This window comes from Gordonia sp. VNK21 (genome assembly GCF_046098115.1).
Classification (GTDB): Bacteria; Actinomycetota; Actinomycetes; order Mycobacteriales; family Mycobacteriaceae; genus Gordonia.
In genome coordinates, this window is the sequence record NZ_JBJURU010000003.1 from 1 (window position 1) to 54699 (window position 54699).

Genomic DNA, 54699 nt, shown 5'->3' on the forward strand with positions numbered 1-54699 from the left:
CGGCTCTCTAGCCTTCATCGTTCGTGCAGGCCGGAGCCCGGTCCGCACGCGATCGCGGTCATCGTAACCAACCCGGCCACGCCCGGCGGGGAGCCTGTCATTCGGCCGAACGCCGACCGGCGGCGTTGACACCGGTCCCCTCGTCCCCGCAGGGTGAAGGCATGACTGCCGCGAGAACCGCGTACGAGACCCTCGAACCCTTCCACGTGCTGGCCTACTTCAATCCCGGCGTGGGGGAGGCCGCAGCCGACACCGGACTGGACCCGCACGCCTTCTATGTCGGTGCGCGCGGCGCCCCGCTCGGCGACTGCGCCGCCGCGGTGGTCACCTCCGCCTTCTACAACTTCTCCCCGCAGCTCATCGACGGCGCCTGGGCGCGTGCCCGGGCCGCCGGGCTCGGCACCGTCGCGCAGCGGCGCTACCGGATGCTCGACGAGCAGCTGCGCGCGATTCTCGGCGAGCGTGCCGACTCCGACGAGATCGCCGAGCTGGCAACGGGTTTCGGCGCACTCGCGGACGGTATTCCCCTGGGCGGGCGGCCGCTCGCGGCCGGCTGGGCGGCGGCACCGATCCCGGACGAGCCGCTGCCGGCACTGTGGAACCGGATCGCGGTGCTGCGCGAATGGCGCGGGGACAATCACATCACGCTGCTGGTCCAGCACGGGATCGACGGGATCGAGGCCTCGGTCTTCCACGAGGCCGAGCATCCCGATCCGTCGATCAGACGCCGCCTCATGGGCCGCCGGATGACCCTGCTGACCCGGGGCTGGCAGGAATCGGACTGGGAGGCGGCGATCGATCGGCTCGCCGCCCGCTCGCTGGTCGAGCGCACCGGCGACGGCCACCGGCTCACCGCGGAGGGGGCGGCGCTCTACGACGACATCGAAGCCGCCACCGATGCCCTCACCGAACCGGTGTGGTCGGCACCGGAGGCCGGCGAACTGGTCAGCCGCATGCGTCCGTACGTCAAAGCGGTGATCGACGCGGGCGTACTGCCCGGCACCCGGAAGAAGGACTGACCGCGGGCCGGTCCCGCCTCAGCGGGACCGGCCTTCAGCCTCCGGCCCCCAGCCTCCCGGCCCCCAGCCTCCCGGCCCCAGTCTCCCGGGCGCCGCGGCCGGATCGGCGGCTCGGTCAGGTGTGCCGGGCCGCGTCCGTCTCCCCGGTGAGTGTCGCGGCACCGGGCACGGCCGATCCGGATACCGCAGAACCGGTGGTCGCCGCGGCCGGGGCCGCCGGCAGCTCGATGTCGCCGGTGGCGGGACCGGAGTCGGCATCGGGCCCGGAATCGGCGGCGGCCGGCTCGGCGATCACACGCTTGGGGGCCGGACGGTAGTGCGTCAGGTAGATGGCCAGGCCGGTGAAGAGCAGCCCGCCCACCAGGTTGCCGAGCACCACCGGCAGCTCGTTCCACAGCACGTAGTCGGTGACGGTGAACTCGGCGCCGAGCATCAGGCCGATCGGGAACAGGAACATGTTGACCACCGAGTGCTCGAAGCCCATGGCGAAGAACAGCATCACCGGCAGCCACATGACCACGATCTTGCCGAGCACGTCCTTGGCGATCATCGCGCCGATCACGCCGGTGGAGACCATCCAGTTGCACAGCATGCCGCGCACGAAGACGGCGATCCAGCCGCCCAGCCCGTGCTCCTGATAGCCCACGGTGCGGTCGTGGCCGATGGCGGCGAGCTTGGCGCCGAACTCTGCGAACTGGTTGCCGGGATCGCTGATCGGGCTGCTGAAACCGTAGGTGACGTAGGTGGTCACCAGCAGGGCGACGGTCAGTGCGCCCGCGAGATTGCCGAGGAAGACCAGCCCCCAGGTCCGCATCACCCGGCCGAAGGTGACCCCGGGTCTGCGGGCGAGCAGTGCCAGCGGGGTGAGCACGAAGATGCCGGTGAGCAGGTCGTAGCCCAGCAGATACAACAGCACGAAGCCCACCGGGAAGAGGATCGCGCCGACCAGCGGACTCCCGGTCTCGACGGTCACCTTGACCGCGAAAGCCGCTGAGAGGGTCAGCAGAGCCGAGGCCATGAAGGCGCGGATGAGGGTGTCCCGGGTGGAGACGACGATCTTGGCGGCGCCGGCCTCGATCATCGACACGGCCAGCTCGGGTGGTTTGACATAGGTCATTGCGGGGGACTCCTCGCGGCGGTAGTCGGTGACGCTGGTTGGTTCGCGGATCGACGCTAAGGAGTGCGTGTTACCGCCTGCCCAGTTCGAGTGAGCGGGCGCTGCGGGTTCACGAGGGCCCGGCGGCGCCGGACCTCACCGGGCACTAGGCTCAGCGGATGTGACCATCGGACGTGCCCGCCGCCCGCGATCGACGGCTGCGGTCGTCGCAGCGGTCGCCGCGCTGACGATGCTGACGGCGGCCTGCGGCACCGGTGACCCGGCCCCGCGCGCCACCGGGTCGTCGCCGCCGGTCTCGGGGATCAGCGCGACCGCGGGGGCCGACCCCGCACTGGCCGAGCAGGTGCCGTCGGCGATCCGGTCCGCCGGACGGCTGGTCGTGGCCACCGGCTCGCACTACGCCCCGATGGTCTACGCCGACGAGCAGGGCACGCTCACCGGCTTCGACGTGGAGCTGATGACCGCGATCGCCGATCTGCTCGACCTGGAGCTGGAGGTGAAGCTGGTGCCCTTCGACCAGATCCTGCCCGGCATCGCCGCAGGGCGCTTCGACGTGGGCATGGACGGCATCTTCGATACGCTCGCCCGGCAGAAGACCGTCGACATGGTGACCTATCTGCGCGGCGGCACGCAGTGGATCCAGCGCGCCGGCGAGGACGTGGACCCGAACAACGCCTGTGGCCGGAGGGTGGCGGCCGCGTCCGGCAACCTGCAGGCCACCGTCGAACTGCCGGCCAAGAGCAAGGCCTGCGAGACCGTCGGCGACAAGCCGATCACCATCGTCGCCGCCGCCGACCAGGACGGCGCCCGGCGGCTGCTCTACGACCGCAAAGTGGACGCGGTGTCCGCGGACGCCGCGGTGGCCGCCGTGGACGTCCGCGACTCGGACGGCAGACTCGCCGACGCCGGCCGCGGCTTCGACTCGCAGCCCTACGGTCTGCCGGTGGCCCGGGGATCGGATCTCGGACCGGTGCTGCGGGCGGCGGTGCAGAAGCTGATCGACGACGGCCGGCTCGCCGCGATCGCGGCGGACTGGGGGCTGTCGGACGAGTTGATCGACGACTCGGTGATCAACGGAGCGACCCAGTGAGCCGCCGGCGGACCAGGCCGGTGAGTGCCGCCGGCCGCCTCGGCGCCGTGCTCGTCGTCGGCGCGCTGCTGACCGGCCTGACCGGCTGCGGTGAGTCGATCGAGCCCGCCACCCCGGGCGATCGCGGTGTGGCCGCCGCCGAGCTGGCCAAGATCGAGGCGTATTCGGATGTGAGCATCGAGCGCTACCAGTATCCCACCACCACCGGCGACCGCGACGACCGGCAGAACTGGGCCGACGTCTATCTGCCGCCCGGCGAGCACGAGCCGGACAGCGTGCCGCTGGTGGTGCTGGTGCACGGCGGCGGCTGGGAGTCCACGCTGGGTGCCGACGTCTTCACGGCGCTGGCCCGTCGGCTGGCCGAACGCGGACTGGCCGTCTACAACCTCGAGTACCGCCGGGTGGGTGCCGGCGGCGGTTGGCCCACCACCTTCAAAGACGTGGCCGCCGCGATGGACTACGTGCCGCATGTGCAGGCCGCGGTGCCGATGATCTCCCTCGACGACGCGGTGGTGGTGGGGCACTCGGCCGGCGGTCAGCTGGCCATGTGGTCCGGCACCCGGCACAACCTCGAGGACGACGAGATCGGCGCCAAGCCCGAGTTCCGGCCGGTCTATGCGATCTCGCTGGCCGGCACCCTGGATCTGCGCCGGGCGGTGCGCAACGGCAACCCGCGGGTGCCGAAGGTGATGGGTGGCACCCCAGATCAGGTGCCCGGCCACTACGCCTCGGTGAGTCCGATCGAGAACATCGACCCGGACATGCCGATCATCGCGATGACCGGTACCGATGACACCGTGGTGCCGCCGGCGATGGCGGAGACCTATGTGCAGGCGGTGCACAGGGCCGGTGGCACGGGCGCCCTGGTGAAGTTCCCGGGCGTCGGCCACAGCGGCATCGTCGACTCGAGCGCTCCGACCTTCCCGCAGATCATCGAGACGATCAGCCGGGCCGCCTACCGGGCGCATCGCGATTGACCGGCTCGGCGTGCACCGGGCTCAGCGCAGGAAGGCGTCGACCACCTCGGTCTGCCGGCTGCCCAGGTACAGCGCCAGGCCCAGCACCGCCCACACCGCGGTGGACGCGCCCAGCCAGCACAGCAGGTTGGCCCGGCGGTAGTGCACCAGGCAGGCGGTGAACTCGCGCAGGAAGGCCGCCGGGACGTAGTAGCGCGCGGTGGCGGCGCCGACGACGGACGCGCGCAGGCCCAGGCGCCGGGTCAGTGAGCTGCTGCGCAGAGTGTGGAAGTTGCTGGTCACCACGGTCAGCTCGGGATCGGTCAGGCCACGCTCGGCGAGCACCGCACGCGTATTGCGCAGGTTCTCCTCGGTGGTCGTCGAGGTGTCCTCGAGCACCAGGCGCTCGGCCGGCACCCCGTGCGCGAGGGCGTACCGGCGCATGGCCTCGGCCTCGGAGATCACCTCGTCGCTGCCCTTGCCGCCGGACAGCACCAGCAGCGGCGGCCGGCCGTCCGCGGTGACGGCGGAGGCGGACACCTCGATGCCGCGGTCGACGCGCGCGGCGAGCAGCGGGGTGAGGTCTTCGCCGGAGAGTCCCGCACCGAGCACCACCACCGCGTCGGTGTGGGCCGGCGGCCGGCGGCGACCGTACAGGGCGGCGTAGCCGGTGTAACCGGCCAGCGCCACGACGATCATCGCGATGGGGATCACCACCAGCGGGATGAGTACTGCGATCTGCCACGCCGACTCGGTCTGCACCAGCACCACCGCGGTGACGACGGTAGCCACCAGCACGATGAGGAGGAACAGGCCGAACACCGCCGGGACCAGAGTCGCCACCCGGAGTCCCTCCCGCCGCACCACGACCACCGAATTGGCGAGCAGCGCCAGCCCGGCGAGCAGCAGCACCAGCAGGCCGAGGGCGATCGGAGCGAGCACGGTGAGGCTGCTCCACTCGTCGTCGTGGATCGTGGCGCCGATCAGCAGCACCAGGAAGATCCAGGTGAGCGTCAGCGAACCGAGCAGGGCCAGGCCGTGCCCGGTCTGTCGCGGCTCGACGACGATCCGCCGGATACTGATCGCCCAGGCCGCCGCGGCCAGCAGGGCGAAGCAGATGGTCGCGATCGTCATGGTGTCCGCTCCTTCGTGGTTCAGGCCGCGGCGTCCCGGCCGGGGCCGGCCAGGACGCCGATTTCGTGGACCACGCTAACCGCGCACTCGCCTGGACGGAATCAGCCGGAAGGTTCAGGCGGTGCGCGCCGGGTCATCCTTTCGGTCGATCCGGAGCAGGCCCGACCCCGGCCAGGCTGAAACCATGAACAACAACAGATTCCACTTCCTCGATGTCCTGCGCGGGCTGGCGATCGCCGGGATCCTGCTGGTCAACGCTCCCGATCTGGTCCGGCTCGGCAGTGCCCACCCGGCGCAGCCGCCGGCCGGCCGCACCCTGCTCGATCTGACGGTGCAATCTCGACTGGTGCCGATCTTCGCCGTGCTCTTCGGCGTCACCATGTGGCTGATGGTCGACGGCGCCCGGCGGCGCGGCCGGCGGCCGGGACCGGCGCTGGTGCTCCGGATGGCCGGCCTCGGCGCCATCGGGCTGCTGCATTCGCTGGCCTTCAGCGGCGACATCCTGCGGGAGTACGCGGTGGTCGGTCTGCTGCTGATTCCGTTCGCCCTGTGGGCGGCGCCGTGGCTCTCGCTGACGCTGGGGCTGGTGGCGACGGCGGTGTCCTTCGGTCTCTTCAACGGCGGCGTCGAATCGTTGCCCGGTCTCATGCTGATCGGTCTGGGCTGTGCGGGCCTGGGTGTTCCGGCGCTCCTCGAGCGCCGCGGCCGGCCGGTCGCCTGGGCACTGGCCGCGGCACTTCCGGTGGCCGCGCTCGCGATCGCCGCACAGGTCTCCGCCGGCGGCGGCGATCCGAGGTTCGTGATCGAGGGGGCCCGGGCGGGGCTGGCGACGGCCGTGGTCTACGTGCTGGCCGCGTCCCTGGCCTGGCAGTGGGCGCCGGCCCGCGCCGTACTCTCGGCCTGCTTCACCGCGCTCGGCCGTGCGGCTCTGACCTGCTACGTCAGCGCCAGCGTGGTCTTCGCGGGGCTGGCCCACAGCGTCGACTTCACCGGCGACGACACGGTGTGGCGGGTGCTCGGCATCGCGGTCGCGGTGCTGGCCGTGCAGGCGCTGCTGGCCGCCTGGTGGCTGCGCCACTTCACCGGTGGTCCGCTCGAATGGCTGCTGCGGGCCGTCACCTGGTGGTCGCTTCCCCCGCTGCGCCGTGGCGCGCACCGGCGCCCGGCGAGTGCCCGGGAGGCCGACCTGCGGACCGTAGAATCCTCGGTGTGACCGCGGCGGCGAACCCGGAGACGGCCGACGGCCGGTGGCGACAGTTCGCCGCCGGCCTGCCGGCGTTGCTGCTGGCGGTGGCCGGAGTGGAGACCTACCGTGGCTTCGGGGCGCTGCCGGTGACCGGCGCGGTGATCGTGCAGGTGCTGGGTCTTGCGGGCGGCGCCCTCGCCTGCGCCGGGGTCCTCCGCAGCAGCCGGCGGGTCACCGCCGCCGGTCTGCTGATCTTTGCCGCAGCCTGCCTGACCGGCGCCCTGCTGCCGGCGCTCGGCGGGTGGCACGGCGGTCCGGTGTGGCCGGTCGGCGGTGTCTGGCTCCTGGTGTTCGCCGTGCACGGCGCCGCATCGGGTGCCCGCACCGTCGCCGACGGCGCGGTGATCGGCGCGGCGGCCGCTTTCGCGTTCGGCTCCCTGCTGCCGGCCGCCGTCGACGAACCCGGTCTGTCGGCCTACCTGGTGCCGGTGGGAGCGGCGCTGGCGGTGGCCGTGTATCTGGGCAACCGCTCGCGACGGGAGAACGACCGGCTGCGCGCCGTGGCCGCCCGCGTGCGTGAAAGCGAACGGACCGCCATGGCTCACGAGCTGCACGACCGGGTGGCGCACGAGGTCGCCGGCATCGCGGTGCTGACCCAGGCCGGGCTGGCCGTGGGCCGCAGTGACATCGATCTGCTCGATCGCATCGGTGCGAGTGCGGCGCGGGCGCTGGCCGATATCCGGTCGATGGTCGAGGTGCTGCGCGATTCCACGGCCGGCGGGCCGGCCCTGACACCCTCGGGCACCGATGCCGCGAGCCTCGCCGATCTGGTCGACACCTTCGCAGACAGCTCGCCGGCGCCGGTGCGGGTCGCGATCGACGACGATCTCGGGGCCGACGTCCCGGGTGTGGTGTATCTGGCCGCCCACCGGATCCTCTCGGAGTCGCTGACCAACGTCCGGCGTCATGCCGCGTCTGCCGCGGAGGTATCCGTGGGGGTCCGCCGCGACGGCGCGGTCCTGGTGGTCGAGGTGAGCAATCCGCTGGCCGACGGCCCGGAGCAGTCCGTCGGCGCCGGGCCGGGCTCGGGCAGCGGGGTGCGCGGCATGGCCGAGCGGGCCGCCGCGGTGGGCGGCACTGCGGAGATCGGGGCCGACGGCGACCGCTGGCGGGTGCGGGCGATGCTGCCGGTGCCGGAAGGGACACGACGATGACGATCCGGGTGGTGCTGGCCGACGACCAGGAGATGGTGCGGATCGGCTTCGCCATGATCCTCGGCGCCGAAGACGGCATCGAGGTGATCGGGCAGGCCGGGGACGGCGCCGAGGCCGCGGCGCTGATCGACCGGCTGCGCCCCGACGTCGCCCTGCTCGACATCCGGATGCCCAGACTCGACGGTCTGCAGGTGTGCCGTCGGGTCACCAGCGCGCTGCCGGACACCGCGGTGGTGATCGTGACGACCTTCGGCGACCCGGACTATGTGGACGAGGCGCTCGACTCCGGCGCCTCGGGTTTTCTGCTGAAGGACTCCGGGCCATCGCTGCTGGTGGCGGCGGTGCGGGCGGCGGCCGCCGGCGACTCGCTGATCTCCCCGGAGGTGACCGTGGACCTGCTGGCGCGTTCACGGCGGGGCCGGTCCGCCGATCCGGAGGCCACGGCGCGGCTGGCGGCCCTGACGGTCCGCGAGCGGGAGATCGCGGCGCTGCTCGCGCGCGGGCACACCAACGCCGAACTGGCCGCCGAACTGTTCCTGTCGCTGAGCACCGTCAAGACGCATCTCGCGAGCATCCAGCGGCGGCTGGGAGCACGCAACCGCGTGGAGATCGCGGCGGCGGTCTGGGCGTCGGGAGCCCTGGACGAGTCCTGACCGCGTGGCCGTGGGCGTCGGGCATCCGCCGGTCTGACCGAGCCGGGTGTCAGATGTGATACAGGTCATGCCATCCTGGATGACATGATGTCGATCGAACGCCCGCAGATCGAAGGCTCCGTCGCCGTCGGCATCGATCGCCGCATGGGATTCGCCGAGTACGGCGACCCCAACGGCCGGTCGATCATCTGGCTGCACGGCACCCCCGGCGCCCGCCGGCAGATCCCGATCGAGGCGCGGGTGCATGCGGCCAACCGGGGGATCCGGCTGATCGGGGTGGACCGGCCCGGAGTGGGCTCGTCCACGCCCTATCGCTATCGCGCGGTCTCCGAGTTCCCCGACGATCTGCTGGCCATCGCCGACACCCTCGGCATCGGCCGCTTCGGCATCGTCGGACTTTCCGGTGGCGGCCCGTACACGCTGGCCGTGGCGCACGCCGTCCCCGACCGGGTGGTGGCCGCCGGCATCCTCGGCGGAGTGGCGCCCACCGTCGGTCCCGATGCCATCGAGGGCGGGGCGATGGCGCTGGGCAGCATGCTCGCGCCGATGCTGCGGGTGGCCGGGGTTCCGCTCGGGCGGATGCTGAGCTCGCTGCTGTCGGTGGCCCGGCCGATCGCCGAACCGGCGATCACGATCTACGGGCAGCTCTCGCCCAACGCCGACCGGGAACTGCTCGCCCGGCCGGAGTTCCGGGCGATGTTCCTCGACGACCTGCTCTCGGGCGGCAGCCGGCGGATGGAGGCGCCGGTCACCGACGTCCTCGCGTTCGCCTCGGACTGGGGCTTTCGGGTCGGCGACGTGACCGTCCCGGTGCGCTGGTGGCACGGCGACGACGACAACATCATCCCGTTCGAGCACGGCGCCCACGTGGTGAGTCTGTTGCCCGACGGCAAGCTCTACCACCTGCCCGGCGACTCGCACCTGAGTACGCTCAACCAGGCCTGCGACATCCTCGACGAGGTGGCGGCCTTCTGGGAGGTGCGCAGCGGCCGGCCCGCGGGCGGCCGCACCGGATCCCTCGGTCCCGGCGTCCTCAATGAGACGCAGGTCGGGATCTGAGTCCTCGCCGCTGCGGCCCGGCGCGGACCCGCGTGAACAAGGGTCCGGCCGAGCGCGGATGCGTTCGGCCGGACCCCTGGGCGGAGGGCTGCCGGGTGGAGGGCTACTCGTCGTCGATCATGGCGCCGGTCCGCGGCGGCGACGCGTCGAGGAGCGCGTTCTCCTCATCGCTGAAGGTGCGTGAGCGGGTCAGGAAACGGACGCCTTCGGGCGCTTCGAGCGAGAAGCCGGCACCGCGGCCGGGCACCACGTCCAGGATGAGCTGAGTGTGCTTCCACAGCTCGAACTGGTCGCCGCCGATCCACACCCGGGTGGCCGGCAGCGGATCGGGCAGGGCCACCTCGCCCAGCAGCACGTCGCGCTGACCCACCCGGTAGTCGCCCACCGGGTAACACATCGGCGCCGAGCCGTCGCAGCAGCCGCCGGACTGATGCATCATCAGTCCGCCATGCAATTCCGACAGCTTGGTCAGCAGGGCGACGGCGGCATCGGTCGCCCTCACGCGTTCGGGAGTCTCCGGCTGGGTCATCGTCTTCCCCTCTCACGTCCGGCCTTGCAGATGGAAGCCGGCGCGGCGCCGGGAGCCGGCGCCGCGCCGGAGACTGACTAGAAGAAGCCCTTCGCATTCTGCGCGTAGCCCACCAGCAGGTTCTTGGTCTGCTGGTAGTGCTCGAGCATCATCAGGTGGTTCTCCCGGCCGATACCGGACTGCTTGTAGCCGCCGAAGGCCGCGTGCGCCGGGTAGTCGTGGTAGGTGTTGGTCCACACCCGGCCGGCCTGGATCTCCCGGCCCGCACGGTAGGCGGTGGCGCCGTCGCGGCTCCACACGCCGGCTCCGAGGCCGTAGAGGGTGTCGTTGGCGATGCGCATGGCCTCGTCGTAGTCGGAGAACTTGGCCACCGACAGGACCGGTCCGAAGATCTCCTCCTGGAAGATCCGCATGTCGTTGCGGCCCTCGAAGACCGTCGGCGCGATGTAGTAGCCGCCGGACAGGTCGCCGCCGAGATCCACCGCCTCGCCGCCGGTGAGCACCTTGGCGCCCTCGTCTTTGCCGATGGCCAGATACGACTTGATCTTCTCGAACTGGTCGTTGGAGGCCTGCGCACCCATCATGGTCTCGGTGTCGAGCGGGTTGCCCTGCTTGATGGCCTTGACCCGGTCCACGGCGCGGGCGAGGAAGTCGTCGTAGATCTCGCCCTGGATCAGTGCGCGGCTCGGGCAGGTGCACACCTCGCCCTGGTTGAGCGCGAACATCGAGAAGCCCTCGAGTGCGCGGTCGAGGAAGCCGTCGTCGGCCGACATCACGTCCGAGAAGAAGATGTTCGGGCTCTTGCCGCCCAGCTCCAGCGTCACCGGGATCAGATTCTCCGAGGCGTACTGGGAGATCAGCCGGCCGGTGGTGGTCTCACCGGTGAAGGCGATCTTGCGGATGCGGTTGGACGAGGCCAGCGGCTTGCCGGCCTCCACGCCGAAGCCGTTGACGACGTTGATCACGCCGTCGGGCAGCAGGTCGCCGATCAGGCTCATCAGGTACAGGATCGACGCCGGGGTCTGCTCGGCCGGCTTGAGGACGATCGCATTGCCGGCGGCGAGGGCCGGGGCGAGCTTCCAGGTGGCCATCAGAATCGGGAAGTTCCACGGGATGATCTGGCCGACGACGCCCAGCGGCTCGTGGAAGTGGTAGGCGACGGTGTCCTCGTCGATCTGCGAGATGCCGCCCTCCTGGGCGCGCAGCGCGCCGGCGAAGTAGCGGAAGTGATCCACCGCGAGGGGGATGTCCGCGGCCAGCGTCTCGCGGACGGCCTTGCCGTTCTCCCAGGTCTCGGCGACGGCCACCTTCTCCAGGTTGGCCTCGATGCGGTCGGCGATGTTCAGCAGCACCTGGGCGCGCTCGGCCACCGAGGTCTTGCCCCAGGCCGGAGCCGCGGCGTGGGCGGCGTCGAGGGCCAGATCGATGTCCTCGGCGGTGGACCGGGCGATTTCGCAGAAGGTCTTGCCGTCCACCGGCGACGGGTTCTCGAAGTACTGGCCCTTGACCGGCGGCACCCACTTGCCGCCGATCCAGTTGTCGTACCGGGACTCGTAGCTCATCACCGAACCGTCGGTGCCGGGCTTTGCGTAGATCGTCATGTCCGCTCCTTCGCGCCATGTCATCTGTTGGTGAGGTGCACCACACACTAATGATGGTGTGGTTGCAGTCACGTTGCAATGCGGTGCGCGGGGAGGCGAGCTGGCCTCACGGCCCGGTCGCGGCCGGTGTCAGCCCAGGCCGAAGCGGCGGTCGAGCAGCCGTGCCCGGCCGGCGGCGACCGCACGCTGCGGATCGCCCTCGGGCAGCCGGTCGACGAGCCGGCGCCAGGCCTGACCGTCGTCCCGGCCCAGCGGCGACGACGTCCACGCGGTGAGCCCGGAGGGATCGCCCGCCGCCAGCAGCTGCGAGCGCAGATCCTCCCGGAGCTCCTCGAAGAGTTCGACGACGCCCGGAGCCAGCGATTCGGCGAGGAGTCCGCCGCGGCCGAGTGCGGTGATCGCACCGGCGGTGTCGCCGTCGGCGATCATCGCGGCGACCCGGGTCACGTCGCAGTCCACCGGCACGGTCAGCCGGTAGGGGCGGGCGGCGATCACATCGCCCAGGTCGCGGCGGAGCCGGGAGATCTCGGCGCGGACGGTGACCGCATCCAGATCGTCCTCGGACAGTGCCATCGCCAGTTCCTCGGTGCTGCGCCCCTCCGGGTAGCTGTGCAGCAGGAGCAGGATCTCGCCGTGCCGCCGGGACAGCGGTCGGCGCGACCCGCCGGGGGCACACCAGTTGGGTCCGGCCCCGTCGAGCAGGTTGAGGATGATGGCCGGCTCGGGCCGGTCGAAGGCCTCCGGGTCGGCCAGATCCACCGCGCGGGACTGCAGTTCGCGTTCGACGGCGGCGACCACCGAGCGGACCGCGGCGAGTGCGAAGGGTGCCGCGGCGGCCTTTCCGCCGGTCACGTCGATCACCCCGAGCAGCCGGTCGGTGGCCGGATCGTGCACCGGTGCGGCGGCGCAGTTCCAGTGCTGCACCGGCCCGGAGAAGTGTTCGGGACCGCGGATCTGGACGCTCTGGTCGACGGCCAGCGCCAAACCCGGGGCGTTGGTGCCCACCGTCTCCTCACTCCACACCGAACCCTCGACGAAGTTGATGCCGGCCGCCTTGTCGCGGGCCTGGCTGTCGCCGTCGATCCACAGCAGCCGGCCGTGCTCGTCGGCCACGGTGACCACCACCCCGGCGTCGGCGATGTCGTCGACGATCAGCGAGCGCACCAGCGGCAGCACCCGCGAGAGCGGATGCGCTGCACGGTAGGCGGCCAGGTCGTCGTCGGACATCGGCCGGCCGGTGTCGGCGCTGACCTGCTCCGGGCTGATCCCGCGGCCCAGCGATCGCTGCCACGATTCGCGGACCACCGCACGCACCACCCCGTCCGGCAGGGCGGTGCCGGCGAGCAGTTGCTCGTAGGCGTGCCGCACGCGGGCGAGCGGCGTGCCGTCGGCCATCGTGCCTCTTCGTCTCGTCGGGCGGACGCAGGGCGCCGCGCGGTGGGGATGCCGACGACGGCGGCCGTCGCCGGCCGCTGCCGCGGTGTTCCGGACGGGAACGGTGTCCCGTCTGTCACCGATTGTGCAACGCGAGTGTGACGGGGGCAACGTCCGTGCTCCGATACCTGGTACCGGTGCCTTACTGTTATCGCGTGTCCCACGATGTGCCCGGCGGTTTCCGGCTCGGCTATGTGCCCGGGGTGATGCCCGGGAAGTGGGTGCGGATCTGGGGGCAGCGCCGGCCGGACGTGCCGCTGACGCTCGTGGAGATGACCGCCGCCACCGCGCTGGAACGGGTGCGCGACGGCGACGTGGACGCGGCGCTCGCCCGTCCGCCGGCCGGGGCGGAGCCGGCGAGTCTGGGGCTGGCGCTGATCCGGCTCTACGACGAGGTTCCGGTGGTCGTGGTGCCGGCCGAGCACCTGTTCACCGTCGCCGACGAGGTTCCGCTGGCCGACCTGGCCGATGAGACCGTCCTGCTGCCCGGCGACGACGTGCTCGGCGCGGTCCTGCCCGGCGCCGTCGCCGACTACCGGCCGCCGACGACCGGCGATGCCGTCGAGTTGGTGGCGGCCGGTGCCGGGGTGCTGGTGGTGCCGCAGTCGCTGGCCCGGCTGCACCACCGCCGGGACGTCGTCTACCGGCCGCTGGCCGGCGGCCCGGTCTCGACGGTGGGACTGCTGTGGAACGAGCCCACGACGGAACTGGTCGACGAGTTCATCGGCATCGTGCGGGGCCGGCGGCCCGGCTCCTCCCGCGGCCGTGACGCCGAGGTGCCCAAGCGTTCGGCCCGGCAGAAGGCGGCGGACCGACGGGCGGCGAGACACGCCCGCGGCGAGGTGCCGCCGCGTCGCTCCCGGCCGCCCCGGCGCGGCCGCCGCTGAGCCGGCCCCCGCAGCCCTCTCATGGGTTCCGCTAAGGATGACCTAATACCCTCGTGGGCGTGATGGCGACACAGACGCTGCGGCGGGGCGGGCTGATCATCTCCGGGGCGATGGTGGCCGCCGGAGCAGCCGGCATCATCGCCCACTACAGTTGGCTCGAGAGCAACTGGCTGGCCCGGGTCGGCGCCTTCGCGCCGGTGCTGATGGGGATCGGGCTGCTCGGCACGCTGCTGGCGCTGGCCGTGCGCGGCTGGTGGGTGGCCGGGGTCGGGGCCGTGCTCGTGGTCGTCTCGGTGATCAGCCAGGCGCCGCTGTACATCGGATCGGGTGAGCCCGGCACCGGTGACCTGACGGTGATGCAGGCCAACATCTATCTCGGTCAGGCCGACGTCGATGCGCTCGCGAAGACCGTCGCCGACAAACACGTCGACATCCTCACCGTCGCCGAGCTGACCGATCCGGCGCTGAGCCGGATCGAGGCGTCGGCCATCGCCGAACAGCTGCCGTACACCTTCGTCAAGCCGGCCGAACACGGTGCCGGGATAGGACTGTTCTCGCGGTACCCGCTGACCGACGCCGGTGCGCTGGACGGATTCCGGATGGCCAATGCCCGGGCCGTCGTGCAGATCCCCGGACACGGCGAGTACGCGGTCTATGCGCTGCATCCGCTGCCGCCGTATCCGGAGCCGGCCTGGCGGTGGACGATGGAACTCGATCGGCTCTCGGAGATCCTGCACGACGAGACCCGACCGGTGATCGCGGCCGGCGACTTCAATTCCACCTACGACCATCGGCAGTTGCGGGATCTGCTCAGCGACTCCGACGGCGGTCCGGGGCTCACCGATGCGGCCGAGCACACCGGGGCCGGGATCATCGCGACCTATCCGGCCAATCGCTGGTTCCCGGCGATGCTGGCGCTGGACCGGGTGATGACCCGGGGCGGGCCGGAAGCGGTCGACTTCTACCGGGTCGAGATCCCCGGTTCCGACCACCACGGTGTGGTGGCAGAGATCGACCTGCGCTGAATCGCCCTGGGCCGCAGCACTTCCGCGTCACTCCCGGGCCGGGACGTGCCCCGTGCGGCCGGGGGGCGGCGGTGATCGATTCAGGCGAGTTCGAGGCTGCGCGGCACGGGCACCGAATGCAGGTGGTCGGCCAGGGTCGAGGCCACCCGGCGCGGATCCTGCGCACCGAAGACGTGCCGGCCGAAGCTGAGTCCGGCGACCCGCGAATCCGAGACCTCGGTACCCAGCGCGATGGCCGAGTCGTCGTCGCGGTAGGCGCCCCCGGCCACCACGATCGGCAGTGGGCAGGAGTCGACGACCCCGTTCATGGCCGCCGTCGAACCGGCGTAGTCGAGTTTGACCAGGTCCGCACCCAGATCGGTGGCGATGGCCGCGAGATGGGACAGCGTGGCCGCGGACGGCTGCTCGGGCAGATCGGCGAGTGCGCGGTGGTACATCATCGCCATCAGCGGCACCCCAGGCGGTCGCATTCGGCGGATACCGCCCCGAGATCGGTGAGCTGTTCGGACTCGCTGGGCGAGCCGACGTTCACGTGCACGCTCACCGCGTCGGCGCCGAGGCTCAGACATTCCTCCACGGAGCCGACGAGGACCTTGCGGGTGGAGTCCACCGACAGGTTGGTGCCCGCCGACAGGTGCACGATCAGGCTCATCCGGTCGAAGTGCCGGGAGTCGAGGTAGCGGGCCCGACCTTTGTGGACCACCAGTGCGTCCGCGCCGGCGTCGGCGAGCACGGCGGCCGTGCGGTCGGCGTGGTTGTGGTCGCCGAGGGGCCCGACGGTCACCGAGTGGTCGAGGGGGACGATCAGCGCGCGGGAGGTCGGTGCCGAGAAGATCCGGCGCAGCCGCAGGTGTTTGCCGGTCAGCCGGGCGGTGCTGCGGGGTGGCGCGAACGTCATCGAGGTGACTCCAATCCTATCGGGTTGTGAGGGTAGCCTATCCTCCTATGTCCGACAATCCGGCTGTGGGGTTCCCGCTCGACGACTATCTGAAACGAATCGGTCTGCCTGCGGCGACGCTCTCCGGACTCGATCGGGGTGAGACCGTCGCCACACTCGCGCGGGCTCAGCATCGGCGGATTCCCTTCGAGAACATCGACATCCACCGGGGCCGCGTGGTGACCACCGATCCGGCCGCGCTCGTCGACCGGCTGATCCACGGCCGGCGCGGCGGAATCTGCTACGAGGTGAACGGACTGCTGGCGCTGGCACTCGGTGCGCTGGGGGTGCCGGCCCGGCTCTACGGTGCGCGGGTGGATCCGGGCGCGGGCTTCGGCCTGCCGCGCGGCCACGTCGCGGTCGGCATCCCGGCCGGCGGGGGCCGGGTGCAGTTGGCCGACGTGGGCTTCAGCGGTGAACTGATCCTCGGCGGATTCGACCCGGACCTGCCGGAGACCTGGACGATGACCTCGGGGCCGGCCCGCTATCGGCTCGATCCCGAACCCGTGCCGGCGGACGGTTTCGCCGAGATGGCCCGCTGGCAGAGCACGGCGGCCCGGTCGCGGTTCACCGGCTCGGTGATCTGCACCCTGCCGACGCGGGCCGGACGCCGCACCCTGGCCGGCCGCATCGACCCCGCGGGCCGGACGGTGGCCTACCGGCTGATCAGTGCCGACGGCGACCGGCGCACGGAACGGCCGTTGACGGTGAGCGCGGCCACCGCGCAGCTGGCCGGGACCTTCGGGATGGCGGTCACAGCGCCGTCGCGCAGCCGGCCGGCTCAGGCGTAGCGCCACGAGGTGGGGAACGGCAGTCCGAGATAGACCTCGCCGAGCGCCCGGCGCGCATCGTCGGAGGTGGTCCAGCGCCGCAGCCGGGCCAGGCGCAGCCGGCGCCCGAAGTCGCCGTCGTCGAAGCGGTGCAGCACCGAGGTGAGCTCCCAGGAGAACGCCTGGGCGGCCCACACCCTGGCCAGCGCCCGCTCCGAGTAGGTGTCGAGCAGATCGGTCCGGCCCTCGGCGTAGAAGCCGGCCACCGCGTGGGCGAAGACGCAGGCATCCGAGACCGCCAGATTCAGGCCCTTGGCGCCGGTCGGCGGCATGATGTGCGCGGCATCGCCGAGCAGGAAGAGCCGGCCGACGCGCATCGGTTCGGTGACCACGCTGCGCAGCGGCGCGAGTGAGCGCTCGATGATCTCACCGGTCTGCAGGGCGTCGTCGTCGACGGCGAAGCTGCGCCGGCGCAGCTCGGCCCAGATCCGGTCGTCGGTCCAGGCGTCGAGGTCGGTGTCGGCGGGCACCTGCAGGTACTGCCGGGACAGGGCGGGGCCGCGCATGCTGTGCACGGACAGGCCGTCCGGATGGGCGCAGTACATGCCCTCCTCGGTGACGGGCCTGGAATGCGCCAGGATGCCGAGCCAGGCGAAGGGGTAGGACCGCTCCATGGTGGTGACATGCTTCTCGGCGACGGCCCGGCACGGCCCGTGGAAGCCGTCGCAGCCGGCGACGAAGTCGGCCAGGACGGTGCGCCGGCGGCCCTCGTGGGTGAACTCGACCCGCGGCCGGCCGTCGATGACGTCGTCGACGGTCACCTCGAGCGCCTCGAAGATCACCGGCTCGCCGCGCTCCGGGAGGGCGTCGATCAGATCGGCGACCACCTCGGACTGCCCGTAGACGAAGGCATTGCGGCCGGAATCGGCGTGAAAGTCGAGTCGATGGGTGTGCTCGGAGAAGCGCAGGTAGAAACCGTTGTGCCGGAGGGCCTCCCGATGGAGGCGGTCGCCCACGCCGAGTTCGTCGAGGACGTCGACGGTAGTGTGCTCGAGGACACCGGCCCGGACGCGGCGGCGGACGTAGTCTCCGAGCGGTTCTCCAGGACCAGGGCGTCCACGCCCTGCAGGGCCAGCATGTGGGCCAGCGAGAGGCCCGCCGGGCCCGCGCCGATGATCACCACCGAGGTGCTGAGGGTGTCTCCGTCCGATATGAGAGTCGGCACAATCAATCTCCTAAGGTTTGGCTAGCCTAACTTAGGCTGTAGCGTACGAATCCGTCATACAGGGCCTCCGATCAGAACGCGGTGAGCAGCGATCTGCCAGGTCAGGCGCGTTCCGAGCAGTGCAGAGAAAGCGATGTCACAGTGACCGACCTCTACGGTGAGTCCGACCCCACGCGTGCCGATGAGCTCCGGTCCGGCGACATGAACGAATTCGAAGCCGAGTTCGCCGCCCCCGGCGGTGCGAGTGGACCGCTGCGCCAGCCGGTCGGGCGAGACCTGGCCACCGTCTCGGTGGTGGTCCCGACGATGAACGAGGCGCTCAACCTGCCGTACGTCGCGGCCCGGATGCCGGCCGTCGACGAGATCATCGTGGTGGACGGCAACTCCATCGACGGCACTGTGGAGGTGGCCCGCGAACTCTGGCCGTCGGCCACGATCGTCGAACAGACCCGCTCGGGCAAGGGCAACGCGCTGGCCTGTGGATTCCTCGCTGCCACCTGCGACATCGTGGTGATGATCGACGCCGACGGCTCCACCGACCCGGGTGAGATCCAGGACTTCGTCGACGTCCTCCTCGACGGGGCCGACCTGGCCAAGGGCAGCCGGTTCAGCCACGGCGGCGACAGTGAGGACATCACCGCGCTGCGCCGGCTGGGCAACAAGGCGCTCAACAGTCTGGTCAACCTGATCTTCCGCGCCGAATACTCCGACCTCTGCTACGGCTACAACGCCTTCTGGCGGGAGAACCTGCCGGTGCTCGATCTGGCGGACGTCACCGCCGCCGAGGCGCAGTGGGGCGACGGCTTCGAGATCGAGACGATCATCAACGTGCGGATGATCCGGGCCGGCAAGAAGATCCGCGAGGTGGGCAGCTTCGAAAGCCGCCGTATCCACGGCCGGAGCAACCTCAACGCGGTCAGCGACGGCCTGCGCGTGCTGCGCACCATCAACAAGGAGCGCCGGCTGCAGCGGGCCGCCCGCTGACCTGCGAATCCGCCGTCGCCGGCGCACGTAGAATAGGGCCATGAGCGCGACGAACACCCCGGTCACCGCCGACGATCTCCGGCGCTGGACGGGGCAGTCGCGGATCCCCGGCGATCCGCCCGACCTGACCGACGACGCCTGCCTGCTCATCGCCTCCGGCCGCCTCGATCCGGCAGGCCGCGCCCTGATCGTCCGGCGGCTCTCCGCCGGCTACCCGCTGCCCCGGCTCTCGCACAGCTACCCGGACCTGCGCCGGCTCCAGCACGCGATTCTGCACATCGAGTACCAGCTCGGCAGCGACTACCTGCCCGGCGTGGTGGCCGCGGTGCTGCGCACTCGGCTGAGCGGCATGCACCGCCGGCGCGAGGACGCCCGCCGGACCGTGGTGGGCGGCAAGGGCGTCTTCGCCACCGGCACCCGGGGCATCCGCCGGGAGCGCCGGGAGAACCTCTATCTCGACGTCGACGATCGCGAACGGCTCTTCACCGCGCTGCTGGCCACTCCGGTCGCCGATCTGCCGGCGGGCGGCTCGGCGCGTCGGGCCGGTTCGGCGGCGATCGACCGGGTGGCCACCCTGGTGGGCCAGGTGGCCGGTCGGGGCGCTGCCCGGAGTGTGCAGGAATGGGCCGATGAGGCGCTCGGCGCACCGTCGCCGGGCAGTGCCCCCAAGGGCGGCGAGGCCTTCCTCGACGGGTACGAGACTCTGACCTTCCTGGCCGGGCACTTCTACGACCGCATCGTCGGCAACAGCGCCTGGCGATCGGACTTCTTCGAGGTGCAGCGCACCCAGGTGAATCTGCACGGCGAGCTGGCCGACACCGCCGCCGACATCGCGGCCCTGCGCGGGCTGCGAGTGGACCTGGACCGGGTTCGCGCCTCCGGCGGCTTCGATGCGGCCCTCGCCGAGCAGATCGACCGGCGTGAGCAGGCATTGCGCCCGGTGTGGAGTGAACTGATCGGCCGGGTGGAGGCCTTCGCCGAAATGGCGGCCACCGTCGAAGCCGCCGGCACCGAGCTGCGGATCCTCGACGAGTTCGACCGCACCGCCACCATCGACTCGCGGATCGAGGATCTGCTGTCGCGCTCGGGGAACCGGGAACTGTCCCAGGACAACACCCGGCGACTCTCGCAGCAGGTGCGGGCCGGTCACGAGCAGCTGAAGATCTACCGGGATGTGCTGTCCGGCAACATCTCCCGGATCGCAGCCGCCGAACCCATGCGGGAGCTGCCGGAGCGCTACGAGCCCCAGTAGCCCGGTCCGGCAGGCAGGGCGCACCGAATCCAGCACGGCCCGCACCCGGCCGCCGCGTCCGGGGCCGGAGGTCAGGGTGTTCCAGCCGACCGACAGCCGGCCCGCGGCCAGCGCCTCGCCGGCCGCCTGCCAGACCACCGAGCGATCCTCCGGTGCGATCCCGGAGACCCGGCTCACCCGGAGTTCGGTGGTGAACAGGGCCCGTGGTTCCACCAGCAGGGTGTCGATGCCTGCCAGCCGCCGCAGGGCCGACGGCCGCAGGATCAGCGCCGCGTGCCGTTCGGCGAGCCGGCTGCCGAACACCGTCGCGAAGGTCTCGCCCACGGTGCGGACCGCCTTCGGAGTGCCGACGACGGCCGCATCGGCGCCCTGCGCTGCCGTACCGGTCAGACCGACCAGCCCGGCCCCGATCAGTCCGGTGTTCACCGAGAGGCGCTCGTACCGCGACGCCGCCGGCGGTGCCGGACGGTCGAGGCCGCCGGGCGGGACCGGAACGTCGCCGCCGGTGCGGGCCCGGTCGGCCAGCTCCGGCGCGGTGCGCTCCCAGCCGCGCCGGCCGGCGAGCGCCTCGGCGGTGCCCACCGCACTGAGCGCGGTGTTCACCAGCGCCGCGGCCGGGGCGCCGGTGAGTCCGGCGGCCGCCGATGCCAGCGTGCGGATCAGGAGTTCGCTGCCCGGTTCGCCCAGTGTCCCGGCGAGGCGGGCGCGCAGTGCGGGGTGATAGTCGAGGACGGCGATCGGTGCCGACACCACCCGGGACAGTCTCAGCCCCGGCGCCAGCGCGGTGACGGCGGAGGCCGCGACCCCGGCGGCGCCCAGGCCGGCGCCGGCCAGGCCGGCGGCCAGCGGCGCGTCGTCGCCGGGCAGCGGGATCGGGTCGCGCCGGGCGATGCCCACCTGCGGGTCGAGCGAACGGACCGCCTCCTCGGCGGCGGTCACCGCGTCGACGAGCCGCTGCCGCCGCGGATGGTGCTGCCCGATCGGGGCGACGGTCACCAGTACCCGGGAGAGCGGCCCGTTCACGTGGACGGCGGTCACGCCGGCGATCGGCTCGAGCCGGGCGCGCAGTTCGGCGGCGAGGGCGGTGAACTGCCGGTCGAGGCCGCGCACCTCGATCCAGTAGTGCTCGCCCTGGCGGCTGAGCCGGCGGGCCGGCGGCGCACCGACGGCCTCACCCACCGCGCCGGCCACGGCCCGGGCGAGCTCGCCGCTGCTCTGGGCGGCGCCGCCGAGCAGACTCGAACCGGCACCGGTCACCGTGCGGGCGGCGGCCTCGACGTTGGCCGTGGTGCTGGCCAGCTCGTTGCCCGCGGCGACGGCGACCCCGGCGGCGGCGCCGATCCGGATCGGAGTGGTCAAGGCGGACAGGAAGGGCATGGCTGCTCCGTGACTGGGCGGCTTCGCCGAACGCTTCAGAGCGATCGACGGAACCTGCGGGGACGAAAAGTGGGCTTCGGCAGGGCGGTCGGAGCCGCGGCGGTGCGCAGCGTCCGATAGCCGGGGATTCGGGACAGGCGCAGCGCGAGATTCTCCGAGAGCGTGCGGCCGGCGGCCGAGCAGCCGTGGCAGGCGCCGCCCAGGGAGACGGTGACCACGCCGTCGTCCACTCCCACCAGGTCGATGCGCCCGCCGTGAACGGCGGTGTAGGCCCCGAACTCGTCGGCCAGCACCTGCCGGACCGCGGCGGCGATCTCGGCGTCGGCCGCGGCGCTCACCTCTGCGGCATCCTGCGGGCCGGCGGGCCAGCCGCCGGGCTGGGAGAGCACCGCGAAGAGCGCCGACCGGACGGCGGCCCCGTCCTGTTCGGCGGAGTGGCCGTCGGTGAAGCGGGTGCGGATCCGGCCGGGTTCGATGCGCACAGCGGCCAGGACGTCGGCGTCGAAGAGGGCGCGCACCGGAGCGGGGGCGGTGTCCGGGGGCACGTCGGCCTCGGCCCGGACCAGGCCCGGGCCGACCCGCCAGTCGACGCAACCGGGTGCGCCGTCGGCCGGCGGCAGCGGAGTGAGATGCACGCCCATGGCGTCAGCTCACCGCCGCGGCGATCTGGTAGCCGATGAAGGCCGCGATCCAGGCCAGCACGAACATGTAGGTCCAGGCGATGAGCGGCCACTTCCACGAGTTGGTCTCGCGGCGGATGGCGCCCACGGTGGACATGCACTGCAGTGCGTACACGAAGAACAGCAGCATGGCGACGATCGTCGGTGTGGTGAAGACCTTCTCGCCCTGCTTGTCACCGTGCGTGTGCACCATGTTCGCCAGCGCCTGATCCGGATTGTCCGGGTCCTCGGCGGCCGCGATCTGGCCGAGGGTCGACACCACCACTTCGCGGGCGGCGAACGAGCCGAGGATGCCGATGTCGATCCGCCAGTCGAAGCCGAGCGGGGCGAAGACGGGCTCGACGGCCTTGCCGATCGCCGCCGCATAGGAGTTGTCGAGCACGAACGAGCGGGCCTCGGCATCGCCGGCGGCGAGCGCGTCGTCCTCGGAAGCGCCGGAGGCCAGCGCCGCGGCGACCGTCTGCTCGTGGATCGCATCGGCCTGGTCGGTGCGCGGGGGCAGGGAGAGCAGCACCCACAGCACGATGGAGGTGGCGAGGATGATCTTGCCGACCTTGGCCAGGAACTCCTTGGACGAGTCCCACATGGTCAGCAGCACGTTCGAGAGGCTCGGCACCCGGTACGGGGGCATCTCCATGTAGAAGGGCATGAGACCGCTGCGCAGACTCTTGAGGCGTTTGAAGACGGCCGCGGCGAGCATCGCCGAGACGACACCGAGCAGATACAGCCCGAACATGATGACGCCCTGGGCGCTGAAGAACCAGACCCTGCTGGACTCGTCCACCAGCATGCCGATCAGCAGCACGAACACCGGGATACGCGCCGAACAGGTCATCAGCGGGGCGGCCATGGTGGTGGCGATCCGGTCCCGGGACGAGGGGATGGTCCGGGTGGCCATGATGCCGGGTACCGCGCACGCCAGCGACGACAGCATCGCCACGAAGGCCCGTCCCTCCAGCCCGGCCCGGCTCATCACCCTGTCGGTGAGATACGCGGCGCGGGACATGTAGCCGACGTTCTCCATCAGCGAGATCAGCAGGAACATCAGCATGATCTGCGGGAGGAAGACCAGAATGCCGCCCACGCCGCCGATCAGCGCGGTCGACAGGAAGTCGGCCAGGACCGGTTGCGAGACGTGATCGGTCACCAGGGTGCCGAGCCAGTTGAAGAATTCCTCGACGTAGCCCTGCAGCGGTGCCGCGACGGTGAAGATGACCTGGAAGAACAGGAACATGATCGCCAGGAAGATGAGCATGCCCCAGACCGGGTGCAGCAGCAGCCGGTCGATCCGCCGGGTGGTGGAGTGTTCGCTGGGTGCGCGGTAGCCGGCTTCGGTGAGCGCCGAGCGCACCCAGTCGACCCGTTCGGGGCCGGCGACGGCCGGCGGCGGCACGATCGGCTGCGGCCACGACGACGGATCGGCCAGCAGCTCGCGCACCGGTTCGAGGGTCGACTTCTTGGTGCCGATCACCGCCCGGACCGGGATGCCGAGCGCCTGCTCGAGTCCCACCGGGTCGACCGCTCCGCCCCGCGAGTCCATCTCGTCGGTCATGGTCAGCACGACGGCGACCGGGACGCCCAGGTTCATCGCCTCGGCGACCAGCGCCAGTGAGCGTTCGAGGACGGTGGCGTCGACCACGACCAGGGCGGCGCCGGGCCGCGAGATGCCCTTGAGCCGGCCGCCGAGGAGATCGGCGACGACCTGCTCGTCCGGCGAGATCGGGTCGAGGCTGTACGTGCCGGGCAGGTCCTCGAGGTAGACGTCGATCGTGTCTTTGCGCGACCGGCGGCCGCCGGCGCCGGCGGTGACCGTGGCGGGGGCTTTGACCCGGGTGCGGCCCACGGTCCGGGTCACCGTGACGCCCGGATAGTTGCCGGTCTTCAGGCGCAGTCCGGTCAGGGCGTTGAAGACGGAGGTCTTGCCGGCGTTGGGGCAGCCGATCAGTGCGAAGCGGAGGGCGTCGGGGGCCGGCTCGGCGCTCTCGCCCTGCGCGGTGCAGTGCGGGCAGGACGAATCGGCGGGCAGCCGTCCGGGGTCCTCGTCGGCCGGCAGTCCGCCCGACCCGCAGTGCGGGCAGGCGGAGTCCGGGGGTGCGGCGTGCCGGCAGTCCGGGTCGTGCCGACGGCCGGGATCCTCCGAGGCGGGCAGCCCGCCGGGGGAGCAGCAGTCGCTCATGAGTGTTCCCGGCAGGTGACGTAGCGGGCTTCGCGGTTGCGCAGGCAGATCTGGTAGTCCATCACCCGGTAGACACTCGGGTCGCCCATCGGGGCCTTGCGGAGCTTGTCCACGCTTGCCTGCTCGGTGAAGCCGAGGCTGGCGAGGCGCTGCCGCACCCCGTCCGGGCAGTCGTCGCTGAATCCGTGGACGGTGATGGTGGATCCGATGGCGACATCGGACAGCGGTGTCATGGGGCCTGTTCCTCACTCGATGCGGTCTGAGGCCGATGGCCTCTCGCCTCGGGTTTGCTTATCCTCACCTGAGTTGATGCTAGCTATCCGGACCGCGGTCGAGCAGGGTGAAAGGACCCTAATGCTCCGATATCACTCGAACGTCCGACACGCTGTGAGGTCTCCGGGAACGGGGCGGGTTCTGCGGATGCGGTCTGCGGCCGGTACCCTCGGCGAGCATGAAGCGCCGCATCTCCGGAATCCTCGCCGCAGGGGTCGTGGCGCTCAGCGTCGCGATGGCCGGGGCGATGTGCGCGCCGGGGGTCGCTGAGGCGGCACCGCTCGGTGCCCGTGTGGTCGCCAAGGACCACAAGGGCATCTACCGCACCGACCTGAAGATCAAGTCCAAGGCGATGCGCGCGACGGTGCCGGTGACCGTGCTGTCGCCGGGCGGTGCGGCGCCGCGCGGAACGCTCTACCTGCTCGACGGCGCCGACGCCGGAGAGAAGGTCAGCGACTGGATCACCAAGGGCGGCGCGCAGAAATTCTTCGCCGGCAAGAACGTGAACGTGGTGCTGCCCGCCGGCGGCGAGGGCTCGTTCTACACCAATTGGCAGCGCAAGGACCCCAAGCTGGGCAAGCCGCAGTGGGAGACCTTCCTGACCAAGGAGCTGCCGCCGGTGATCGCCGAGGAGTTCGGCAGCAACGGCCGCAACGCGGTGATGGGGCTGTCGATGGGCGGGCAGTCGGCGTTCGCGCTGGCCACCCGCAATCCGGACCTGTACCGCGGGGTCGGCTCGCTGAGCGGATGCCCGCCGGTGTCGAGTCCGGCGAACGAGGCCTACGTGCGGTCCACCGTCGCCAAATCCGGCGGCGATGCCGACAATATGTGGGGCCGTTCCGGTGCGTCCGCGTGGCGGGCCAACGATCCGGCGCTGCACCTCGATGCGCTGCGGGGCAAGGCCCTCTTCCTGTCGGCCGGTTCCGGCGCGGTGGGCCCGCAGGATCTGCTGGCCGAACGCGATCCGTCCGAGGGGCCGAAGGACGCGCAGATCGCGGCCGGCTCGGCGCTCGAGGCCGCGGCGTACCGCTGCTCGCTCGAGTTCGCCACCGATCTGACGGCGTCGGGCATCTCGTATGTGCCCGGGTTCCGGCTCATCGGCACCCACAGCTGGTGGTACTGGAAGGAAGATCTGCCGAAGGCGTGGGGCGTGCTCGGCCCGTCGATCTGGTAGTGGCGGCCCACTCCGGCGACGCTCGCACCAGCGGCGGAGCGGTTCGCCTCAGTCGCGCTGCGCCCAGGTGCGGGCGAAGGTGAGGAAGGCGTCGTCCTCCTCGCGATTGGTGACCGTCACGCGCACCCCGTCGCCGTCGAACGGCCGGACGATCAGACCGGCCTCGGTGCTCGCCTGCGCGAACGGCATTGCCTGCGCGCCCAGATCCAGCCAGACGAAGTTGGCCTCCGAATCGGGTACCCGGTAGCCCAGCTCGCGCAGCGCGCCGGTGACCCGGGAGCGTTCGGCTACCACGGCGTCGGTGCGAGCCAGCAGTTGGTCCTTGGCGCGCAGGGAGGCGACGGCGGCGGCCTGCGCCACGCTGCTGACCGTGAACGGCACGTGCACCTTGTGCAGGGCGGTGATCACCTCGGGGGCGCCCACCGCATAGCCCACCCGCAGTCCGGCCAGCCCGTAGGCCTTGGAGAAGGTGCGCAGCACCACCAGGTTGGGGAACTCCCGGCGCAGGGCGAGGGCGTCGTAGGCGTGTGCCTCGTCCAGGCGCTGGTATTCGAAGTAGGCCTCGTCGAGGGCGACGATCACCTCGCCGGGGACGCTGGAGAGGAACTCGCGCAGTGCGGCGGCGGTGACGACGGTGCCGGTCGGGTTGTTCGGGTTGCAGACGAAGATCAGCCGGGTGCGGTCGGTGACGGCGGCGGCCATGGCGGGCAGGTCGTGCACGGCGTCGTCGGTGAGCGGGATCTGCACGGGGACGCCGCCCACGACGCGCGTCGCGAGCGGGTAGGTCTCGAACGAGCGCCAGGCGAAGATCACCTCGTCGCCGGGGCGGCAGGTGACGGTGATCAGGTTCTGGCACAGGATGACCGATCCGGCGCCCACCTGGACCTCGTCGGGGTGCACGCCGAGGTGATCGGCGAGGGCCGCGGTGAGCTCGACCATGCCGTTGTCCGGGTAGCGGTTGGCGGTGCTCGCAGCCTCGGCGACGGCGGCCAGGGCGGCGGGCAGCGGCGGGTCGGTCACCTCGTTGCTGGCCAGCTTGACCGCTCCGGGGAAGGTCTTGCCGGGCACATAGGCCGGCAGCGAATCGAGGTCCTCACGAATGCGCAGCGTCACTCCACAAATGTATGCCCCGAGGGTTCGCCGGTCCCCAGCCACCTCGGGATTTGCCGTTCGGGCAGTGCCCTTGTAATCTTCATCCTCGGCGAGCCCGCAAGGGTTTGACGCCAGGAGGCGTGCCAGAGCGGCCGAATGGGATTCACTGCTAATGAATTGTCCTGCTAAAACGGGACCGGAGGTTCAAATCCTCTCGCCTCCGCCGACCGGGTCCGCCCGGAACAACTGAATCTCGCCGATCGAGTACACTCGTTTCGGCATATGCGCCCGTAGCTCAACGGATAGAGCATCTGACTACGGATCAGAAGGTTAGGGGTTCGAATCCCTTCGGGCGCACCGTCCTGCTACGCCCCCACCTGAGGAACGAAGGTGGGGGCGTAGCAGCATCTATGCACTCTGTGATTCGAGGAGCCCGCGACGAAGGAGCGGGCGGAGTCCCTTCGGGCGCATTCGTGCACTCTGTGATTAGTGGAGATCGGATTCGAGCAGATCGGATTCGAGGGGATCGGCGAGGTGTGGCCCCGTCCTCCGCGGTCCGGCCGGCCGGGTCGGTACCCGAACCGGCGGGCCGATCGGCACAATGGAGAACATGACCGGCCCCGCAGACGAACCCCGGCGCGTGCCCGCGCCGCCGTACCGCGCGCCGGTGGCGGTCGGGCAGACCTACCCGGCGCTGGGCTTCGACGCCGACGGCACGCCCCGATTCGGTTATGCCCCGCCCACGACGGCGGCCGCCCCGCCCGCCGACCCGGAGCCGCCGTCGGCCCCGGTGGGACCGCCGCCCCCGCCGGAGCGACGTCCCGGGCCGCGCGCCGCATACGCGGTCCTCGGGGTGCTGGTGCTGCTGCTGGCGGTGGTCGCCGCACTGAAGGTGACCTCACGGGACGCCGAAGAACCGGTCGCCCGCAGCGAACCGCCGGTCTCCCAGCCGCTGGACGATCCGTATCTCGACGATCAGGCGCCGCAGCACGAGGACGAGCCCGACACCCCGCCGGGCAGCCGGGTGCCGGAGAGCAGCGCCCCGTCCGGCCCCGGGCAGGACAACCGCGGACAGCAGGTGCGCTATGTGGTGACCTCCGACGGTCCGGCGAGCATCGCGTACACGCTGGGTGACCGGCCGATGGTGGCGCTGCTGAGCCGTGGCAGCTGGTCCCGGACGTTCACCGGGACCGGCGACGTCCCGGCTCTGGTGGCCGACGTGATGGACGGCCATTCGGCCAGCTGCGAGATCCGTATCGGTACGCAGGTGGTCGCCGAGAACCAGCTGTCGGCGGAATCACCGAACCGCACGTTGACCTGCAAAGGCTGAAAGCGGTTACCGTAGGACGGTGACCTTCAGCCAATCAGCCGGAGCCGACGGCCCGTCCCAGGGTCAAGCCTCCCGCGACGTCAAGACGATGCTCACCTGGCGCGGTGCCGATGCCGACCGCCTCGAGCAGGTACGGGTGAACATCAGCGGCTCGCGGGTGCGTGCCTACGGCCGGATCATCAGCGCCGAGACCGCCGACCATGAGGCCTTCTCGGTCTCGTACGAGCTGGTCACCACCGAGAGCGGGGTCACCCGGCGGTTGTCGCTGCGGATGCTCAAGGCCAGCGGTGAGAGCCAGCTCGACATCAGCCGCGACATGGACGGCCGGTGGATGGTGCAGAGCCCGGACAGTGCCGTGCACAGTGATTTCGGCGGCGCCGAGACCATCGACGTGGAGCTGTCGCCGTTCTTCAAGACGGTGCCGATCCGCCGCTTCGCCATGGCCCGCGGTGCGGAGTCGGTGGAACTGCCGGTGGTGTACCTGAGCCTGCCGAGCTACAGCGTGGACCAGATGGACGTCGCCTACCGGTTCAGCGACTCCCAGGTGCAGGTGAGCTATCCGGGAGTCTCGTCGACGCTGGTCGTCGACGACGAGGGGCTGGTGCGCGACTACCCGGGTGTGGCCACCCGGATCTGACGCCCGGGCCACACGGGTTCAGTCGGTCCAGACCCGGCCCAGATGGGCCTGCCTGCGCAACTCCTCGGCCCAGCCGGGCGCGCCCACCTGGACGTCGCTGATCGGGGTGGGGCTGATCGGGGCCGGTCCGCTGCCGGCCAGTTCCTCGTAGAGCAGCCGCGCACGGTGGCCGTCGTCGACGATCACCTCGGTGCTGCCGTGATCGCGCAGGGCGTCGCGGGCGGCGGTGAGCCGGTCGATGGTCTCGCTCAGTGTGTTCAGCAGGGCGGTGGCGTTGCCTTCGAGCATGGCCCGCTGCAGTTCGGGCGCGGTGCCGGCGACGCGGGTGCCGTCGCGGAAGCTGCCTGCGGCCAGCCGGAGCGCCAGCCGGCTCTCGCCGGCGCCCACGGCCGCAGTCACCGCCGCGGTGAGATGCGGGTTGTGTGAGATCGCGGCCACCGCCCGGTCGTGGGCGTCGTCGGCGGCGGGCACCACGAAGGCGCCGGCCCGCCGCGCGATGCGTGCCACGGTGAGCCAGTCCTCCGGATCGGTCTGGTCGGCGGTGGCGACCATCCACATCGCGCCCGCGAACAGTTCCGGATCGGTGGCGGCCCACCCGGACCGGCTGGTGCCGGCCATCGGATGCCCGCCTACGAACCGTCCGCCGGGATGCCGTTCGGCGACGATCGCCGAGACCTTCTCCTTGACGCTCACCACATCGGTGAGCAGACAGCGCGGGGCGGTGGCGGCGACGGCGTCGACCAGGTCGGGCAGGGCGAAGAGCGGCGCGGCGAGCACGATCACGGCGTCGTCGTCGGCGGCGCGGCCGAGGACGGCCGTCAGGTCCGCCGATGCCTGGTAGCCGTCGGCGGTGGCGGCCTCGACGGTGGCCGCGGAGCGGTTGTAGCCGTAGACGGGGGTGCCCGAATCGTGCAGGACCCGCAGCAGGGATCCACCGATCAGGCCGAGGCCGAGGATGCAGACGGGGCGGGAACTGTCGTGACTCACGCCCTCTACCGTGGCACATCGGTGCCAGGAAGACTTGGGGGAGTGAGCGAAAAGCGGCTACCGTGACCAGCATGACCACCGGTGATGCACGCGCGGACGAGCTCGACGTCGAGGGTTTCGCCGTGGCGGTGGTGCGCGAGGAGTCGGGCTGGAAGGTCACCGCGTTGCGGCGCGGTGCCCTCGACGCCCTCGAGGACGCCGAGCTGCAGCTGCGCGAAATGCGCTCGGCGGGTGCCGCATTCGGGTTGCTGGACGTGGACGACGAGTTCTTCATCGTGCTTCGCCCGTCGCCGGCCGGGGCGCGTCTACTGATCTCCGATGCGACGGCCGCGGTGGACTACGACATCGCCGCCGATGTGCTCGACCGGCTGCATGTGGAGATTCCGGACATCGATCCGGACGAGATCGACGGCGTCGAACCGTGGGAGGAAGGCGACCTGGGCGTGCTGGCCGATCTGGGCCTGCCCGATGCGGTGATGAGCATCATCGTCTCCGACACCGACCTGTACGCCGACGAACAACTCGGCATGATTGCGGCCCGTCTCGGCTTCGCCGACGAGCTCGCGGACGTGCTGGACCAGATCGGCCATTGACCGGGGCACGGGCGAGCCGATGAGTCCGCGTGAGGACGCCGAAGCGATGATGCGGGAGGCGCTGGCGGCGGCAGGTGCGGCACCGGACGGCGATGTGCCGATCGGCGCAGTGGTGCTGGGACCGGACGGTACGGAGCTGGCCCGGGCGGTCAACCGGCGCGAGGCCGATCACGATCCGACGGCGCACGCCGAGATCCTGGCGCTGCGGGCCGCCGCCGCGGTGCACGGGGACGGCTGGCGGCTGTCGGGCTGCACCCTGGTGGTGACGGTGGAGCCGTGTGCGATGTGTGCCGGAGCCATTGCGCTGGCCCGCATCTCGTCGGTGGTCTTCGGGGCCTTCGAACCCAAGACCGGAGCCGTCGGCTCGCAGTGGGACCTGCTGCGCGATCCCCGCCAGCAGCACCGCCCGGAGGTGCTGGGCGGGGTGTTGGCGCAGGAGGCGGCTGACCTGCTCGAGGATTTCTTCGCGGCCCGGCGCGAGGGCGGCGACAGCGGTTAAATTGAGGAACGCGCGATGCGCCGGGATCCTCCGGCGACGGCGGCGTTCCTCGATGAAAGGCAGAACCGCGATGTCGGATCCCATGGACAAGGTCAACGAAATCGTCGACCAGGTGCGCGAGAAGGTGGCCGGGCTGGCCGACTCGGACCAGATCAACGCGGTCGTCGAGACCGCGAAGGGCAAGCTGAGCGAGCTCGCCTCCAACGAGCAGGTCTCGGGTGCGATCACCACCGCGCAGGACAAGCTCAGCGAACTGCTCGCCAACGAGCAGGTGCAGGGTGCCATCAACACGGCGACCGAGAAGGCCGGCGAGATCAAGGACAAGCTCACCGGGCCGTGATGCCGGCGAACCGGTGCTGACCTGACGATTTCGCCGTCGGCAGCGGCTCGGGTACAGTTTTTCGCGGTGGCGTGTCCGAGCGGCCGAAGGTGCAGCACTCGAAATGCTGTGTACGGTAACCCCGTACCGAGGGTTCAAATCCCTCCGCCACCGCCAAGGCCCCATCTGCGTCAGCAGATGGGGCCTGTCCCATTTCCGGCCCGGTCGGGACGGTGCGGCAGGGGTCAGACGGTGAGGTATCCGCCGTCCACCGGCAGCACGACGCCGGTGATGAACGACGACTCCGGGCCGGCCAGGAAGGCGATGGCCCGGGCCACCTCGGTCGGATCGCCGAACCGGCCCAGCGGAGTACGGGCGAGCAGCCCGGTGTACGTCTCGGGTGCGACCGTCTTGACCGATTCGAGCAGCGGGGTGTCGATCCAGCCCGGGGCCACCGCGTTGCAGCGGATCCCGCTTGCGGCGTGGATCTGGGCGAGTGATTTGGTGAGCTGGACGATGGCGCCCTTGCTGGCGGCGTACCCCGGTCCGTCGCTCGAGCCGAAGGTGCTCAGCATCGAGGCCAGGGTGACGATCGTGCCGCTGCCGCTGCGGGCCAGCAGCGGAGCGCTCTTGTACGCGAAGTACTGCACCGCCAGCAGGTTGATCGCGATGACCTTGTCGAAGCCCTCCGGGCTGAGCTCGGCCTCACCGAGGGTGACGCCGGCGGCCGGTACCAGGACGTCGAGTTCGGTGAGCGTGCCGAAGAAGTCGTCGACGGCCGGCCGGTCGGTCACGTCGAGTTCGGTGACGGTGATGTCGAGCCCGGCGTCGAAGGCGGCGGCATCGGCGCCGAGACCGACGGCGTGCACGCGGGCGCCGAGCCGGGCGAAGTGCTGGGCCGTGGCGGCGCCGATGCCGGAGGTTCCTCCGGTGACCAGGACGGTGCGTCCGGCGAACGGGGTGGTGGACATGGGGTGTCTCGCTTTCTGGTGGGTGGTGTCAGCCGAGGTGGGCGGCCGGACTGTACTGGTCGCGCAGACTGCGCTTGAGGATCTTGCCCGCGCCCGACTTGGGCAGGGCGCCGTCGACGATGTGCACGATGCGCGGCACCTTGTAGCCGGCGATCAGATCACGGCAGTGCGCCCGCAGCCGGTCTTCGATGCCCTCGTCCTGCCGTCGGAGGACGACGGCGGCGGTGACCGTCTCGCCCCACTGCGGATCGGGGGTGCCGAAGACGGCGACCTCCAGGACGTCCGGATGCCGGTGCAGTGCGTTCTCCACTTCGGTGGAGTACACGTTCTCCCCACCGGTGATGATCATGTCTTTGAGCCGGTCGACGACATAGAGATAGCCGCCATCGTCGAGGTAGCCCATGTCGCCGGTGTGCAGCCAGTCGCCGCGCAGGGTGGCTTCGGTCTCTTCGGGCCGGTTCAGGTAGCCGCACATGACGTTCATGCCGCGGACGGTGATCTCGCCGACCTCCCCGGTGGGCAGGGCCGAGCCGTCCGTGCCGCGGATCACGACGTCTACGCCGACGATGGGGCGGCCGGCCGAGCGCAGTCGTGCCTGTGCCTCGGGGGTTGCCCCGCCGGTGCCGGCGCGGTGGTCCTCGTGGGTGAGGAAGGTGACGATGGGTGCCGCCTCGGTCATGCCGTAGACCTGGCAGAAGTCGCAGCCCAGCGTCTCGATCGCGGTGCGCAGCAGAGTCGACGGCATCGGCGAGGCTCCGTACAGGACGGACTGCAGGGAACTCAGGTCGTGCCCGTCGATCGGCTCGGCGAGCAGCATGGTGATCATGGTCGGGACCAGCATGGCCCGGCTCACCCGCTCGCGTTCGACGGTGTCGAGCCAGAGGCTGCGCTCGAAACCGCCGATGATCACGTGTGTGCCGCCGGCCCAGGTCAGTGCGACCGTCGACGCGCCGTCGGCGAGATGGAACATCGGCCCGGCATGCAGGTAGACGTCGTGGTGGGTGTAGCCGAGACAGATCAGTGCGTGTTTGGCGTTGGCCGTGAGATTGGTGTGGGTGAGCATCACTCCCTTGGGGCGGCCGGTGGTTCCGCCGGTGTAGAAGATGCCGGCCACATCGTCCCCGCCGACGGAGGACGGCGCGGGAGTCCGGTCGGTGCCGGTCAGCTCGTCGAAGTCCAGGAAGCCGTCGGGCGCCGGACCCGAGCCGCAGTAGACCAGAGTGCTCAGCGACGGGCATTCGGTGCGCAGCTGCCGCGCCGTTTCGAGGAAGGCATCGTCGACGATCAGCATCCGGGTGGCGGAGTCGTCCACGATGTAGGCGATCTCGGCCGGTGACAGCCGGGTGTTGATCTCGTTGAGTACCCGTCCGCTGCGCGGTACGCCGAGCCAGGCCACGAGATGCGCCCGGTTGTTGAGCGCGAGCACGCCGACGACCTCACCCGGGGCGAGCCCGGCGTCGTCGAGTGCGGCGTCGAAGGAGTGAACGCGGGCGCCGAGCTCGCGGTAGGTCCATCGATGCTCTCCGTCGACCATGGCGGTGCGGTCGCCGAACTGGCCGACCGCCCGGTCGAGTGCGGAAGCGATGTTCTCTTTCACGGGGATTGCCTTCCTCGAAACGATCCGGACTCAGCGGCTGTACACACAGGTGCCGCCGATGACGAACTCGGGAACCTCGTCGCCCTGGGCCTGCAGAATGGCGCGGTAGGCCTCCCGGGTGTTGGCGGCATCCATGTGCCCGACGAAGTTGCCGTCGGCGTCGTAGTTCAGGAATGCGCCGTGGATGATGAACAGGGCTTCGGTGTCCTCGGTGTTGCTCTCGGGGACGTGAAGGGTGTGGGTGGACCCGGCCGGTTCGTAGATGTACGAGCCCGCGACGTTGAGGGATTCGTCGCCGTATTCGCGGTAGAACCAGCTGCCGGCGGTGGTGTGGCCGTGGACGGCGCCGGTGTGCAGGTGAGTCGGCAGCGAGGTGCCGGCCTTGAACCGGGTGTTGACCACCTGGAAGCCGCCTTCGATGTCGGAGACCAGAAGCTGAATGGACAGTCCCGGCGCGAGGATGTCGTGGGCCCACGGCAGAGTCTTGGTCTGCATGGTCAGGGCCAGGGGGATGTCGATCGTGGAAGTCATGGGGGAGTCCTTTCCTATGGGCTGGCCGACCGGGATGGCCGACTGTGTTCAGAATCACAAGAAGGATCCGTAATTTCTTGACATCAGACGACGACTTTTTTACATTTAGCGACCATGGCGGATCTGATTCGCGGGTCGTCGCTGATGCAGGTGCCCGAACTCATCAGCGCGCACGGCGGTGACCCGGAACGTTTCCTGCGCGCGGCAGGGATCGATCCGGGCAGTGCCGGCGACTACAACCGATACGTCCGGTACTCGGCGCTGGCGCGGGTGATCGGTGGAGCCGCGCAGGAGCTGCATGTGCCGGACCTCGGATTACGGCTGTCGAGGCGGCAGAACCTGGAGATGCTCGGGCCGATCGCGGTCCTGGCGCGCAACGCCGGGACCATCGAGGCGGGGCTGCTGGGCGTGACCAAATACCTGCACACCTACTCGCCGGCCATCCGGGCCACATTGACGGTCGGCGGGCGGCAGTCGTCGTTCGGATTCGAGATCGGCGTATCGCGAGTGCCGTATCGCGCGCAGATGGTCGAGCTCTCGCTCGGGGTGATCGGCGGGATGTTCGAACTGCTCACCGATACCGGCTTCCGGCCCTCCCGTATCACGTTCCGGCACGCGCAGATCTCCGACACCGACACCTATCTCGACTGCTTCGGGGCACCCGTCGAGTTCAACGCCGACGCCGACGCACTGGTCTTTCCCACCGGTCTGCTCGGCAGGCCGATCGTCGGGAAGGACGGTCTGGCGTACGCGCTGGCGACGCGGTACCTGGGCGATCAGCACCGCTACCTGAGCGTCGGCGAGCATGTGGTGGAGCTCATCGGCAAACTCCTCCCCGTGGGGCAGGCGACGCTGGTGGACGTCGCGGCGACCCTGATGGTCCACCCCCGGGTGCTGCAGCGGCAGCTGGCCGCCGAGGGTTCGACCTTCGAGGGGCTGCTCGACGATCGGCGGCAGGTTCTCGCGCGGGAGCTCCTGGCGGTCGACGATCTGCCGCTGTCCTCGGTGTCCTCGCAGCTCGGCTACAGCGAGCAGAGTTCACTGACCCGCAGCTGCCGCAGGTGGTTCGGGGCGGCGCCGTTGGCGGTGCGCCGTGAGCTGGGTGAGCGGGAGGCGCGGCCGCGGCCGCTGTGAGGGCGGCGCAGACCTGCGCCCCGACGGTGCGGATCTGCCCGTTGACCCGTGACCGGCCGCCCACCACCATGAGCGGGTAGATGAGGACGGGTGTGTCCGCGACCGCGGACGGCAGTGGACGAGGAGTGGCCGATGAGCGGCGAGCAGCAGAGTACGGAACCGGTGATCGTGGAGGTCGACGGCCGGGCCGGACGGCTCACCCTGAACCGGCCGCGGTCGATCAACGCCCTCGATCACTCGATGGTGCAGCTGATGGCGTCGGCGCTCGACGAGTGGGAGAACGATCCGCAGGTGCAGACCGTCGTGATCACCGGCGCCGGGGAGCGGGGTCTGTGTGCGGGCGGTGACATCGTCGCCATCCACCGGGATGCGGACGCGCTGGGCGCTCGTCCCGACGATGCTGCGGCCGCGGCCACCGGATCGGCCGCCTTCTGGCGGGACGAGTACCGGCTCAATGCGCGCCTGGCCGAGTATTCGAAGCCGATCCTGGCCGTGATGGACGGCATCGTGATGGGCGGCGGGGTCGGCATCTCCGGGCACGTCTCGCACCGGGTGGCCACCGACCGCACCCGGCTGGCCATGCCGGAGGTGGGGATCGGGCTGGTGCCGGACGTGGGCGGCACCTGGCTGCTCTCGCGGCTCGCCGACGAACTGGGCACCTATGCCGCACTCACGTCGAAGAATCTCTCCGGCGCGGATGCGGTCAGCCTCGGACTGGCCACGCACTTCGTTCCGGCAGAGGGGCTGCCGGCCATGCTCGCCGATCTCGCGCAGCAGCCCGTCGACGAGGTGCTCGCCGCCCACAGTGCGCCCGCACCGGTGTCCGGACTCGACGAGTTGCGCCCGCTGATCGCGACCGCCTTCGCCGGCGGTGAACTGGCGGAGATCACCGCGCGGCTGGCCGACTCGGAGGTGCCGGCGCTGGCCGAGGCGGCGACGGCGATGGCGGGGATGTCGCCGATGGCCTCGGCGGTCACCCTGCATGCGCTGCGCGCCGCCCGCGACGACCGTTCGCTGCGCGACTCGCTGCACCGCGAGTACCGGACCTCGCTGCGCTGTCTGCAGTACCCGGACCTGGCGGAGGGCATCCGTGCCAAGGTGATCGACAAGGACGGCCGTCCGAACTGGGCGGCCACCCCGGATACGATCGATTCCGCCGCCGTCGAGTCCTTCACCAGACCGCTCGGCGACCTCGAACTCGACCTGACCACGCACTAGCGACAGCCGACTAAGGAGAACCATGACGGAGTACAGCACGATTCTGGTGGAGGTCCGCGACCGGACGGGTCTGATCACCCTCAATCGGCCCAAGGCGCTCAACGCGCTCAACACCGACGTGATGAACGACGTGGTCGACGCCGCCGAGGCCTTCGACGCCGATCCGGGTATCGGGGCGATCGTGCTCACCGGCTCCGACCGGGCGTTCGCGGCCGGCGCCGACATCAAGGAGATGTCGGTCAAGGACTTCAGTGCGGTGAGCGGCGAGCAGTTCTTCAGCCGCTGGGACCGGCTCGCGAGTCTGCGCACCCCGACGATCGCGGCGGTCTCCGGCTACGCCCTCGGCGGCGGCTGCGAACTCGCGATGCTCTGCGATCTGATCGTCGCCGGCGAATCGGCGAAGTTCGGGCAGCCGGAGATCAACCTCGGTGTGATCCCGGGCATCGGCGGCTCGCAGCGGCTGACCCGCGCCATCGGCAAGGCCAAGGCGATGGACATGATCCTCACCGGCCGGACCATGAAAGCCGACGAGGCGGACCGTCTCGGGCTGGTGTCCCGGCTGGTCGACGATGATCAGGTGCTGACCGAGGCGCTGGAGGTGGCCGCGACCATCGCCGGCAAGTCGGCGATCGCGTCGGCGCTGGCCAAGGAGGCGGTGAACCGCGCCTTCGAGTCCGGACTCACCGAAGGTGTGCGCACCGAGCGCGGCCTGTTCTACTCGACCTTCGCGACCGAGGACCAGACCGAGGGGATGGCGGCCTTCGTGGAGAAGCGCGACCCGGAGTTCCGGCACCGCTGACGGGCGTGCGGTCGCGTGCGCGGCCGCATTCCTGCTCAGGGTGCGTTCGGCGGGGAGTGTGGGCCGGGTCCCTCGTCGGCATGCCGGCGCGGCGGCGGATTCGGGGTGTTCCCGGGGTGCTGTCGGGTCGGCCGACCCACATGGTGCATGGGGTTGACGGTGTAGTCGTGTCCGGTGCCGGTGATGCGCCAGCCGACCCGGCCGGTGTGGGGGCCTTCGGTGATGATGGTGGTTTCCCAGTCGCCTGGGGCTTTGCTGACGTGGCGGTTGTCGCCGCCGCAGGCGCCGCCGATGGTGTTGATGTCGGTGGTGCCGCCGTCGGCGTAGTCGAGGTCGGCGTGGTGGGCTTCGCATTGGGCGAAGGGGCGGGTGCAGCCGGGTCTGGTGCAGCCGCGGTCGCGGGCGAACATTGCGAGGCGTTGGGCTTTGTTGGCGAACCGTGACCGCCCGAGGTAGAGCACTTCGGCCGAGTGGTGGGCGAATACGGCGAGGTGCCAGGTGGCGTGGGCGGCCATGTCGATCAGGTCGGGGACGGGGATGTGGGTGCCGGTGGCGGTGTACCCGGTCCCGGCCAACTCGGCCAGATCCTGGTGGTCGATGGTGACGACGAATTCGGCCGGCAACCGCGTGGGGTCGCCGAGCGCCCCATGCCCGAGTGCGAAGCGGCACAGGGCGACCAGGGCGTCGTGCTGACGTTGCCCGGCCGAGCGTAGGTCGCGTTTGCGGGCCGCATCGAGCAACTCCGGATCGAGGCCGTCGGTGTCGACCGGTCCGGTGGGGCTGTGGGGGTCGTCGGGGTTGTTCATGCCGGGTGCGGCCCATTTGGTCAGGACCACCTCGAGGAGGCCGCGCAGGGCTGGGGTGATCGAGCCGCGGAGTGTGGTCATCAACTGCTGATCCTGCGGCGACAACGTCAGCGACCGGCGGCGTTGGCGGTCGGTGTCGTCGGCGAGTTCGCCGTCGGGGTCGAGGAGGGAGAGCAGACGGTGTCCGACCATCCGGGTCTGCTCCGGAGTGAGCGTGACCGCAGACGCGGTCAGATCTGCTTCGGCGCGTGCGCGTTGGTCGACATCGACCGCGTGCGGGATCTTCTGCATGGTCTTGAAGATCTCGGTGACGTGGTCGGCGCCGATCGTGCCGTCGGCGAGAGCAGCAGCAGCGGCCGGGCAGCGTGGTGGGAGTGGTTCGCCGGTCATCGACGTGAACTGTCCGACGGCTTCGGCCAGGAGACGGCGTCGGCGGGCTTCGGCGGCGGACAGGTGCAAGGTGCCGACGAGGTAGCCGCCCAAGCTCGCTCCACCGGCCTGCTGATACGAGCCGCGGTCACTGATCTCGACGAGGAGGGGTGCGTCGGCGGCGCTGATGAGGCGGCGGGCGCGTTCGCGGTCTTCGGTGAGGTCGGTGAGTTCCCGGTCGGTGCAGCCGGTGTAGTCGGCGCGGGTCAACCGGGCTTGCTTGGCGACGGCGGCGGTGATCAGGGCTTGGAGTGCGATCGGATCGTCGGGCAGCACCATTGTGCTGGTGTCGTCGATGCTGGTCGTCATCGCGTGGTCACCTCCCCCGAAGTGCTGTGCCGACTATCTCGTTGTGCGTTGGTCGTGCTGGTCGGGCTGCGCTGTGCCCTGTCTCACTAGTTCAACGATGATGTGATGTGTTCTGTTCCCATATCGTCTAAATGTTCGAACTATTTTTCTTGGTTTCAGAGTACGACCGACCTCCGACATTCCCGCGGCTCCGCGGATTGTGGAGATTTTGCCGTCTCGCGGCGATGGGCCGGTGGCATTTCTGCACGGGTCGGCTGCGAAGATGCTCGTTGACCGCCACTGGGCCGAGGCGAAATAGTGTGATCAGGAACTCAGCGACAGTGCGAACGTAACCGGCGCTGCAGAATGACAACCCTGGAAGGGGCGCAATGAGCACCACGATCGACCAGTACATCGACGGTAAGCGCGTGGTCGGCACCGGCCGCACCGCCGACGTCTACGACCCGAGCACCGGCGCCGTGGTGGCGCAGCTGCCGTTCAGCAGCGACGAGCAGCTCCAGGGGGCGATCGCCTCGGCCGTCGAGGCTCAGCGGGAGTGGGCGTCGTGGAACCCGCAGCGACGGGCCCGGGTGCTGATGAAGTTCGTCGAACTGGTCAACGAGAACATGGACGAGCTGGCCGACCTGCTCTCCACCGAACACGGCAAGACCCTCGGCGACGCCAAGGGCGACGTCCAGCGCGGCCTCGAGGTGATCGAGTTCGCCATCGGCATCCCGCACCTGATCAAGGGTGAGTACACCGAGAACGCCGGCACCGGCATCGATGTCTACTCGATGCGGCAGCCGCTCGGTGTGGTCGCCGGCATCACCCCGTTCAACTTCCCGGCCATGATCCCGCTGTGGAAGGCCGGCCCGGCCCTCGCCTGCGGCAACGCCTTCATCCTCAAGCCCTCCGAGCGAGACCCCTCCGTGCCGGTGCGGCTGGCCGAACTGTTCACCGAGGCCGGTCTGCCCGACGGCGTCTTCCAGGTGGTGCACGGCGACAAGGCCGCCGTCGACACCCTGCTCACCCATCCCGACGTCAAGGCCATCGGCTTCGTCGGCAGCTCCGACATCGCCGAGTACATCTATTCGACGGCCGCCGCCCACGGCAAGCGCAGCCAGGCCTTCGGTGGCGCCAAGAACCACATGATCATCCTTCCCGACGCCGACCTCGACCAGGCCGCCGACGCACTGCTCGGTGCCGGCTACGGCTCGGCCGGTGAGCGCTGCATGGCCATCTCGGTGGCCGTGCCGGTGGGCGAGGAGACCGCAGAAGCCTTGCGCGCCAAACTGGTCGACAAGATCAAGGGTCTGCGTGTGGGCCACAGCCACGATCCCAGTGCCGACTACGGCCCGCTGATCACCGCCGCCGCCCGCGACCGGGTGATCGACTACATCGGCCAGGGAGTGGAGGCCGGTGCCGAGCTGGTGATCGACGGCCGCACCCGCGCCGCCGACGACGCCGAGTTCGACGGCGCCGACCTGTCCGGCGGCTTCTACCTCGGACCGACCCTGTTCGACAAGGTCACCAAGGACATGTCGATCTACACCGACGAGATCTTCGGCCCGGTGCTGACCATCGTCCGCGCCAAGGACTACGACGAGGCCCTCGCCCTGCCCACCGAGCACGAGTACGGCAACGGCGTGGCCATCTTCACCCGCGACGGCGACGCCGCCCGCGACTTCGTCTCCAAGGTGCAGGTGGGCATGATCGGCGTGAACGTGCCGATCCCGGTGCCCGTCGCCTACCACACCTTCGGCGGCTGGAAGCGGTCCGGCTTCGGCGATCTCAACCAGCACGGTCCGGCGTCGATCATGTTCTACACCAAGACCAAGACCGTCACCCAGCGCTGGCCGTCGGGTATCAAGGACGGCGCCGAATTCCACATCCCGACGATGAACTAGAGGGCCCCGATACCGATGCCGTACCCCCAGATCGACGACGACGACCGGCTCATCGTCGACGCCGCACGCGACTTCGCGCTCAAACGCCTGGCACCGAACTCCCTGCGCTGGGACGCCGACCACCACTTTCCGGTCGACGAGATGCGGGAGGCCGCAGGGCTGGGCATGGCCGCCGTCTACACCAGCGAGGACGTCGGCGGCTCCGGCCTGCGCCGGCTGGACGGTGTGCGGATCTTCGAGGAACTGGCCAAGGGCGACCCGGTCACCGCGGCCTTCCTGTCGATCCACAACATGTGCACCTGGATGGTCGACACCTACGGCACCGCGCAACAGCGGGAGCAGTGGGTGCCGGGTCTGGCCGCCTTCGACACCATCGCCAGCTACTGCCTCACCGAGCCGGGAGCGGGCTCGGACGCGGCCGCGCTGTCGACCCGGGCCCGGCGGGACGGCGAGCACTACGTCCTCGACGGCTCCAAGCAGTTCATCTCCGGCGGCGGGGTCTCGGACCTCTATGTGGTGATGGCGCGCACCGGAGACACCGGACCCAAGGGCATCTCCGCGTTCATCGTCGAAAAGGGCACGCCCGGGCTGTCTTTCGGTCCCGCTGAGGCCAAGATGGGCTGGAACAACCAGCCCACCGCGCAGGTGATCTTCGACGGTGCGCGGGTGCCGGCCGAGAACATGCTGGGCGGACCCGACGGTGAGGGCACCGGTTTCGGGATCGCCATGAACGGGCTCAACGGGGGACGGCTCAACATCGCCGCCTGTTCGCTCGGCGGCGCGCAGGCCGCCTACGACGCCGCACTGCGCTACACCTCCGAGCGGGAGGCCTTCGGTGCGCCCCTGCTGGACGAGCCGACGATCCGGGCCACACTGGCCGATATGGCGATCGCCCTCGAAGCCTCCCGCCTGCTGCTGTGGAGGGCGGCCACCGCCCTCGACGAGGGCGACTCGGACAAGGTGGAACTGTGCGCGATGGCCAAGCGCTTCGTCACCGAGAACTGCTTCACCGTCGCCGATCAGGCGCTGCAACTGCACGGCGGATACGGCTACCTGCACGAGACCGGCATCGAGAAGATCGTCCGGGATCTGCGGGTGAACCGCATCCTCGAAGGAACCAACGAGATCATGCGGATGGTGATCGGCCGCGCCGAGGCCGCCCGTCTGCACAACGAACGGAGTACCCGATGAGCACGATCGCCTTTATCGGACTGGGCAACATGGGCGGGCCGATGGCCAAGAACCTGGTGGAGGCGGGCCATCGCGTCGTCGGCTACGACGCCTCCGCCGAGAACCTCGAAGCGGCCGCGGCCGGCGGCGTGATCGCCGCCGACTCCGCCGAAGCCACGGTGACCGGCGCCGACGCGGTGATCACCATGCTGCCCAGCGGCGCCATCGTGCGGTCCGTGTACGAGCAGATCCTGCCGCACGCCGACGCCGGAACGGTGTTCATCGACTCGTCGACGATCTCCGTCGAGGATGCCCGGGCCGTGAACACCGCCGCCATCGACGCCGACATGCTGCAGGTGGATGCCCCGGTCTCCGGCGGCGTGAAGGGCGCGACCGCCGGCACCCTGGCCTTCATGGTCGGTGGCGACGACAAGTCCGTCGAGGCGGCCGCACCGGTCCTCGAGCCGATGGCCGGCAAGGTCGTCCCGTGCGGTGGCAGCGGCAACGGACAGGCCGCGAAACTCTGCAACAACATGCTGCTGGCCGTGCAGCAGATCGCCGTCGGCGAGGCCTTCGTCCTGGCCGAGAAGCTCGGCCTGTCCGAGCAGGCGCTCTACGACGTGGTCACCGGCGCCACCGGCAACTGCTGGGCGTTGCACACCAACTGTCCGGTGCCCGGCCCGGTGCCGACGGCCCCGTCCGCCAACGACTTCCGGCCCGGCTTCGCCACCGCTCTGATGAACAAGGATCTCGGCCTGGCGATGGAAGCGGTCTCCTCCACCGGGGCGGGGGCTCCGCTCGGTGCGCACGCCGCGCAGCTGTACGCCGACTTCGCCGGCGAGCACGGCCATCTGGACTTCAGCGCCATCATCGACACCCTGCGATGAACCGCACGGCCTCATGAGTTCGCCGACACCGGGTCCGGGCGAGCGGCCGCTGTCACTCGAGCAGCGGGTGCGGGCCGACGACCTGCGCTACCTGCATGCGGTGGCGCGCACCGGAAGTCGTTCGGTGGCCGCCCTGGACCTGGGGGTGGACACCAGCACCGTGACCCGCCGCATCCGGGCACTCGAAGCGGCGCTGGGGGTGCGGCTGGTGGAGCGCGGGGTGAGCAGCTGGGTGCTCACCGACGACGGCCGGGCGGTGGCCTCGGCTGCCGGCGGCATCGAGGACTCGGTGGCGGCGGCCGTGGCCGCGGTGGCCGGACGCAGCGACACCGCCCTGCACGGCCACGCCCGGGTGACCGCGCCGGACGCCTTCGGCGTCTACTTCGTGGCGCCCGCCCTGGTGGAACTGCGCCGACGGCACCCGGACCTGACCGTCGAGCTGATCACCTCGACCCGGCAGCTCAACCTGTACCAGTCGGGCTTCGACGTGGCCGTGGCCGTCGGTGCCACGATGAGCCGGCAGCTGGTCAGCGAACCTCTGTCTGCCTACGAACTCGGCCTCTACGCCACCGGCGACTACCTGCAGGCGCACGGTACCCCCGCCACCGCCGAGGACCTGCGCGAGCACGCGCTGATCTGGTACGTCGACGCGCTGCTGCAGGTGGACGAGCTGGATCTGGAGCGGCACATTCCGGGAATGACCGCCCGGTTCTCGTCGACGAGCATCTTCGGTCAGCTCGAGGCCACCCGGGCCGGCGGCGGTATCGGTCTGCTGCCGATGTTCGTCGCCGCCCGCCACCCGGAACTGCAGCGGGTGCTGAGCGAGCAGGTCGCCGTCCGGCTGGGGTTCTCGCTCGCTGCCCGGCGCGACCGGATCTCGAGCCCCGTCGTCGAAGCCATCCGGGGTGCGATCAGAGCCGAAGTGGCTTCGCGGACAAGTGAACTGACGGTCTTCCCGAACTGATCGCCCGGGCCGGCGCAACCGGTCAGTGATCGGTGGAGAAGGTGCTGCGCCGCCGGTGCACCTCCAGCGCCAGCGTGACCAGACGGTCGATCAGGTCCGGGTAGGCGATGCCGGTGGCCTCCCACATCTTGGGGTACATCGACGCGGGGGTGAACCCCGGAATCGTGTTGACCTCGTTGAGCAGCCAGCCGCGGCCGTCCTCCTCGTAGAAGAAGTCCACCCGGGCCATGCCCGCGCAGCGCAGGGCGGTGAAGACGTCCGCGGCCAGTTCCCGGACCTGCGCGATCGCCTCCTCCGGCAGCGGTGCCGGAATCATCAGCTCGGCCGAGCCGGTCACGTACTTATCGGTGTAGTCGTAGAAGTCACTGCCGGGCCGGATCTCGCCCGGGTAGGTGGTGTCGGGGGCCGTGTTGCCCAGCACCCCCACCTCGATCTCCCGGCCGCTGACCGCCTCCTCGATCACCACCACGTCGTCGTAGCGCAGGGCGGTGTTGACGGCGCGATCGAGTTCGTCGGCGCTCGTCGCGCGGGTGACGCCCACCGACGAACCCATATTGGCGGGCTTGACGAACACCGGCAGACCGAGCTTCTCGATCGCCTCGTCGACGATGCCGCGGGCGTCGTCGATGCCGTCGCGGAAGGTGACCCACCGGCACTGCGGAATGCCGGCGCGGGCCGCCACCTCCTTGGCCATGGCCTTGTCCATGCACAGCGCCGACGAGAGCACCCCGCAGCCCACGTAGGGCACCTTGAACAGCTCGAGCAGCCCCTGGATGGTGCCGTCCTCGCCGTGAGGGCCGTGCAGCAGCGGCAGCACCACCGTGATCTCGCCCGGTTCGCCGCGCACCACCGCGATCGGATCCACCTGCGGACCGGCCACCTCCAGCCTGTCCGGCAGTTCCGCCCCGGACTCGAGGGCGCCGACTGCGAATTCGTTTCGGTGCCAGCTGCCGTCGAGGGCGATACCGACCGGCACCAGCGTGTACTTGGACCGGTCGGCGGCGGCCAGCACGTGCGCGGCGGTGACCCGCGAGACGTCGTGCTCGGCGGACACGCCACCGTAGAGGACGACCAGGCGCAGCAGGGGAGTGCTCATGAGTGTCACGATACGTGGCCGAGGGTACGGTTTTTCCCGTGCACCTTCTCGCCAGTCAGATCGCCGCCGCCACCGGCGGCACCCTCCACGGCCCCGACGTCACCATCGAGTCGGCGAGCATCGACTCCCGCTCGGTCCGGCCCGGTCAGCTCTTCGTGCCCATCGTCGCCGCGCGCGACGGCCACGACTTCATCCCCGGGGCCGTCGCCTCGGGCGCCGTCGCCTACCTGAGCGAGCAGGCGCCCGATCCGGCGGTCGCGGCGACCGCGATCGTGGTGGCCGACACCGCCGTCGCGCTGGCCGACCTCGGCCGCGAGGCCCGTCGCCATCTGCCCGACCGGGTGGTGGGGGTGACCGGGTCGGTGGGCAAGACCTCCACCAAGGACCTGCTGGCCGGAGTGCTGGAGACCACTTACCGCACCGCTGCCAGCGAGAAGAGCTTCAACAACGAGCTCGGACTGCCGCTGACGATGCTCGGCGCGGCCGACGACACCGAGGCCGCGGTGCTGGAGATGGGCGCGCGCGGCGTGGGACACATCGCTCTGCTCTGCGACATCGCCTCGCCCACCGTCGGCGTCCTCACCAGGGTCGAGGGGGTGCACCTGGAGATGTTCGGCTCCCTCGACGACGTGGTCCGGGCGAAGGGGGAACTGGTCGAGGCGCTGCCGGCCGACGGACTGGCCGTGCTCAACGCCGACCATCCGCGGGTCGCGGGAATGGCGAGCCGCACCCGGGCGCGGGTGATCGACTACGGCCTCTCGCCGTCGGCGCAGGTGTACGCGGAGAACGTGACGCTCGACAACCAGTTGCGGGCCTCGTTCCTGCTGCGCACACCGTGGGGCGAGGCGCCGGTGCAACTCGGTGCGCGCGGCGAGCACCAGGTGCCCAATGCGCTGGCCGCCGCGGCCGCCGGCGGCGGTCTGGGCGTGAGCGTGGACTCGATCGCGGCCGGACTGGCCGGTGCCCGGCTGTCCGGGCTGCGGATGGAACTGTCCACCACCGCATCCGGGGTGACGGTGATCAACGACGCCTACAATGCCAATCCCACCTCGATGGCCGCGGCGCTCAACTCGCTGGCCCGACTCGACGCCCGTCGCCGGTTCGCGGTGCTCGGCACCATGGCCGAGCTCGGCGAGGAGGGGCCGGGCGCGCACCGGGCGATCGCCGAGCAGGCGGCCGGCCTGGGCATCACCGTGGTGGCCGTCGACGAGCCGGCCTACGGGGAGACGGTGGCGCACGCCACCGGCATCGAGGGCGCGGTCGCCGCGCTCGGGGAGCTCTCCTCCGGCGATGCGGTCCTAGTCAAGGGCAGCCGGGTCGCGGCCCTGGAACGGGTCGTCGACGCGCTCTGAGAATCGCACCGGATCGGGTAGCCGAAGTCGGCTCTGAGGCGACTTCGGCTACCCGATACGAGCACGATCGGTCGGTCCGGGCCGACCCGGGGATCAGAGCGCCAGGGCGAAGACGTCGTCACCCTTGGTGCAGCGGGACAGTTCGCCCTCGCCGGCCGTCGACGGGGCGCAGGTCCACCCGTCGATGTCCTGTTCGCCGCCCTTGTACATGAGCGGACCGTACTTGTCGGCGATCTTCTTCACGGTCGTGCAGTCCACCGAACCGTCGACCACCTGAACGTGCAGGGGACCCTCCGGGCCGCGGGCGGTGCCGCAGGCGGTCCCCGCGCGCTCGGTGGTCTCCTCGCTCTCGGCCGAGGTGGGCGTCACATCGCTCGGGTTGGGTCCGCCGACCGTCGGGACCTCGCGGTCGCTGGGTGCGGCCACCTCGGTGGAGCTGCTGGTGGCGGAATGCGCCGAGGGCGCTTCCTCCTCGTCGCCACAGGCGGCCAGGGCGAGCGGGAGGGCTGCCCCGAACAGCAGCGTCGCCAGGATCTTGCCGGTCGAACGTGTCGCACTCATGGCATCCACGCTATGGGAGAATCGGCCGAGTGACCAGCAGCGACCGCGGCCCCGCCGCAGAATCCGGCTTCGTTCCCCGCACACGCCTCGAGGGCACGGCCGGCCGCACCGGAACCATTCACACCCCGCACGGGCCGATCCACACGCCGGCATTCATCCCGGTCGGCACCAAGGCGACGGTCAAGACGGTGCTGCCCGAGCAGGTCGCGGCGCTGGGGGCGCAGGCCGTGCTCGCCAACGCCTATCACCTGTACCTTCAGCCCGGTCCGGAGATCGTCGACCAGGCCGGCGGGCTGGCCCGGTTCATGAACTGGGACGGTCCCACCTACACCGACAGCGGCGGCTTCCAGGTGATGAGTCTGGGCGCAGGCTTCAAGAAGGTCATCTCCATGGATGTGACCGGCCAGCAGGACGACACCAAGATCGCCGAGGGCAAGGAACGGCTGGCGAACGTCGACGACGACGGGGTCACCTTCAAATCGCATCTCGACGGCTCGCGGCACCGCTTCACCCCGGAGGTGTCGATGAACATCCAGCATCAGCTCGGCGCCGACATCATCTTCGCCTTCGACGAGCTGACCACCCTGATGAACACCCGCGGCTATCAGGAGAGCTCGCTCGAGCGCACCCGGCAGTGGGCCGTTCGGTGCCTGGCCGAGCACAACCGGCTCTCCCAGGTGCGCAGCCACCGTCCGCAGCAGGCGCTGTGGGGTGTGGTGCAGGGCGCCCAGTACGAGGACCTGCGCCGCAAGGCCACCCGGGATCTGGTGGAACTCGACCGCATCGACCGGGAGTCCGGTGGCAAGGGATTCGGCGGCTACGGCATCGGGGGAGCGCTGGAGAAGGCCAATCTGGGCACCATCGTGGGCTGGGTGACCGACGAACTGCCCGACGCCGCGCCGCGCCATCTGCTGGGCATCAGCGAACCGAACGACATCTTCACCGCCATCGAGAACGGGGCGGACACCTTCGACTGCGTCTCGCCGACCCGGGTGGCCCGCAACGGGGCGATCTACTCCTTCGACGGGCGCTACAACATCACCAACGCCAAGTACCGCAACGACTTCGGCCCCCTCGACGCGGAACTGGACAACTACTCCACCCAGTACACGCGCGCCTACCTGCACCACCTGTTCAAGGCGAAGGAAGGGCTGGCCGCCACCCTGGCCACCCTGCACAACCTCTCCTTCACGGTCACCCTGGTGGACCGGGCGCGCGCCGCGATCGAGGCGGGCCGCTACGCGGAGTACCGCGACGAGTTCCTGGCCCGCTACTACGCCGGTTCCGCAGCGGCCGGCTAGGCCGTCGGCTTCGGGCCGCGACCGACCCGGTCGATGCCGGCGCCCCGGATCAGGGGGCGGTGAAGATCCACGGTTCGCGCGGCAGAGCCGCCGGATCGAAGCGCTCCAGCAGATCGGCTGCGGTCACCGATGCGCCGGGGTCGGCCAGCCGCAGCGAGACCGCCATCGACGAGAGCACCGCGGCGGCGTCGACGCCCTTGTCTGCGAGCTGCGTCAGGGTGATCGCGCCGTCCCGTTTGGACAGCCGCACGCCGTCGGCGTTGACCACCATCGGCACATGCGCGTACTCCGGGATCGGGTAGCCGAGGAGCTGCGCCAGATACGCCTGCCGCGGCGCCGAGGACAGCAGGTCGTCGCCGCGGACCACCTGATCGACGCCGGTCGCCGCATCGTCGACGACGACGGCGAGATTGTAGGCCGGGGTGCCGTCGCCGCGGCGCAGTACGAAGTCGTCGACGTCGCCGGTGTACTCGCCGTGCAGAGCGTCGTGGACGGTGAACGAACCGGCCCGGGCCCGGAGCCGGAGCGCCGGGGGCCGGTCGCGGCGACGATGTGCGCGCTCGGCCGGGGTCAGGTCCCGGCAGGTGCCCGGATAGGCGCCGGGCGGTGCGTGCGGGGCGCTCGGCGCCTGCGCGATCTCCTTCCGGGTACAGAAGCATTCGAAGGTCTCGCCGGCGGCCGTCAGCTCGTCGATCACCCGGGCGTACAGGTCCCGGCGATCGGACTGGGTGAGCACCGGCCCGGTCCAGTCCAGACCGAGCGCGGCCAGATCGGTCAGCTGCTGCTCCACCGCCCCGGGCCGGACCCGGGCCAGATCCAGATCCTCGATCCGGATCAGGAGATCCCGGCCCGAACTCCGGGCGAACAGCCAGGCCAGCAGTGCGGTCCGCAGATTGCCCAGGTGCAGATCCCCCGACGGCGACGGGGCGAAGCGACCGGCATTCATGCCGCCGAGGCTACCGGCGGCGGGTAGCGTGGCGGCATGGACCTGCCGGTCGCCCCGCCCGTCGCACCCATGCTGGCCAAAGCGGTCACCGCGGTGCCGGACCAGCCCGCCGACACCCCGCTGTGGAGTTACGAACCCAAGTGGGACGGTTTCCGGGCGCTGATCTTCCGCGACGGCGACGAGGTGGTGATCGGCTCGCGCAGCGGCAAAGACCTGGCCCGGTACTTCCCGGAGCTGGTCGACGCCGCCCGGGCCGGACTCCCCGAACGGGTGGTGCTCGACGGCGAGGTGGGCGTGCCCCGGCAGACCGACGGGCTCACCCGGCTCGACTGGGATCAGCTCTCGGCCCGGATCCATCCGGCGGCCTCCCGGGTGGCGATGCTCGCGCAGAGCACGCCGGCGATCTTCATCGGCTTCGACGCACTGGCCCTGGGCGACGAGGACCTCACCGGCCGTGCATTCGCCGACCGCCGTGCCGCACTCGCCGGTGCGCTCGACGGGGCGGGGCGGTCCCTGCGGCTGAGCCGGACCACCACCGATCCGGCCGTCGCCCGGGAGTGGTTCACCGCCTTCGAGGGCGCCGGCCTGGACGGGGTGGTCGGCAAGAAGCTGACCGGACACTATCTCCCCGGCAAGCGGGAGATGGTCAAGATCAAGCACAAGCGCACCGCCGACTGTGTGGTGCTCGGCTACCGGGTGCACAAGAGCGGCACCGGACTGGGCTCTATGCTCCTGGGCCTGTACGACGACGACGGACTGCATATGGTGGGCGGCTCGTCGGCCTTCTCCGACGCGAAACGTGTTGAGCTGCAACAGCGTTTCGAGCCGATGCGGCTCGACCCGGAGCATACCGCCGCCGGCGAGGTGAATCGCTGGCGTCCGGCGGGTAGCGGGGAGTGGATCCCGATCCGGCCGGAGCTGGTGGCCGAGGTGGCCTACGACCAGATGGAGAACCGGCGCTTCCGGCACACCGTGAAGTTCGTGCGCTGGCGACCCGACCGGGAGCCGCGCAGCTGCGGCTACGATCAGCTCGAGGTGCCGCTGACCTACGACCTGCACGACGTCCTGGAAGGACGCTGAGATGGCCAAACCGCCCCCGGTGATGCTCGACGTGGACGGCGTCGAGGTGAAGCTCTCCAACCCCGACAAGGTCTACTTTCCCGACCTCGGCGCCGACGGCGGACGCAAAGCCGACCTGGTGGAGTACGTCCGGACGGTGGCCTGTCAGGGTGCCCTGATGACCGCGATCGGCGGCCGTCCCACCTATCTGCAGCGTTACCCCGACGGGGTGGCGGGCGATCAGATCTACCAGAAGCACCTCGCGAAATATCACCCCGAGCATGTCGGTGCCACCGACGTGGTGTTCCCCTCGTCGCGCACCGGCCGGATCTTCTGTCCGCGCATCCCCGCCGACGCGGTGTGGGCGGCCAATCTCGGCACCGTCACCTTCCACACCTGGCCCACCGTGGATCCGGACAACGATCATCCCGATCAGCTGCGGATCGACCTGGATCCGTTCGGCGGCACCGATTTCCGTGATGCACGGCGGGTGGCGCTGGAGGTGATCCGTCCGCTGCTCGACGAGCTCGGCCTGACCGGCTTCGTGAAGACCTCCGGTAAACGCGGCGTGCACGTCTACGTGCCGATCGAGCCGCGCTGGGACTTCATCGCCGCCCGGCGAGCGGTCATCGCGCTCGCCCGGGAGGCCGCCCGGCGGGAACCGGAGGCCATCACCACGTCCTGGTGGAAGGAGGAACGCGGCGACCGCATCTTCATCGACTTCAACCAGAACGCCCGCGATCGCAGCATGGCCTCGCCGTACTCGGTGCGGCCCACCGCCCGCGCCCAGGTGTCCACGCCGGTCGCCTGGGAGGAGCTGCCCGACGCGCTGCCCGAGGACTTCACCATGGCCACCGTGCCCGGGCTGCTGGAGCGGCGCGGCGATCCGTGGGCCGGGATCGATGCGCAGCGCGGCGGACTCGAGGCACTGCTCGAGATGGTCGAGCGCGATGAGCGTGACGGACTCGGAGACGAGCCGTACCCGCCGAACTATCCGAAGATGCCCGGCGAGCCGCCGCGCGTGCCGCCGAGCAAGAAGGTCGCCGAACACTGGGACGAGGCGGGCAATCGCATCGATCCGTGAGGCTGCGGCGCAGGTCACAGCGGCAGGCCGGGACTTAGGGCGGTAGTCCGTGCACTTATGTATCGGTTAGCCTTGGCTTATGACGTATCTCCGTTCTGCCCTGATCGGCCTGTTGGCCATGTGTACGGCTCTGGCCGGTGCCGTCGCCGTCGCGCCGGAGGCCGCCGCCGCTCCCGCTTTCACCCCGAAGATCAGCGTCTATCTCGCCGACGGGGTCACCCCGGTGGGGAACACGCAGCTGCACCCGGGCGACGTGGTGGTGGTCAAGGGCCGCGGCTTCGACCCGAACGCCAACACCTCGGGACTGCCGGTGCCGGTGCCGCCGGGCGTGCCGCACGGCACCTTCATCGCCTTCGGCCCGTTCGCGAAGAACTGGCGGCCGTCGCAGGACGCCCCGGAGGAGGCGCGGCCGACCAACCGGTCCAACGTCAAGTGGGCGATCAGCGACGCGGCTCTCGCCCAGGTCCCCGACGTCCCGTTCGACATGCGCCGGACGGTCCGCGGGCGGGCTGTGACCCTGCACCGGAACGGCACCTTCACCGCGCCGATCACCCTCTCCACGCCGGAGGACATTCCGGCCGACGGACGCTGGGGCATCTACACCTACGGCGGGGCCAACGCGATCAACGCCGCCCAGGAGATCTACGTCCCGATCAACTACTCGACGGCGCCGGGTGCCAACACGCCCAAGCCCGCCGAGCGCAACCTGATCTGGAAGTACTCGCCGGACTTCTACCAGACCGTCGTCGGCACCACTCAGGGTGCGGTCTCGGGCAAGGAGGGCGCCGGAGTGGACGAGAAGACCGGCGCACTCTCGTTCGAGCTGGTCTCGAACACGGTCAAGGGCTCCTCCGGCGATCTGCGCTACCGGGGCACCGTGGTGGTCAACACCCGGTTCAACCTGTTCGAGATCGCCCTGGTCGATCCGGTCATCCGGGTGCGCGGCGGTAAGGCCGTGCTGAGCATGAAGACCTCGACGACCGACATGAACGGCACCGACGTGCTGCGCCGGGTGAATATCGCCGACCTGACCCTCAGCCGCGCCGACCTGGCCCGGCTCTCCCGCGGCGAGGACGTCGCCGGTGTCCGCGCGGCCTTCCGCAGCGGGATCACCCCGACCTCGCTCGCGCTGCTCTCGACGGGGCCGGCGTCGCCGGTCACCCTCCGGTTCTGACCGGCCGACGGCCGGGCCGGCCCCGGCCGTCGCCGGCCGACCGATCGAGACGTGCCCGATGCTGCGTCAGTGCCTGCCCACGGCGGGGCACCGCCGGATAGGGTCGACGACGTGACCGACGACGACACCGCCCGGCCGACGGAACCGAGCCTGCGCGACCAGGATCTGGCCCGTATCCCCACCGGGGTCCGGCTCGGTGCGGCCTGGAGCTGGCGGCTGCTGCTGATCCTGGCCGGCATCGTGGTCGTCGGGGTGCTCTTCAAGCGCTTCGAAGACGTACTGGTGCCGCTGGTGCTGGCACTGCTCTTCAGCGCCTTCCTCGGTCCGATCGTGGCCTGGGCGCAGGGGCGCGGGATCCCCAGACTGCTCGCGGTGATCGTGTCCGTGACGGTGACCCTGATCGTCGTCGTCGCTGTTCTCGGCTTCGCCTTCGAGCAGATCGTCGGCAGCATCCCGGAACTGTCCAAGGAGTTCCAGTCCACCATCGGCGACGTCCGGGACTGGCTGCACGACGGCCCGTTGCACATCGACAACAGCCAGCTGCAGCACGTCAGCAACGAGCTGATCGGCTGGGCGCGGGAGAACGAGGGGAAGATCGCGCACACCGCGATCGGTACCGCCGCGTTCGCCGGCCGGGTGGGCGCGGGCATCCTGCTGACGATCTTCCTGCTGATCTTCTTCCTCTACGAGGGCCGCAGGATCTGGAGCTACCTCACCCGGATCGTGCCGCAGGGCAACCGGCTGCGGGTGCGTGAGGCCGGCGCGGCCGGATTCGGCACGCTCGAACACTACGTGCGGGCGACGGTGGCGGTCGCACTCATCGACTCGGCGGTGATCGGCATCGGCCTGGCCGCGCTGCGGGTGCCGCTGGCGCTGCCGCTGACCGTGATCATCTTCCTGGGCGCGTTCATCCCGATCGTGGGGTCGTTCGCGGCCGGCGCGCTGGCCGTGCTCATCTCGCTGACCACCCAGGGCTGGATCAATGCGCTGATCGTGCTGGCCCTGCTCGTCTTCGTGATGGCCTTCGAGGGGCATGTGCTGCAGCCCTTCCTGCTCGGGCATTCGGTGAAGCTGCACCCGGTGGCCGTGATCCTGGCGATCGCCCTGGGCATCCTGCTGGCCGGCATCGTCGGCGGTCTGTTCGCGGTGCCGCTGATGGCCTTCCTGAACACCGCGCTGCAGTACCGGCCCGGCGATCCGCCGCCGGACCCCGACCGCCGGCACTATCCGCGCTACATCAGGCGGCTGTTCCGGATGCCCCTCGACGGCTGATGGCCGCCCCGCGCATCGCGGCGCTCACCGGCATCCGGGCGGTGGCTGCGCTGGCGGTCTGCGTGACCCATGCCGCCTACTGGACCGGGCACTACACCGACGACGTGGCCGGCCGGCTGTGGGCCCGGTTCGAAGTGGGTGTGCCGATCTTATTCGTGCTGTCCGGGTACCTGCTGTTCTCGCCGTGGGTGCGTGCCCTCGCCGACGGGTCGCCGGCGCCGTCGCTGGGCCGCTATCTCTGGCATCGGGCGCGGCGCATCCTGCCCGCCTACTGGATCACGGTGCTCGCCGTGTACGCGATCTTCCTGGTCTACCGGCCGCCGGATGCCTCACCGGCCGGTACCGGCTGGTCCGGGCTGTGGCGCAATCTGACCCTCACCCAGGTGTACGGCGCGGGACATCTGCACGCGGGCCTGACCCAGATGTGGAGTCTGGCCGCCGAGGTGCTGTTCTATCTGGTGCTGCCGCCCATCGCCTGGCTGCTGTGCACGGGTGTGTGCCGACGGCGCTGGGAACCCGGGCTGCTGCTGATCGCGATGACCCCGCTGCTGATGGTCTCGCCGGTCTACACCGCGCTGGTCGCCGGCGACACCGGCATCGATCCGACCGCCCGGTTGTGGGCACCGGCGTTCTTCGAGTGGTTCGCCGCCGGAATGATGCTGGCGGTATTCGTGCGCATCCGCGCCTGGCCCAGCGCCTGGGTGTCGGTGCCGGTGGCCGTCGCCGCCTTTCTCGTGTCCGGGTCGGCGGTGGCCGGGGAACCGACGATCGCCCCGTCCACCGTCTCGGCGACCGTCGTGAAGCACCTGCTCTACACGGTGGTGGCGCTGGGCCTGATCGGTCCGCTCACCCGGCCCGGTCCGCGCGGCTGGTGGGCCCGGCTGTGCGGCTCGCGGCCGATGCTCTGGTGCGGCGAGATCTCGTACGAGTTCTTCCTGGTGCAC

The 54699-nt window shown here is 70.6% G+C and carries 51 protein-coding genes, 3 tRNA genes and 2 pseudogenes (1 of these 56 only partly in view); 37 read left to right on the top strand and 19 right to left on the bottom strand.

Annotated features, from left to right (window positions below):
• The first annotated feature begins 161 nt into the window (after positions 1-161).
• The gene (locus ACJMNC_RS04610) at positions 162-1019 is read left to right on the top strand and encodes an SCO6745 family protein (RefSeq protein WP_408946779.1); all 858 of its coding nucleotides are present in this window, start codon (positions 162-164) and stop codon (positions 1017-1019) included.
• Between the two features lie 115 nt (positions 1020-1134).
• Here the strand turns inward: ACJMNC_RS04610 and ACJMNC_RS04615 are convergent, their stop codons facing one another.
• Positions 1135-2136 carry a formate/nitrite transporter family protein gene (locus tag ACJMNC_RS04615; RefSeq protein ID WP_408946780.1) on the bottom strand — a complete coding sequence of 334 codons (1002 nt, stop codon included), beginning with the start codon at positions 2134-2136 and terminating at the stop codon, positions 1135-1137.
• A gap of 160 nt (positions 2137-2296) precedes the next feature.
• Here ACJMNC_RS04615 and ACJMNC_RS04620 point away from each other — a divergent pair, with 160 nt between their 5' ends.
• Complete coding sequence (locus ACJMNC_RS04620) at positions 2297-3226, top strand: transporter substrate-binding domain-containing protein (protein WP_408946781.1); 930 nt, start codon at positions 2297-2299, stop codon at positions 3224-3226.
• A gap of 20 nt (positions 3227-3246) precedes the next feature.
• Complete coding sequence (locus ACJMNC_RS04625) at positions 3247-4203, top strand: alpha/beta hydrolase family protein (RefSeq protein WP_408946782.1); 957 nt, start codon at positions 3247-3249, stop codon at positions 4201-4203.
• Positions 4204-4224: 21 nt separating this feature from the next.
• Here the strand turns inward: ACJMNC_RS04625 and ACJMNC_RS04630 are convergent, their stop codons facing one another.
• On the bottom strand, positions 4225-5316 hold the full coding sequence (locus tag ACJMNC_RS04630) for a YdcF family protein (protein ID WP_408946783.1): 1092 nt from the start codon (positions 5314-5316) through the stop codon (positions 4225-4227).
• A gap of 184 nt (positions 5317-5500) precedes the next feature.
• Between ACJMNC_RS04630 and ACJMNC_RS04635 the strand changes: the two genes are divergently transcribed.
• The 4 genes from ACJMNC_RS04635 (at position 5501) to ACJMNC_RS04650 (ending at position 9428) form a co-directional block, all read left to right on the top strand.
• The gene (locus tag ACJMNC_RS04635) at positions 5501-6529 is read left to right on the top strand and encodes a DUF418 domain-containing protein (RefSeq protein ID WP_408946784.1); all 1029 of its coding nucleotides are present in this window, start codon (positions 5501-5503) and stop codon (positions 6527-6529) included.
• Positions 6526-7716: a sensor histidine kinase gene (locus ACJMNC_RS04640; protein WP_408946785.1), complete on the top strand. Its 1191-nt coding sequence runs from the start codon at positions 6526-6528 to the stop codon at positions 7714-7716. Before ACJMNC_RS04635 ends, ACJMNC_RS04640 begins: the two co-directional genes overlap by 4 nt.
• Positions 7713-8369, top strand: a complete 657-nt coding sequence (locus ACJMNC_RS04645) for a response regulator (protein WP_408946786.1) — start codon at positions 7713-7715, stop codon at positions 8367-8369. The genes ACJMNC_RS04640 and ACJMNC_RS04645 overlap by 4 nt, the downstream gene beginning before the upstream one ends.
• Before the next feature lie 84 nt (positions 8370-8453).
• The gene (locus tag ACJMNC_RS04650; RefSeq protein WP_408946787.1) at positions 8454-9428 is read left to right on the top strand and encodes an alpha/beta fold hydrolase; all 975 of its coding nucleotides are present in this window, start codon (positions 8454-8456) and stop codon (positions 9426-9428) included.
• 103 nt (positions 9429-9531) lie between these two features.
• On the opposite strand, the gene ACJMNC_RS04655 is transcribed toward ACJMNC_RS04650, so the two are convergent.
• From ACJMNC_RS04655 to ACJMNC_RS04665, 3 genes are all read right to left on the bottom strand, one after another.
• Entirely contained in the window at positions 9532-9957 is a 426-nt protein-coding gene (locus ACJMNC_RS04655) for a DUF779 domain-containing protein (protein ID WP_408946788.1), read from the bottom strand.
• 77 nt (positions 9958-10034) lie between these two features.
• Positions 10035-11558 carry an aldehyde dehydrogenase family protein gene (locus ACJMNC_RS04660; RefSeq protein ID WP_408946789.1) on the bottom strand — a complete coding sequence of 508 codons (1524 nt, stop codon included), beginning with the start codon at positions 11556-11558 and terminating at the stop codon, positions 10035-10037.
• 129 nt (positions 11559-11687) lie between these two features.
• The gene (locus ACJMNC_RS04665) at positions 11688-12953 is read right to left on the bottom strand and encodes a transcriptional regulator (RefSeq protein WP_408946790.1); all 1266 of its coding nucleotides are present in this window, start codon (positions 12951-12953) and stop codon (positions 11688-11690) included.
• A 245-nt stretch (positions 12954-13198) separates the two neighbouring features.
• Between ACJMNC_RS04665 and ACJMNC_RS04670 the strand changes: the two genes are divergently transcribed.
• Both ACJMNC_RS04670 and ACJMNC_RS04675 read left to right on the top strand, forming a co-directional pair.
• Positions 13199-13879 carry a LysR substrate-binding domain-containing protein gene (locus tag ACJMNC_RS04670; protein WP_408946982.1) on the top strand — a complete coding sequence of 227 codons (681 nt, stop codon included), beginning with the start codon at positions 13199-13201 and terminating at the stop codon, positions 13877-13879.
• A gap of 62 nt (positions 13880-13941) precedes the next feature.
• Positions 13942-14904, top strand: a complete 963-nt coding sequence (locus ACJMNC_RS04675) for an endonuclease/exonuclease/phosphatase family protein (RefSeq protein WP_408946983.1) — start codon at positions 13942-13944, stop codon at positions 14902-14904.
• Between the two features lie 80 nt (positions 14905-14984).
• Here ACJMNC_RS04675 and ACJMNC_RS04680 read toward each other — a convergent pair.
• Positions 14985-15802, bottom strand: a pseudogene (locus ACJMNC_RS04680) (2-amino-3,7-dideoxy-D-threo-hept-6-ulosonate synthase).
• A 47-nt stretch (positions 15803-15849) separates the two neighbouring features.
• Between ACJMNC_RS04680 and ACJMNC_RS04685 the strand changes: the two are divergent.
• Positions 15850-16632: an arylamine N-acetyltransferase family protein gene (locus ACJMNC_RS04685; RefSeq protein WP_408946791.1), complete on the top strand. Its 783-nt coding sequence runs from the start codon at positions 15850-15852 to the stop codon at positions 16630-16632.
• Here the strand turns inward: ACJMNC_RS04685 and ACJMNC_RS04690 are convergent.
• Positions 16623-17749: pseudogene (locus ACJMNC_RS04690) on the bottom strand (4-hydroxybenzoate 3-monooxygenase). The gene ACJMNC_RS04685 and the pseudogene ACJMNC_RS04690 sit on opposite strands and share 10 nt — an antisense overlap.
• Positions 17750-18037: 288 nt before the next feature.
• On the opposite strand from ACJMNC_RS04690, the gene ACJMNC_RS04695 reads away from it, so the two are divergent.
• The 4 genes from ACJMNC_RS04695 to ACJMNC_RS04710 all read left to right on the top strand — a co-directional run bounded on the left by ACJMNC_RS04695 (position 18038) and on the right by ACJMNC_RS04710 (position 21569).
• Positions 18038-18820: a glycosyltransferase family 2 protein gene (locus ACJMNC_RS04695; RefSeq protein WP_408946792.1), complete on the top strand. Its 783-nt coding sequence runs from the start codon at positions 18038-18040 to the stop codon at positions 18818-18820.
• Between the two features lie 40 nt (positions 18821-18860).
• A complete protein-coding gene (locus ACJMNC_RS04700; RefSeq protein WP_408946793.1) occupies positions 18861-20072 on the top strand; it encodes a hypothetical protein in 1212 nt (403 codons plus the stop codon).
• Between the two features lie 76 nt (positions 20073-20148).
• Entirely contained in the window at positions 20149-20793 is a 645-nt protein-coding gene (locus tag ACJMNC_RS04705) for a hypothetical protein (protein WP_408946794.1), read from the top strand.
• Positions 20790-21569: a hypothetical protein gene (locus tag ACJMNC_RS04710; protein ID WP_408946795.1), complete on the top strand. Its 780-nt coding sequence runs from the start codon at positions 20790-20792 to the stop codon at positions 21567-21569. Before ACJMNC_RS04705 ends, ACJMNC_RS04710 begins: the two co-directional genes overlap by 4 nt.
• Here ACJMNC_RS04710 and ACJMNC_RS04715 read toward each other — a convergent pair.
• From ACJMNC_RS04715 to ACJMNC_RS04725, 3 genes are read right to left on the bottom strand one after another with little or no spacing between them, the layout of a single operon-like run.
• Positions 21485-22090, bottom strand: a complete 606-nt coding sequence (locus ACJMNC_RS04715) for a NifU family protein (RefSeq protein WP_408946796.1) — start codon at positions 22088-22090, stop codon at positions 21485-21487. The two genes, ACJMNC_RS04710 and ACJMNC_RS04715, sit on opposite strands and share 85 nt — an antisense overlap.
• Before the next feature lie 4 nt (positions 22091-22094).
• Complete coding sequence (locus ACJMNC_RS04720) at positions 22095-24305, bottom strand: ferrous iron transporter B (protein WP_408946797.1); 2211 nt, start codon at positions 24303-24305, stop codon at positions 22095-22097.
• Entirely contained in the window at positions 24302-24538 is a 237-nt protein-coding gene (locus tag ACJMNC_RS04725) for a ferrous iron transport protein A (RefSeq protein ID WP_408946798.1), read from the bottom strand. The genes ACJMNC_RS04720 and ACJMNC_RS04725 overlap by 4 nt, the downstream gene beginning before the upstream one ends.
• A gap of 218 nt (positions 24539-24756) precedes the next feature.
• Here ACJMNC_RS04725 and ACJMNC_RS04730 point away from each other — a divergent pair, with 218 nt between their 5' ends.
• A complete protein-coding gene (locus tag ACJMNC_RS04730) occupies positions 24757-25752 on the top strand; it encodes an alpha/beta hydrolase (RefSeq protein ID WP_408946799.1) in 996 nt (331 codons plus the stop codon).
• A gap of 48 nt (positions 25753-25800) precedes the next feature.
• On the opposite strand, the gene hisC is transcribed toward ACJMNC_RS04730, so the two are convergent.
• Positions 25801-26865, bottom strand: coding sequence for a histidinol-phosphate transaminase (hisC, locus tag ACJMNC_RS04735; RefSeq protein ID WP_408946800.1), 1065 nt, complete (start codon positions 26863-26865; stop codon positions 25801-25803).
• Positions 26866-26978: 113 nt separating this feature from the next.
• On the opposite strand from hisC, the gene ACJMNC_RS04740 reads away from it, so the two are divergent.
• The 4 genes from ACJMNC_RS04740 (at position 26979) to ACJMNC_RS04755 (ending at position 28811) form a co-directional block, all read left to right on the top strand.
• Positions 26979-27067, top strand: a tRNA-Ser gene (locus ACJMNC_RS04740).
• 61 nt (positions 27068-27128) lie between these two features.
• Positions 27129-27201, top strand: a tRNA-Arg gene (locus tag ACJMNC_RS04745).
• A gap of 253 nt (positions 27202-27454) precedes the next feature.
• Positions 27455-28174, top strand: coding sequence for a hypothetical protein (locus ACJMNC_RS04750; RefSeq protein WP_408946801.1), 720 nt, complete (start codon positions 27455-27457; stop codon positions 28172-28174).
• 19 nt (positions 28175-28193) lie between these two features.
• Positions 28194-28811: a putative glycolipid-binding domain-containing protein gene (locus ACJMNC_RS04755; protein ID WP_408946802.1), complete on the top strand. Its 618-nt coding sequence runs from the start codon at positions 28194-28196 to the stop codon at positions 28809-28811.
• A gap of 18 nt (positions 28812-28829) precedes the next feature.
• Here ACJMNC_RS04755 and ACJMNC_RS04760 read toward each other — a convergent pair whose 3' ends face one another.
• Entirely contained in the window at positions 28830-29798 is a 969-nt protein-coding gene (locus tag ACJMNC_RS04760) for a prephenate dehydrogenase (RefSeq protein WP_408946803.1), read from the bottom strand.
• A gap of 71 nt (positions 29799-29869) precedes the next feature.
• Between ACJMNC_RS04760 and ACJMNC_RS04765 the strand changes: the two genes are divergently transcribed.
• From ACJMNC_RS04765 to ACJMNC_RS04780, 4 genes are all read left to right on the top strand, one after another.
• Positions 29870-30391 (top strand): tRNA adenosine deaminase-associated protein, encoded by a 522-nt coding sequence (locus ACJMNC_RS04765; RefSeq protein ID WP_408946804.1) that lies wholly within the window; start codon positions 29870-29872, stop codon positions 30389-30391.
• A 19-nt stretch (positions 30392-30410) separates the two neighbouring features.
• Positions 30411-30890 (top strand): nucleoside deaminase, encoded by a 480-nt coding sequence (locus ACJMNC_RS04770; protein ID WP_408946805.1) that lies wholly within the window; start codon positions 30411-30413, stop codon positions 30888-30890.
• A 70-nt stretch (positions 30891-30960) separates the two neighbouring features.
• A complete protein-coding gene (locus ACJMNC_RS04775) occupies positions 30961-31230 on the top strand; it encodes a hypothetical protein (protein ID WP_408946806.1) in 270 nt (89 codons plus the stop codon).
• A 65-nt stretch (positions 31231-31295) separates the two neighbouring features.
• Positions 31296-31386 (top strand) — tRNA-Ser (locus ACJMNC_RS04780).
• Between the two features lie 68 nt (positions 31387-31454).
• On the opposite strand, the gene ACJMNC_RS04785 is transcribed toward ACJMNC_RS04780, so the two are convergent.
• Genes ACJMNC_RS04785 through ACJMNC_RS04795 form a run of 3 tightly spaced genes read right to left on the bottom strand, consistent with a single transcriptional unit; the run spans position 31455 to position 34308 of the window.
• Complete coding sequence (locus tag ACJMNC_RS04785; RefSeq protein ID WP_408946807.1) at positions 31455-32180, bottom strand: SDR family NAD(P)-dependent oxidoreductase; 726 nt, start codon at positions 32178-32180, stop codon at positions 31455-31457.
• Positions 32181-32208: 28 nt separating this feature from the next.
• On the bottom strand, positions 32209-33777 hold the full coding sequence (locus tag ACJMNC_RS04790) for a long-chain-fatty-acid--CoA ligase (RefSeq protein WP_408946808.1): 1569 nt from the start codon (positions 33775-33777) through the stop codon (positions 32209-32211).
• A gap of 30 nt (positions 33778-33807) precedes the next feature.
• Positions 33808-34308 (bottom strand): 2,4'-dihydroxyacetophenone dioxygenase family protein, encoded by a 501-nt coding sequence (locus ACJMNC_RS04795; protein WP_408946809.1) that lies wholly within the window; start codon positions 34306-34308, stop codon positions 33808-33810.
• Positions 34309-34422: 114 nt separating this feature from the next.
• Between ACJMNC_RS04795 and ACJMNC_RS04800 the strand changes: the two genes are divergently transcribed.
• The 3 genes from ACJMNC_RS04800 (at position 34423) to ACJMNC_RS04810 (ending at position 37459) form a co-directional block, all read left to right on the top strand.
• The gene (locus ACJMNC_RS04800) at positions 34423-35442 is read left to right on the top strand and encodes an AraC family transcriptional regulator (RefSeq protein WP_408946810.1); all 1020 of its coding nucleotides are present in this window, start codon (positions 34423-34425) and stop codon (positions 35440-35442) included.
• Positions 35443-35574: 132 nt separating this feature from the next.
• Positions 35575-36660 carry a 3-hydroxyisobutyryl-CoA hydrolase gene (locus ACJMNC_RS04805; protein WP_408946811.1) on the top strand — a complete coding sequence of 362 codons (1086 nt, stop codon included), beginning with the start codon at positions 35575-35577 and terminating at the stop codon, positions 36658-36660.
• Between the two features lie 22 nt (positions 36661-36682).
• Positions 36683-37459, top strand: coding sequence for an enoyl-CoA hydratase (locus tag ACJMNC_RS04810; RefSeq protein WP_408946812.1), 777 nt, complete (start codon positions 36683-36685; stop codon positions 37457-37459).
• Between the two features lie 35 nt (positions 37460-37494).
• On the opposite strand, the gene ACJMNC_RS04815 is transcribed toward ACJMNC_RS04810, so the two are convergent.
• Complete coding sequence (locus ACJMNC_RS04815; protein ID WP_408946813.1) at positions 37495-39003, bottom strand: DUF222 domain-containing protein; 1509 nt, start codon at positions 39001-39003, stop codon at positions 37495-37497.
• Positions 39004-39371: 368 nt separating this feature from the next.
• On the opposite strand from ACJMNC_RS04815, the gene ACJMNC_RS04820 reads away from it, so the two are divergent.
• From ACJMNC_RS04820 to ACJMNC_RS04835, 4 genes are read left to right on the top strand one after another with little or no spacing between them, the layout of a single operon-like run.
• Positions 39372-40889 carry a CoA-acylating methylmalonate-semialdehyde dehydrogenase gene (locus ACJMNC_RS04820; protein WP_408946814.1) on the top strand — a complete coding sequence of 506 codons (1518 nt, stop codon included), beginning with the start codon at positions 39372-39374 and terminating at the stop codon, positions 40887-40889.
• A gap of 15 nt (positions 40890-40904) precedes the next feature.
• Complete coding sequence (locus ACJMNC_RS04825; RefSeq protein ID WP_408946815.1) at positions 40905-42080, top strand: acyl-CoA dehydrogenase family protein; 1176 nt, start codon at positions 40905-40907, stop codon at positions 42078-42080.
• Positions 42077-42946, top strand: coding sequence for a 3-hydroxyisobutyrate dehydrogenase (mmsB, locus tag ACJMNC_RS04830; protein WP_408946816.1), 870 nt, complete (start codon positions 42077-42079; stop codon positions 42944-42946). The genes ACJMNC_RS04825 and mmsB overlap by 4 nt, the downstream gene beginning before the upstream one ends.
• A gap of 13 nt (positions 42947-42959) precedes the next feature.
• Positions 42960-43910 (top strand): LysR family transcriptional regulator, encoded by a 951-nt coding sequence (locus ACJMNC_RS04835; RefSeq protein ID WP_408946817.1) that lies wholly within the window; start codon positions 42960-42962, stop codon positions 43908-43910.
• A 22-nt stretch (positions 43911-43932) separates the two neighbouring features.
• Here ACJMNC_RS04835 and ACJMNC_RS04840 read toward each other — a convergent pair whose 3' ends face one another.
• On the bottom strand, positions 43933-45006 hold the full coding sequence (locus ACJMNC_RS04840) for a D-alanine--D-alanine ligase family protein (protein ID WP_408946818.1): 1074 nt from the start codon (positions 45004-45006) through the stop codon (positions 43933-43935).
• A gap of 38 nt (positions 45007-45044) precedes the next feature.
• Here ACJMNC_RS04840 and murF point away from each other — a divergent pair, with 38 nt between their 5' ends.
• Complete coding sequence (murF, locus tag ACJMNC_RS04845) at positions 45045-46358, top strand: UDP-N-acetylmuramoyl-tripeptide--D-alanyl-D-alanine ligase (protein ID WP_408946819.1); 1314 nt, start codon at positions 45045-45047, stop codon at positions 46356-46358.
• 93 nt (positions 46359-46451) lie between these two features.
• Here murF and ACJMNC_RS04850 read toward each other — a convergent pair whose 3' ends face one another.
• The gene (locus ACJMNC_RS04850; protein ID WP_408946820.1) at positions 46452-46919 is read right to left on the bottom strand and encodes a hypothetical protein; all 468 of its coding nucleotides are present in this window, start codon (positions 46917-46919) and stop codon (positions 46452-46454) included.
• A 29-nt stretch (positions 46920-46948) separates the two neighbouring features.
• Between ACJMNC_RS04850 and tgt the strand changes: the two genes are divergently transcribed.
• Positions 46949-48220 carry a tRNA guanosine(34) transglycosylase Tgt gene (tgt, locus tag ACJMNC_RS04855; protein ID WP_408946821.1) on the top strand — a complete coding sequence of 424 codons (1272 nt, stop codon included), beginning with the start codon at positions 46949-46951 and terminating at the stop codon, positions 48218-48220.
• A gap of 49 nt (positions 48221-48269) precedes the next feature.
• Here tgt and gluQRS read toward each other — a convergent pair whose 3' ends face one another.
• Positions 48270-49166: a tRNA glutamyl-Q(34) synthetase GluQRS gene (gene gluQRS, locus ACJMNC_RS04860; protein WP_408946822.1), complete on the bottom strand. Its 897-nt coding sequence runs from the start codon at positions 49164-49166 to the stop codon at positions 48270-48272.
• Between the two features lie 36 nt (positions 49167-49202).
• On the opposite strand from gluQRS, the gene ACJMNC_RS04865 reads away from it, so the two are divergent.
• The 5 genes from ACJMNC_RS04865 to ACJMNC_RS04885 form a co-directional block, all read left to right on the top strand.
• Positions 49203-50246, top strand: coding sequence for an ATP-dependent DNA ligase (locus ACJMNC_RS04865; RefSeq protein ID WP_408946823.1), 1044 nt, complete (start codon positions 49203-49205; stop codon positions 50244-50246).
• Position 50247: 1 nt separating this feature from the next.
• Positions 50248-51309, top strand: a complete 1062-nt coding sequence (locus ACJMNC_RS04870; protein ID WP_408946824.1) for a DNA polymerase domain-containing protein — start codon at positions 50248-50250, stop codon at positions 51307-51309.
• A gap of 79 nt (positions 51310-51388) precedes the next feature.
• Positions 51389-52483, top strand: coding sequence for an HtaA domain-containing protein (locus ACJMNC_RS04875; RefSeq protein ID WP_408946825.1), 1095 nt, complete (start codon positions 51389-51391; stop codon positions 52481-52483).
• 111 nt (positions 52484-52594) lie between these two features.
• Complete coding sequence (locus ACJMNC_RS04880) at positions 52595-53755, top strand: AI-2E family transporter (RefSeq protein ID WP_408946826.1); 1161 nt, start codon at positions 52595-52597, stop codon at positions 53753-53755.
• Positions 53755-54699 carry the 5' portion of an acyltransferase family protein gene (locus ACJMNC_RS04885; protein ID WP_408946827.1) on the top strand. 237 nt of this gene lie beyond the right edge of the window, so the window shows 945 of its 1182 coding nt (coding positions 1-945); its start codon is at positions 53755-53757; its stop codon lies beyond the right edge, outside the window. Before ACJMNC_RS04880 ends, ACJMNC_RS04885 begins: the two co-directional genes overlap by 1 nt.

What these genes read in the sequence shown, in the direction of transcription:
- ACJMNC_RS04610 (WP_408946779.1), top strand. Translation starts at nt 162, where the DNA reads ATGACTGCCGCGAGAACCGCGTACGAGACCCTCGAACCCTTCCACGTG.
- ACJMNC_RS04615 (WP_408946780.1), bottom strand. Translation starts at nt 2,136, where the DNA reads ATGACCTATGTCAAACCACCCGAGCTGGCCGTGTCGATGATCGAGGCC.
- ACJMNC_RS04630 (WP_408946783.1), bottom strand. Translation starts at nt 5,316, where the DNA reads ATGACGATCGCGACCATCTGCTTCGCCCTGCTGGCCGCGGCGGCCTGG.
- ACJMNC_RS04635 (WP_408946784.1), top strand. Translation starts at nt 5,501, where the DNA reads ATGAACAACAACAGATTCCACTTCCTCGATGTCCTGCGCGGGCTGGCG.
- ACJMNC_RS04645 (WP_408946786.1), top strand. Translation starts at nt 7,713, where the DNA reads ATGACGATCCGGGTGGTGCTGGCCGACGACCAGGAGATGGTGCGGATC.
- ACJMNC_RS04650 (WP_408946787.1), top strand. Translation starts at nt 8,454, where the DNA reads ATGATGTCGATCGAACGCCCGCAGATCGAAGGCTCCGTCGCCGTCGGC.
- ACJMNC_RS04655 (WP_408946788.1), bottom strand. Translation starts at nt 9,957, where the DNA reads ATGACCCAGCCGGAGACTCCCGAACGCGTGAGGGCGACCGATGCCGCC.
- ACJMNC_RS04660 (WP_408946789.1), bottom strand. Translation starts at nt 11,558, where the DNA reads ATGACGATCTACGCAAAGCCCGGCACCGACGGTTCGGTGATGAGCTAC.
- ACJMNC_RS04665 (WP_408946790.1), bottom strand. Translation starts at nt 12,953, where the DNA reads ATGGCCGACGGCACGCCGCTCGCCCGCGTGCGGCACGCCTACGAGCAA.
- ACJMNC_RS04670 (WP_408946982.1), top strand. Translation starts at nt 13,199, where the DNA reads ATGCCCGGGAAGTGGGTGCGGATCTGGGGGCAGCGCCGGCCGGACGTG.
- ACJMNC_RS04675 (WP_408946983.1), top strand. Translation starts at nt 13,942, where the DNA reads ATGGCGACACAGACGCTGCGGCGGGGCGGGCTGATCATCTCCGGGGCG.
- ACJMNC_RS04685 (WP_408946791.1), top strand. Translation starts at nt 15,850, where the DNA reads ATGTCCGACAATCCGGCTGTGGGGTTCCCGCTCGACGACTATCTGAAA.
- ACJMNC_RS04695 (WP_408946792.1), top strand. Translation starts at nt 18,038, where the DNA reads ATGAACGAATTCGAAGCCGAGTTCGCCGCCCCCGGCGGTGCGAGTGGA.
- ACJMNC_RS04700 (WP_408946793.1), top strand. Translation starts at nt 18,861, where the DNA reads ATGAGCGCGACGAACACCCCGGTCACCGCCGACGATCTCCGGCGCTGG.
- ACJMNC_RS04715 (WP_408946796.1), bottom strand. Translation starts at nt 22,090, where the DNA reads ATGGGCGTGCATCTCACTCCGCTGCCGCCGGCCGACGGCGCACCCGGT.
- ACJMNC_RS04720 (WP_408946797.1), bottom strand. Translation starts at nt 24,305, where the DNA reads ATGAGCGACTGCTGCTCCCCCGGCGGGCTGCCCGCCTCGGAGGATCCC.
- ACJMNC_RS04725 (WP_408946798.1), bottom strand. Translation starts at nt 24,538, where the DNA reads ATGACACCGCTGTCCGATGTCGCCATCGGATCCACCATCACCGTCCAC.
- ACJMNC_RS04730 (WP_408946799.1), top strand. Translation starts at nt 24,757, where the DNA reads ATGAAGCGCCGCATCTCCGGAATCCTCGCCGCAGGGGTCGTGGCGCTC.
- ACJMNC_RS04750 (WP_408946801.1), top strand. Translation starts at nt 27,455, where the DNA reads ATGACCGGCCCCGCAGACGAACCCCGGCGCGTGCCCGCGCCGCCGTAC.
- ACJMNC_RS04765 (WP_408946804.1), top strand. Translation starts at nt 29,870, where the DNA reads ATGACCACCGGTGATGCACGCGCGGACGAGCTCGACGTCGAGGGTTTC.
- ACJMNC_RS04770 (WP_408946805.1), top strand. Translation starts at nt 30,411, where the DNA reads ATGAGTCCGCGTGAGGACGCCGAAGCGATGATGCGGGAGGCGCTGGCG.
- ACJMNC_RS04775 (WP_408946806.1), top strand. Translation starts at nt 30,961, where the DNA reads ATGTCGGATCCCATGGACAAGGTCAACGAAATCGTCGACCAGGTGCGC.
- ACJMNC_RS04785 (WP_408946807.1), bottom strand. Translation starts at nt 32,180, where the DNA reads ATGTCCACCACCCCGTTCGCCGGACGCACCGTCCTGGTCACCGGAGGA.
- ACJMNC_RS04795 (WP_408946809.1), bottom strand. Translation starts at nt 34,308, where the DNA reads ATGACTTCCACGATCGACATCCCCCTGGCCCTGACCATGCAGACCAAG.
- ACJMNC_RS04800 (WP_408946810.1), top strand. Translation starts at nt 34,423, where the DNA reads ATGGCGGATCTGATTCGCGGGTCGTCGCTGATGCAGGTGCCCGAACTC.
- ACJMNC_RS04805 (WP_408946811.1), top strand. Translation starts at nt 35,575, where the DNA reads ATGAGCGGCGAGCAGCAGAGTACGGAACCGGTGATCGTGGAGGTCGAC.
- ACJMNC_RS04810 (WP_408946812.1), top strand. Translation starts at nt 36,683, where the DNA reads ATGACGGAGTACAGCACGATTCTGGTGGAGGTCCGCGACCGGACGGGT.
- ACJMNC_RS04815 (WP_408946813.1), bottom strand. Translation starts at nt 39,003, where the DNA reads ATGACGACCAGCATCGACGACACCAGCACAATGGTGCTGCCCGACGAT.
- ACJMNC_RS04820 (WP_408946814.1), top strand. Translation starts at nt 39,372, where the DNA reads ATGAGCACCACGATCGACCAGTACATCGACGGTAAGCGCGTGGTCGGC.
- ACJMNC_RS04825 (WP_408946815.1), top strand. Translation starts at nt 40,905, where the DNA reads ATGCCGTACCCCCAGATCGACGACGACGACCGGCTCATCGTCGACGCC.
- mmsB (WP_408946816.1), top strand. Translation starts at nt 42,077, where the DNA reads ATGAGCACGATCGCCTTTATCGGACTGGGCAACATGGGCGGGCCGATG.
- ACJMNC_RS04835 (WP_408946817.1), top strand. Translation starts at nt 42,960, where the DNA reads ATGAGTTCGCCGACACCGGGTCCGGGCGAGCGGCCGCTGTCACTCGAG.
- ACJMNC_RS04840 (WP_408946818.1), bottom strand. Translation starts at nt 45,006, where the DNA reads ATGAGCACTCCCCTGCTGCGCCTGGTCGTCCTCTACGGTGGCGTGTCC.
- ACJMNC_RS04850 (WP_408946820.1), bottom strand. Translation starts at nt 46,919, where the DNA reads ATGAGTGCGACACGTTCGACCGGCAAGATCCTGGCGACGCTGCTGTTC.
- gluQRS (WP_408946822.1), bottom strand. Translation starts at nt 49,166, where the DNA reads ATGAATGCCGGTCGCTTCGCCCCGTCGCCGTCGGGGGATCTGCACCTG.
- ACJMNC_RS04865 (WP_408946823.1), top strand. Translation starts at nt 49,203, where the DNA reads ATGGACCTGCCGGTCGCCCCGCCCGTCGCACCCATGCTGGCCAAAGCG.
- ACJMNC_RS04870 (WP_408946824.1), top strand. Translation starts at nt 50,248, where the DNA reads ATGGCCAAACCGCCCCCGGTGATGCTCGACGTGGACGGCGTCGAGGTG.
- ACJMNC_RS04875 (WP_408946825.1), top strand. Translation starts at nt 51,389, where the DNA reads ATGACGTATCTCCGTTCTGCCCTGATCGGCCTGTTGGCCATGTGTACG.